Annotated in this window: 45 protein-coding genes (2 of these 45 only partly in view); 38 read left to right on the forward strand and 7 right to left on the reverse strand. The window is 40.3% G+C overall.

Annotated features, from left to right (window positions below):
- The 6 genes from lptB to C8C76_RS00835 form a co-directional block, all read left to right on the forward strand.
- A protein-coding gene (gene lptB / locus C8C76_RS00810) for an LPS export ABC transporter ATP-binding protein (RefSeq protein ID WP_108137713.1) crosses the window boundary here: on the forward strand, positions 1-39 show its 3' end. 681 nt of this gene lie to the left of the window's left edge; 39 of the gene's 720 nt are visible here — the last part of the coding sequence; the start codon falls outside the window, past its left edge; its stop codon occupies positions 37-39.
- A 15-nt stretch (positions 40-54) separates the two neighbouring features.
- Positions 55-1,155, forward strand: a complete 1,101-nt coding sequence (locus C8C76_RS00815) for an LptF/LptG family permease (RefSeq protein ID WP_108137715.1) — start codon at positions 55-57, stop codon at positions 1,153-1,155.
- 8 nt (positions 1,156-1,163) lie between these two features.
- A complete protein-coding gene (locus C8C76_RS00820) occupies positions 1,164-2,474 on the forward strand; it encodes a DUF3084 domain-containing protein (protein ID WP_108137717.1) in 1,311 nt (436 codons plus the stop codon).
- Positions 2,467-2,880 carry a Holliday junction resolvase RuvX gene (ruvX, locus tag C8C76_RS00825; protein WP_258222392.1) on the forward strand — a complete coding sequence of 138 codons (414 nt, stop codon included), beginning with the start codon at positions 2,467-2,469 and terminating at the stop codon, positions 2,878-2,880. Before C8C76_RS00820 ends, ruvX begins: the two co-directional genes overlap by 8 nt.
- 368 nt (positions 2,881-3,248) lie before the next feature.
- Positions 3,249-4,961 (forward strand): S-layer homology domain-containing protein, encoded by a 1,713-nt coding sequence (locus C8C76_RS00830; protein ID WP_258222397.1) that lies wholly within the window; start codon positions 3,249-3,251, stop codon positions 4,959-4,961.
- Between the two features lie 109 nt (positions 4,962-5,070).
- Positions 5,071-5,751, forward strand: coding sequence for an outer membrane protein (locus tag C8C76_RS00835; protein WP_146161846.1), 681 nt, complete (start codon positions 5,071-5,073; stop codon positions 5,749-5,751).
- Between the two features lie 77 nt (positions 5,752-5,828).
- Here the strand turns inward: C8C76_RS00835 and C8C76_RS00840 are convergent, their stop codons facing one another.
- Entirely contained in the window at positions 5,829-6,521 is a 693-nt protein-coding gene (locus C8C76_RS00840; RefSeq protein ID WP_108137722.1) for a cytochrome c biogenesis CcdA family protein, read from the reverse strand.
- Positions 6,522-6,683: 162 nt separating this feature from the next.
- Here C8C76_RS00840 and C8C76_RS00845 point away from each other — a divergent pair, with 162 nt between their 5' ends.
- The 7 genes from C8C76_RS00845 to galU all read left to right on the forward strand — a co-directional run bounded on the left by C8C76_RS00845 (position 6,684) and on the right by galU (position 16,146).
- Entirely contained in the window at positions 6,684-7,676 is a 993-nt protein-coding gene (locus C8C76_RS00845; protein ID WP_108137723.1) for a hypothetical protein, read from the forward strand.
- 16 nt (positions 7,677-7,692) lie between these two features.
- Positions 7,693-8,625, forward strand: a complete 933-nt coding sequence (locus C8C76_RS00850; protein ID WP_108137725.1) for a hypothetical protein — start codon at positions 7,693-7,695, stop codon at positions 8,623-8,625.
- An 84-nt stretch (positions 8,626-8,709) separates the two neighbouring features.
- Positions 8,710-10,485: an LPS-assembly protein LptD gene (locus tag C8C76_RS00855; RefSeq protein ID WP_258222393.1), complete on the forward strand. Its 1,776-nt coding sequence runs from the start codon at positions 8,710-8,712 to the stop codon at positions 10,483-10,485.
- A gap of 117 nt (positions 10,486-10,602) precedes the next feature.
- Entirely contained in the window at positions 10,603-11,304 is a 702-nt protein-coding gene (locus C8C76_RS00860) for a hypothetical protein (RefSeq protein ID WP_258222394.1), read from the forward strand.
- A gap of 111 nt (positions 11,305-11,415) precedes the next feature.
- Positions 11,416-13,161 carry a phospho-sugar mutase gene (locus C8C76_RS00865; RefSeq protein ID WP_108137729.1) on the forward strand — a complete coding sequence of 582 codons (1,746 nt, stop codon included), beginning with the start codon at positions 11,416-11,418 and terminating at the stop codon, positions 13,159-13,161.
- 129 nt (positions 13,162-13,290) lie between these two features.
- Positions 13,291-15,183, forward strand: coding sequence for a patatin-like phospholipase family protein (locus C8C76_RS00870; protein ID WP_108137731.1), 1,893 nt, complete (start codon positions 13,291-13,293; stop codon positions 15,181-15,183).
- A gap of 93 nt (positions 15,184-15,276) precedes the next feature.
- The gene (gene galU / locus C8C76_RS00875; protein WP_108137733.1) at positions 15,277-16,146 is read left to right on the forward strand and encodes a UTP--glucose-1-phosphate uridylyltransferase GalU; all 870 of its coding nucleotides are present in this window, start codon (positions 15,277-15,279) and stop codon (positions 16,144-16,146) included.
- A 6-nt stretch (positions 16,147-16,152) separates the two neighbouring features.
- On the opposite strand, the gene C8C76_RS00880 is transcribed toward galU, so the two are convergent.
- Positions 16,153-17,790, reverse strand: coding sequence for a radical SAM protein (locus C8C76_RS00880; protein WP_108137735.1), 1,638 nt, complete (start codon positions 17,788-17,790; stop codon positions 16,153-16,155).
- 269 nt (positions 17,791-18,059) lie between these two features.
- On the opposite strand from C8C76_RS00880, the gene C8C76_RS00885 reads away from it, so the two are divergent.
- From C8C76_RS00885 to C8C76_RS00950, 14 genes are all read left to right on the forward strand, one after another.
- The gene (locus C8C76_RS00885) at positions 18,060-20,237 is read left to right on the forward strand and encodes a phosphodiester glycosidase family protein (RefSeq protein WP_375135225.1); all 2,178 of its coding nucleotides are present in this window, start codon (positions 18,060-18,062) and stop codon (positions 20,235-20,237) included.
- A gap of 60 nt (positions 20,238-20,297) precedes the next feature.
- A complete protein-coding gene (locus C8C76_RS00890; RefSeq protein ID WP_108137739.1) occupies positions 20,298-20,828 on the forward strand; it encodes a hypothetical protein in 531 nt (176 codons plus the stop codon).
- Between the two features lie 9 nt (positions 20,829-20,837).
- Entirely contained in the window at positions 20,838-21,848 is a 1,011-nt protein-coding gene (locus C8C76_RS00895) for a bifunctional heptose 7-phosphate kinase/heptose 1-phosphate adenyltransferase (RefSeq protein WP_108137741.1), read from the forward strand.
- Positions 21,838-22,323 (forward strand): D-glycero-beta-D-manno-heptose 1-phosphate adenylyltransferase, encoded by a 486-nt coding sequence (gene rfaE2 / locus C8C76_RS00900; RefSeq protein ID WP_108137743.1) that lies wholly within the window; start codon positions 21,838-21,840, stop codon positions 22,321-22,323. Before C8C76_RS00895 ends, rfaE2 begins: the two co-directional genes overlap by 11 nt.
- A 126-nt stretch (positions 22,324-22,449) precedes the next feature.
- A complete protein-coding gene (sigH, locus tag C8C76_RS00905) occupies positions 22,450-23,076 on the forward strand; it encodes an RNA polymerase sporulation sigma factor SigH (RefSeq protein ID WP_108137745.1) in 627 nt (208 codons plus the stop codon).
- Between the two features lie 2 nt (positions 23,077-23,078).
- Positions 23,079-23,825 (forward strand): ComF family protein, encoded by a 747-nt coding sequence (locus tag C8C76_RS00910; protein WP_108137747.1) that lies wholly within the window; start codon positions 23,079-23,081, stop codon positions 23,823-23,825.
- Between the two features lie 177 nt (positions 23,826-24,002).
- The gene (gene hpf, locus C8C76_RS00915) at positions 24,003-24,587 is read left to right on the forward strand and encodes a ribosome hibernation-promoting factor, HPF/YfiA family (protein WP_108137749.1); all 585 of its coding nucleotides are present in this window, start codon (positions 24,003-24,005) and stop codon (positions 24,585-24,587) included.
- A 319-nt stretch (positions 24,588-24,906) separates the two neighbouring features.
- Positions 24,907-27,474, forward strand: a complete 2,568-nt coding sequence (gene secA / locus C8C76_RS00920; protein WP_108137751.1) for a preprotein translocase subunit SecA — start codon at positions 24,907-24,909, stop codon at positions 27,472-27,474.
- A 5-nt stretch (positions 27,475-27,479) separates the two neighbouring features.
- Positions 27,480-28,578 (forward strand): peptide chain release factor 2 gene (gene prfB, locus C8C76_RS00925; protein WP_208108982.1). Its coding sequence is split into 2 segments (ribosomal slippage): positions 27,480-27,548 and positions 27,550-28,578, totalling 1,098 coding nucleotides; the frame shifts between segments, so codons are not numbered across the junction.
- Positions 28,579-28,689: 111 nt separating this feature from the next.
- A complete protein-coding gene (locus C8C76_RS00930; protein WP_108137755.1) occupies positions 28,690-30,642 on the forward strand; it encodes a DUF5693 family protein in 1,953 nt (650 codons plus the stop codon).
- On the forward strand, positions 30,642-31,712 hold the full coding sequence (gene csaB / locus C8C76_RS00935) for a polysaccharide pyruvyl transferase CsaB (protein ID WP_108137757.1): 1,071 nt from the start codon (positions 30,642-30,644) through the stop codon (positions 31,710-31,712). Before C8C76_RS00930 ends, csaB begins: the two co-directional genes overlap by 1 nt.
- Entirely contained in the window at positions 31,700-32,440 is a 741-nt protein-coding gene (locus C8C76_RS00940; RefSeq protein WP_108137759.1) for a WecB/TagA/CpsF family glycosyltransferase, read from the forward strand. The genes csaB and C8C76_RS00940 overlap by 13 nt, the downstream gene beginning before the upstream one ends.
- A gap of 109 nt (positions 32,441-32,549) precedes the next feature.
- Entirely contained in the window at positions 32,550-33,392 is an 843-nt protein-coding gene (locus C8C76_RS00945) for a YitT family protein (RefSeq protein ID WP_108137761.1), read from the forward strand.
- A 66-nt stretch (positions 33,393-33,458) separates the two neighbouring features.
- Positions 33,459-34,721 carry a S41 family peptidase gene (locus C8C76_RS00950; RefSeq protein WP_108137762.1) on the forward strand — a complete coding sequence of 421 codons (1,263 nt, stop codon included), beginning with the start codon at positions 33,459-33,461 and terminating at the stop codon, positions 34,719-34,721.
- Between the two features lie 109 nt (positions 34,722-34,830).
- On the opposite strand, the gene C8C76_RS00955 is transcribed toward C8C76_RS00950, so the two are convergent.
- The 5 genes from C8C76_RS00955 to C8C76_RS00975 form a co-directional block, all read right to left on the reverse strand.
- Positions 34,831-35,655: an HAD-IIA family hydrolase gene (locus C8C76_RS00955; protein ID WP_108137764.1), complete on the reverse strand. Its 825-nt coding sequence runs from the start codon at positions 35,653-35,655 to the stop codon at positions 34,831-34,833.
- Positions 35,656-35,934: 279 nt separating this feature from the next.
- The gene (locus tag C8C76_RS00960) at positions 35,935-37,146 is read right to left on the reverse strand and encodes an ABC transporter substrate-binding protein (protein ID WP_219909351.1); all 1,212 of its coding nucleotides are present in this window, start codon (positions 37,144-37,146) and stop codon (positions 35,935-35,937) included.
- A gap of 198 nt (positions 37,147-37,344) precedes the next feature.
- Positions 37,345-38,172, reverse strand: a complete 828-nt coding sequence (locus C8C76_RS00965; protein ID WP_108137766.1) for a carbohydrate ABC transporter permease — start codon at positions 38,170-38,172, stop codon at positions 37,345-37,347.
- 15 nt (positions 38,173-38,187) lie between these two features.
- Positions 38,188-39,075 carry a carbohydrate ABC transporter permease gene (locus C8C76_RS00970; protein WP_108137768.1) on the reverse strand — a complete coding sequence of 296 codons (888 nt, stop codon included), beginning with the start codon at positions 39,073-39,075 and terminating at the stop codon, positions 38,188-38,190.
- Positions 39,076-39,203: 128 nt separating this feature from the next.
- A complete protein-coding gene (locus C8C76_RS00975) occupies positions 39,204-40,367 on the reverse strand; it encodes an MFS transporter (protein ID WP_108137770.1) in 1,164 nt (387 codons plus the stop codon).
- Between the two features lie 384 nt (positions 40,368-40,751).
- Here C8C76_RS00975 and C8C76_RS00980 point away from each other — a divergent pair, with 384 nt between their 5' ends.
- The 11 genes from C8C76_RS00980 to uvrC all read left to right on the forward strand — a co-directional run.
- Positions 40,752-42,089 carry an ABC transporter substrate-binding protein gene (locus C8C76_RS00980; protein WP_108137772.1) on the forward strand — a complete coding sequence of 446 codons (1,338 nt, stop codon included), beginning with the start codon at positions 40,752-40,754 and terminating at the stop codon, positions 42,087-42,089.
- Positions 42,090-42,218: 129 nt separating this feature from the next.
- Entirely contained in the window at positions 42,219-43,106 is an 888-nt protein-coding gene (locus C8C76_RS00985; RefSeq protein WP_108137774.1) for a carbohydrate ABC transporter permease, read from the forward strand.
- Between the two features lie 63 nt (positions 43,107-43,169).
- On the forward strand, positions 43,170-44,006 hold the full coding sequence (locus tag C8C76_RS00990; protein ID WP_108137776.1) for a carbohydrate ABC transporter permease: 837 nt from the start codon (positions 43,170-43,172) through the stop codon (positions 44,004-44,006).
- Between the two features lie 134 nt (positions 44,007-44,140).
- Entirely contained in the window at positions 44,141-44,878 is a 738-nt protein-coding gene (locus C8C76_RS00995) for a glycerophosphodiester phosphodiesterase (RefSeq protein ID WP_108137778.1), read from the forward strand.
- Between the two features lie 198 nt (positions 44,879-45,076).
- Positions 45,077-45,859, forward strand: coding sequence for a PRC-barrel domain-containing protein (locus C8C76_RS01000; RefSeq protein WP_108137780.1), 783 nt, complete (start codon positions 45,077-45,079; stop codon positions 45,857-45,859).
- A 292-nt stretch (positions 45,860-46,151) separates the two neighbouring features.
- Positions 46,152-48,179 (forward strand): excinuclease ABC subunit UvrB, encoded by a 2,028-nt coding sequence (uvrB, locus tag C8C76_RS01005; protein WP_108137782.1) that lies wholly within the window; start codon positions 46,152-46,154, stop codon positions 48,177-48,179.
- 84 nt (positions 48,180-48,263) lie between these two features.
- Complete coding sequence (gene uvrA, locus C8C76_RS01010) at positions 48,264-51,074, forward strand: excinuclease ABC subunit UvrA (protein WP_108137784.1); 2,811 nt, start codon at positions 48,264-48,266, stop codon at positions 51,072-51,074.
- A gap of 135 nt (positions 51,075-51,209) precedes the next feature.
- Complete coding sequence (locus tag C8C76_RS01015) at positions 51,210-51,788, forward strand: transposase (RefSeq protein ID WP_108137786.1); 579 nt, start codon at positions 51,210-51,212, stop codon at positions 51,786-51,788.
- A gap of 103 nt (positions 51,789-51,891) precedes the next feature.
- Entirely contained in the window at positions 51,892-55,311 is a 3,420-nt protein-coding gene (locus C8C76_RS01020) for a PAS domain S-box protein (RefSeq protein WP_441318417.1), read from the forward strand.
- A gap of 100 nt (positions 55,312-55,411) precedes the next feature.
- Positions 55,412-57,085 carry an AAA family ATPase gene (locus tag C8C76_RS01025; protein ID WP_108137788.1) on the forward strand — a complete coding sequence of 558 codons (1,674 nt, stop codon included), beginning with the start codon at positions 55,412-55,414 and terminating at the stop codon, positions 57,083-57,085.
- 73 nt (positions 57,086-57,158) lie between these two features.
- Positions 57,159-57,671, forward strand: the start of a protein-coding gene (gene uvrC / locus C8C76_RS01030; RefSeq protein WP_108137790.1) for an excinuclease ABC subunit UvrC. It continues 1,338 nt past the right edge of the window; 513 of the gene's 1,851 nt are visible here — the first part of the coding sequence; its start codon is at positions 57,159-57,161; its stop codon lies off the right edge, out of view.

Consider the following 57,671-nt stretch of genomic DNA (forward strand, 5'->3'; position numbering starts at 1 on the left):
GCACGCAAATTTTATCTGGGCGATAAATTTAAAATTTAGTGAGGTGCATCTTTTTTGAAAACAATTAACAAATATATTTATAAAGAATTGATTGCGCCTTTTTTCTTTGGTGTAGCAGCTTTTACCGGTATTTTTATCGGGACCGATTTGATTTTTGAGCTGACAGAATTTTATACACAGTGGGGAGTTGATGTTTTAACTCTAATCAGGCTTTTCTTTTTAATGCTGCCTGAGATTATTGTTCTAACTTTTCCCATGGCCTCTCTTTTGGGAACAATTATGGCCTATAACCGCCTTTCAGGTGACAGCGAAATTACGGCCATGAGGGCCGGAGGAGTCAGCATTCTTTCTCTAGTTTTGCCGGCTTTGATTATGGGGCTTGTTACCAGTGGAGTCACAATTGCTATCACTGAATTTCTGGTTCCGAATGCCAATTATCAGGCAGAACAGATTATGTATCAGGCCCGTCACGGTGAACAGCGGCCGGAAACTCAGTATGACCTCTTTTTAACCCCGATGGACAGCAGTACCCGTCGGCCTGATTATATGCTTTATGCTCACAGTTTTAATGGTGAGAGTGGAATGATGGAAGATGTGGTTGTTCAAAGTTTTGAGGACGGCAGCCCGGACAGTGTACTGGAGGCTGAGAGAGCCGAATGGCTTAGTGATGGCTGGCATTTCTATAATGGTACGGTTTACTTTCTGAACCGGGATAACCGACAGCCGGCGCTTGAGTTCAGCACCTACCGCTCCCGGGAGGAGATTCATTCTCCGACTCAGGCTGGAAAGCTGGGTAAGGGTGTAGATGAGATGAATATCAGGGAGTTAAATGAGCATATTGCCCTCAAAGAAGAACAGGGAAGAGCAGCCTACAAAGAGCGGGTTGCCCTGCACCACCGTTTTTCTATTCCGCTGGCCAGCTTTATTTTTGCCCTGCTGGCAGCACCTCTGGGGATTAAACCTCAGCGCTCAGCCGGTTCGGCAACCGGATTTGGAATCAGTATTATTATTATTTTTATCTATTATATTTTAATGACAGTCGGAGATGCTCTCGGCAGCCAGGGCACAATTCAGCCCTGGCTTGGAGCCTGGCTGCAGAATATAGTTATTTTTGTGGTTGGAATTGGACTCTTGATTAAGACAGCCAGACAGTAATTAAGGAGGTGGAGATCATTAACGCATTTGTTATCATTGGAGCAGTAGTAATTTTAAGTGGTTTAATAGCCTATATCGGTGATCGAATCGGAATGAAAATGGGTAAAAAGCGGGTCTCATTATTTGGTCTCCGCCCCCGTTATTCTTCGATTATTATTACCATTGTAACTGGAATTTTAATCGCCGTCCTTTCTGTAACAATTCTGCTGGCAGTTTATTCTGAGCTGAGGCAGGCATTATTTAATATTAATGATGTGCTGACCAGGCTCGAATATTTAAACGAAGAGCTGGAAAATCGAGACCAGGAGCTGGCAGAGAGGGATCAGGAACTTGAAGCCAGGGACCAGGAACTTTCCAGTCTGCAGCAGGAAATCGAAGCTCGAGAAGAAGAAATTACAGAAAAAGAGGCTGAAATTGAGGCCCGGGAAGAGGAGATCGCCAAACGCGATCAGGAAATAGCAGAGGTAGAAAGTGAACTGGAAGAACTAACTCAAAATAGAGATCAGCTGCAGGGCCGGGTTGATGACTTAAGTGCTCAAAGGGAAGAACTGGAATCCCAGGTAAGTGAACTGGAAAACCAGATTGCTGAACTAGAAGCTGACTATGATGAGCTGCGCGAAGTAGCTAATCAGCTGCAGGCCGGTGTGATTTATTACATGGGTGAAGATATGGTCTATCAAAAAGGAGATATAGTTTATTCTGATACTCTGGAAGGTGGCCGCAGTGAGCAGGAGACAATTTCTGCTTTAAATAGATACCTGCAGGCAGCCAACCAGGTGGCCCGCGAAAAAGAGATCGAAGTTAATGAGGAAACAGGGATGGCCCTTCGGCTGCAGACAGAGGATATTTTAAATGCTGCCCGGATAATCTATAATATGGAGCCCGGCAGTAGGGTCATTGTTTCGCTGGTAGCCAGAGTTAATGTGCCTAAAAATGACTGGCTCTATGCCAATTTCCAGCTCTATGAAGACTTTAAAGTCTTTGAGCAGGGACAGTTAATCAGCAGTCGCGAAATAAGTGCTGAACAGAGCAGTGATGAAATTGAGACCGAATTAGAAGCACTACTGCAGGATATTAACGAAAAGGCAATTAACCAGGGACTCTTACCTGATAATTCCGGTCAGGTGGGAAGTATTAACTTCAGCCAGTTTTATGATCTGGTCAACAAAGTTCGCTCAGCCAGCGGTAGAGTTAAGGTCAGCATCTATGCAGATACAGATATCTGGCGTGAAGATAGATTAAGTGACAATCTAAAATTTGAACTGGAAGAACTAACTGCCCAGGAAGCTGGGAGCGGGGAGGAAGATAATAATGAGTGATTTACTTGCTCTTGATCCCGGCCGGGATAAAGTCGGGGCAGCAGTTCTTTCTTTTAAAAGTGCAGAAAAAGAAAAGACAATTATTAAAAAAGATGAGCTAATAGATCATTTAGAGGAGATTTTCAATCACTATCAGGTAAGAGAAATTGTCATCGGAGATGGAACCGGGGCTGAAGAGGTTAAAAAAATGGTTGAGAACACTTTTCCTGAGCTCAAAATCAGCCTGGTTGCAGAAGAATTTACAACCGAAGAGGCTCAGGCCCGATATTTAAAGGAAAAACCGATGTCCAACTACGAAAAGCTGCTGCGAAAAATAGTCAGCTGGAAGGTCAAAAAACCACTGGATGACTATGCAGCTCTAATAATTGGTGAAAAATATCTAAAAAAGCTTGACAAAAACAAATAATACCATTACAATGATGTTTGAGGATAAAGAAGTAAATTAAATTTGACTTTTCAGCTCTAAAGCTGTTATAATTTAATTTGCAATACAAAAGTTTAATCAAGCTTATAAACTCGACGCTAAAATGCGGCGGAAAGGAGGTGCCCCCGAAGCTGCGGAGTGGTAGAGTTATAAGGGTTCTAAGATACTTATCAAAGATCTTTTGGACAGATGAAGAGGAAACTAGGTAACTCGCTCGGATGTCCTCTATGATTGCATAAGTTATTAGAACTTATATATCGAAAGAAAAAGAAAGATAACAATCAAGGGGGATTTTAATAATGAAAAAACTTACAATTACAATTGCTTTACTGTTAGTCGTAGCATTAGCTATGCCTGCATTTGGTCAGTCATTCTCTGACGTACCAAGTGATCACTGGGCATATGATGCAATTAACAAACTGGTTGCTGCTGGTATCGTCGAAGGTTATCCTGATGGCGAATACAAAGGTGACCAAAACATGACTCGTTACGAAATGGCTGTTATGGTTAGCCGCGCATTAGACAACATTGTTGCTGAGCAAGAAGCTCTAGCTGACGAAGTTGACGCTATGGGCGAAGGTCTAACTACAGGTCAGGCTGAAGACGTAACTGCTATCGTTAAGTCCTTAATGGAAAAGAACACTTCTGATAGCTTAAGCGATGCTCAAGCTGAAGAAGTAGCAGATATCGTTGATGCTTTAACATTCGAATTACGCGCTGAGCTTAAAGTATTAGGTGCAGACGTAGATGCTTTAGGTAAAGACGTTGCAGATTTAGAAGCTAAGGTAGACGGTCTTGACATCCCAGAAGATAACATCGAATGGGCTGCAACAGTAGATACAGTTGCTGAGGCTGGTAATTATACAGGTTCTGGTGTAGATTTAATTCCTGGTGACGAAATATCTGAACAAGACTTCTATCAGGAAGCAGGAATTAGTCTTTCCGGTAGTGTTGCTAATGCTGATTACAACTTAGATTTAGTAACATTATTTAATGGATTTGAAGATTTCAGTACTACAGATGACAATAGCTTTGCATTAGATTCAGCTTTATTAGAAGTTGCTTATAACGGTGTAAACGTTAAGTTAGGTGACCTGAATGAATATGCTGTAGAAACATATTTTGTAAATGAAGAAGATGTTGAAGGTATGGAAATGACAGCTAATTATCAGGGTTATCATGTAAAAACAATTGTTACTTCTTTAGATGCTGACACAATGTATGGTATTACAGCTGGTAGAGAATTTGACATTGCTGATGTAACTGGTAAAGTATATCATGCTAGAAATAATGGTGCACTGCATACTATGATTGCTGGTGAGGTTACTGACTTTGCTCTAACAGAAGAAGTTGTCATGGGTGCTGAGGTAGTTTATGATAATGAAACTGAAGGTATTTATGTAACTGCTGATGGTGAAGTAACAGCTGTAGAAGCATTGACACTAAAGCCATTTGTTAACTATGCTAATGAAGACTTTGTACCATATATGGGCGACTTAGATGATGAATTTGGTGATGGTACACAAGTAGTTCAGGCTGGTGTAAATGCTGATTATGTATTAAATGAAGATAATACACTTCATGGTGGATTCACATTTACAGATAATGATGCTGCTGAAAATAAAATGGTAGCAAGTGGTGGAATCACCAATACTTATGGTGACTTTACTAATAATGCTAATGTAGAATATACTATGAATGATGAATATACTGCAGATCAGGAAAAAATCTTAGTTGAAGCAGATACTGCTTTTGCTTTAGATGCAAAAACTGATTTAACTGCAAATGTTAGTTATGAAACTGCTGATCATATTGCTGATACTACAGTATTTGGTGTTGGTGCAGACTATGCATGGGATGATTCTCTTGTATTAGGTGCTGCTTACACTTATAAAAATGTAGATGAAGGTATGAATTATAGTTTTGTTAAAGCTACAGCAGATAAAACTCTAACTGAAAATATCAGTTGGAATACTGAAGTTAACTACATTACAGGTGAAGATGCTGACGCTGTTGAAGGCGAAGGTAATGGCGTAAAAACAGCATTATCAGTAAGCTTCTAAATATAGTTTAAATATAATATAGAATCTAAACAACCCGGGGGATTTATCCCTCGGGTTTTCTATGTTTGCAGGAAAAAAATACTATTTATTAAAAGGAGAGAAATTTGATATGAAAAATAAAATTGCAGTATTAATCATAACAGCACTTTTTCTTATAGTTACAGCTGGAGCTGCTTCAGCAGCAGATTGGGAAATGACAGGAGATTTTTCAGTTGTTGGAGTTGAACTTGATGCCTGGAACCAGCAGATAGATACTTTAAATGCTGGAGTTAAAGAGTATGCTGAAGGATATAATTTTGATTATGAAACAATGGAGAATATTGACAAAGTACCTGCCTGGAAATTAGGGGCTGAAAATAGAATTAATGATAATTATACTATTAAGGCTGGCTATGAATATATTCCTGGTGAGATCAGCTACAGTGTAGAAGATGGCAATGATACTAATGGATCAATAGCTGTTCAGTTAAACGGTTTTACCGGTGGAGTTGATTACCATTTAAATCAGAACTGGACTGTGGGAGCAGGGATTGGTTTCTATAATGGTACAAAGGAAACAACTCATGAAGGGACTATTGCTCAGCAGAGAGGTCTTGAAGATACAGAAGATGATCTAGATGGAACAGGCTACAGAGCTGGTGTTGGTTATGAGCGCAGCTTTAACGAGAGTTTAGATTTTAATTTAGATCTAAACTATTTCTATATGGAATTAGATGATGAGGATGAGGAAATTCCAACTCAGTACAGTAATGGAATGGAAGTTGCTGGTGGACTAACTTATAGTTTCTAATTAAATTAAATAAATAAAAAAATCATGATTCCCTGCATTTATAATGGGAATCATGATTTTTTATATTATATAAAGTTTTAAAGCAGCATTCTATTTAAAACTTCCAGATAACCGCTGACCATTAAAATTCCAAAGATAATTAAGAGTATTCCTGTCACCTTATTTACTACCGGTAAATATTTATTAAAAGCTCTTAACTTCGGCAGCAGATAATCCATAAAAATTGCTGAGAGGAAGAAGGGAACTGATAGACCAATTGAGTAAAATAAAAGTAATGCCCCGCCTCCCATAATATCAGCCCTGGTGCTGGCTGCAATCAAAATTGAACTTAAGATGGGTCCTATACATGGTGTCCAGCCTAAAGCTAAAACTAAGCCCATTACAAAGGCTCTCAGGTTACCCTGCAGATAGTCAGGTAGCTCAAATTTCTTTTCCCGGTAAAAATAACTTATCTCAAAGATCCCGGTTAGATGAAGTCCAAAAATTATAATAATAATTCCACCAATATTAGTCAGGAGATTCTGATTTCTAATTAAAAATTTGCCTAAAAAAGTGGCTGATAAACCGAGCAGAATAAAAATAATCGTAAAACCGGCAATAAAGCTGAGTGAAGAAATAACTATTGAGATATTTTTGTTCTTTTCTTTTGCTTTAGCATAATCACCAACCAGATAGGAAAGATAGGTTGGGATCAGTGGTAATATACAGGGAGAAAAGAATGATAAAAGCCCTGCCGAAAGTGCTGCAATCAAGCCAATGTCTGCTGTCATCTAATCACCTCTCATTTATTTTCTTAATTAAATTATATAACACTATATCCAAATAGACAAATATAAGAAACTGGAAAATTAAAGTTTTTCTTATCTGGATTATTCGGCCTGGATCTGTTATAATTAAACTGTGTAATAAAAAAAGAAAGGAGGCAGGGAAAGATGAAGAAAATATTAATATTTACTGCCATTATTTTATTAATCTTTAGTTTTAATATTTACGCTCAGGATGCAGATACTACCAATACTGATTCTGAAACAGAAGATCTAGAAAGTCTGGACCTGTCTCAGGAGAAATCTTTTTCCGAATCTGCCAGAGAGGAACTGCTGGGTATTGCTTCCCAGTATGAGAGTTCAACTGATATCGATGATATTGAAATAGATAACAGCAGCTTTAACCTGACTGGAAATGGAAGCCAGCAAAATCCCGGTTTACAGCTTTTATCTGATCTTAATTTAAATACAGATTATAATCAGCAGATTATTGACGATGAGATTATCAGTGAAACTCAGCTTAAACTTGAATATGCAATTAATTCCCGCGCCTTAATTCGAGCCGGTTATAGTCTGGCTAATCATGAATGGTGGGAATTGCAGGCTGTAAATCCAACAGCTTCGGATTTAGAATCAGGTCAAAACACAGCCATAAATACTGATAATATACTTTTAACTCCAGAGGGCTCCAATAGAGTCTATCGAGAAGAGCAGGAAAGCAGGCGCAGCCTTGGGCTGGCTTATCAGACCAGTGATCGCTTTACAGTTTCTGCTGACTTTATAGAAAATAATAATCTGGATAGTTTTAACAATAATTCTGATTTGAATGCTGATTCAACAGTCTTTGGGCTGGAGTATAATGATCCGATGGGAACTATTAGAGCCAGCTATCAGATTGATTTGAATGATGAGCTGACTCAGCGAATAACTGGGGTGGAGCTTGATTTTAATAATCTGGCTACCTTTAGTGCTTCCTATAAGCTGCTCAATCCAGAAGACCTGGAGTCAACTTTGAGGTCACAGACTGCCTGGGATTTAGGGCTGGGAGTAACCTTTGATGAAAATTATGGTTTAAACCTTGGTTATGAATTAATAGAAGATGATGAAAATGAAGAAGAAAGTGAAAGAAATATTAGTGCTTCTTTCGAAATAAATTTTTAAGGATGGTGCAGTAAACTTGTCATTATATATAAAAAAGATTACAGTACTGCTTATAGTATTTTCAGTTATCATAACACCACTGATGCCCTATTCTCAGCTTCAGGCTGCAGGGATTATTCCCCTCGATGGTCTGGCTGAGGCGGAAAAACTTTTATATGGTTCAGTACCTGATAAGCCGATTTTAGAGCGGGTAAGTGATGTTGAACAGAGTTTATATCAAAAAAGACAGCCGGGATCGATTGTAGAAAGAACCGAAAAAATAATTGCTGATCTTTTTGAAACAACAGAAAAATCACCTTCTCTGCTTTTTCTCTTCAACACAGTCGAATGGGCTGTCAGTGGCGAAATTGGCAGAGCCAGTCTGCTGGAGAGAATCAGCAATTTAGAAAAGATGGTAAGTGGAGAAGTTAACGAAGGTGCACTTCAGGAACGAATCAAAGAACTGCATCAGCTGACAATCAGCGGTAAAGAGATGCCGGTCCAGCTGGTAAAAAGCAGTGATGACCAGCTGATTCGAATCGAGCTGCTGGAAGAAATTAATTCTAAAACCGCCAGCAGGGGCGAAAAAGTAGCCTATCAGGTTAAGGAAGATTTAAAGATCGAAGATGTTTTAATTATTCCTGCTGGAACCACCGGTGAGCTTGAGGTTACCGAGATTAAAGAAGCTGGAAAAATGGGCCAGGATGGCGATATTAAAATTGGCTTCCCCAAATTGACTGCAATTGACGGCAGTTCCCTGGAAGTCGCAATCGAAGCAGAGGCCCGGGAAGAAAATGAATCACAGAAGCTGGCCATTGGAGCCAGTGTGCTGGGAACAGCTCTGCTTGGGCTGCCAGGAGTGGTTGTCGGTTATTTTGTTGAAGGTGAGGATGAAAGAATTCCTGCCGGATCTGAATTATATATTCAGCTGATTGAAGAAAAAGAAATTAGAGGTATAGTTTTAGAGTAGATCTAACCTGCCGCCTGGCGGGTTTTTTCATATCTTTTTATGAAAATGAAAATAAGAGTGGAGATTTGCAAAGGAGTTTCTATTTTGCTGAAAAAAAATGATTACTTTTTTCAACTAACTGAATATAAAAGCTGTTTTTTGCTTGTTTTGGCCCTGCTTTTTTTATTATCTCTGCCAGCTGCTGCGGCAGATTATGTGGTCCAGGGTGAGGAAATAACCTTTATTGAGGAGTCGGGTCTGGTGATTTTCGAGGGCTCACCAGTTTTTAAATCAGCTAATTTTACTGTCCGGGCTGATAAATTTGAGCTGGATACTAAAAACAAAGAGCTGAAAGCCTTTAATAAAGTTGTGATCGAATCAGATAAGGACGATCTCCGGGGAGAGAGCCTGGAGTATAATTATCAAACAGAAAAAGGGAGCCTTTATGGGGCTGACGGCAGCCTGGGAGAGATTTATTTTTCCGGCTCCCGACTTGATATTCTTTCAGCTTCGCCAATTGAAGGAGTTATGCAGTCGGCGGAATTCACCCCCTGCAGCCGGCCTGAAGCTCACTACCACTTTAAGGCTCAGGAAGTCCGGATTAATCCTGATAATACAATCACCATTCATCATATAGTACCCTACATAGCAAATATACCTGTTTTTTATCTTCCTTATTACTCTGTGACCTATGATCCAGAAGGTGAGGCAGGAGAAGAATTGAGCAATACCTTTCCGCTGCCTGAGCTTGGTTATGACACTGAAAGAGGAGCTACAGTGGAATTTTCCTACCCCTACCAGATCGGCGAGCAGAACAGTGGTAAGATTTATTACTGGCGGGCTGGCTCCGGTGAGGAGCGGGATGAGCGTCGAGAATATCTTAATCTGCACCGCTTTACAGATAATTTAAGTTTTAAAAACCGCTATTATTATCTTTATGAATATGACTTAGAAGAGGAAGAATTAGAAACTGAGGAGAAGGAATTTGAAAGTTCTCTGCTTTATCAACCTGGAAACTTAAGACTGGAGACTGGATTGATCAGAGATCTGCTGCCAGAAGAGCCGGTCAACAGATATTTTCTTGATGCAGGTTACAGCTTTGATAGCGGCTTAAAGCTTGGGCTTTTCAAAGAATATGATCCAGAGCTGGAAGAAGTTGTAGAAACTGTTCATACAGCCTCCTACCGCTTTCAGAACGGAATTAACGCTTCTCTGAGGCGGGAATATGACAGCAAGGAGCTGATCAAAGAAAAGTACAGTATCAGCCACAGTGAGACAGCTGTAAACTGGAATCTTAAATATGTAGATGGAGAAGACTATAATTATTATCCCTACCTTGACCTCTCATTTCCTTCCTTTTACTCTTTTAAAGCTGCGTTTGGCACCGGCAGGGTAGAAAATGGGGGAGTGGAGTTAAATAAACAGAGGCTTAATTTAGATTATAATAACAGCTGGCAGCTGCCGGGCGGTTTTTCCTATCATTTAAGCCACAATTATCGGCTGGACCACTATCAGAGTGGTTATGATCAGAAATATCATTTTTCAGTTTTAAATACTGGCCTCCGCTACCGCAAGCAATTAAATACAAAATTCCTGCTGCAGGCCGGGCTCTTTTACAAAGAAGATTCAGTTTATGGGGAGTCTCCGCTGCCGGATGACAGAGAGGAAGAGGAGCGGCTGCTTAAGCCTTCACTTTCCCTCGATCTTAAAGGTGATTACCCGGATTCAGCCTGGGCCATCGAAAGTGACGGCAGTTATGATCTGGATACAGAAGAATGGGAGGAAATTAATCTCCGCCTCAGGAAAAAAGAAGACTGTTTTGATTTCTTTGTTGGTTATGAATTTATCGATCAGAGCATTAATTTTGGCCTCTCCCTTTAAATTAAAATATTGATTAGGAACCCTGTCCAGCCAATGGATGAGGTTTTGAATATTTTTTCACAAAGATGCAGGAATTTTTCTTTTTATCGTGAAAGGTAAAGAAAAAGGGTGATTTTTGTGAAAAAGAACACAATAACTATTTTTGCTCTACTGCTTAACTTAATACTGATCTTTTCAATTTTTTGCGGTCTTTTTACTGTCCCGGCAGCAGCCAGAAACTATCAGCCGGAAATTAGCGGTAGTTTTGAAAGTGGAGATAAGCTCTATACTGACCCCGGTATTCTGGAAGAGGATGAGGAAGATACAGTTGATTATTACCAGTATGATAAGCAGTGGCTGCGCTATAAACAGCAGCTTGCCCCCGGAGAATATTATTATCTAAAGGGACAGCGGCAGCAGCGGATTTATGAACACAGCCAGACCTATGATAATTTAAATTTAGAGTTGGAGGGTAATTACACCTTTTATTTAACTGAAAGACTGCGTAATAGATTTAAGCTGCTGCTTCGGGATAAAGATTATCTGGAATCAGAGACCAAAGACTATCAGCTGGCCCGACTGCAGTACACCCTGCAGTTTGATTTCAGTGAAAAACATGATTACGAAATTTTAGTACAGAAGCAGTGGACAGAATATGAGCTCAGTCCTGAAAATGATTACCGGCTGAACCGACTTTCTCTAAAATGGGGCTGGAATTTTAGCGAGAATCTGGATCTAGACACGAGACTGCAGTTTGATCAGCAGTTAAATAATCAAAAGTCTGGGAGGACTGATAAAAGCGGCCGCAAGCTTTCTTTGCATTTTAAATATAAACTCTAATTTTTCTTAATTCTTTAAAAACTTTATAATAAAAATTATTTGTGATATAATATTTTCAATGAGTAGAACAAATAATTTTAGATCGTTTATCAACAAAGGAGTTGATCAATTTTGAGTTATATGTCCAGATATCGCGATTGGCTTTTAAGTGATTATTTTGATGCGGAAACTAAAGAAGAACTGGAAGCCATTCAGGATGATGAAGCAGAAATTGAAGATCGTTTTTATAAAAATATTGAATTTGGTACAGGTGGCATGAGAGGGAAAATGGGGGCCGGAACCAACAGAATTAACAAATATGTGATCCGGAAAGCCACTCAGGGACTGGCCAATTATATAATTAACTACAGTGATGATGGTCAGGAAAAAGGTGTTGTAATTGCCTATGACTCTCGACATAATTCACCAGAGTTTTCACTGGAAGCAGCACTTGTGCTCGCTGCCAATGGAATCAAAACATATTTATTTACCGGAATGAGAGCGACTCCGGAACTTTCTTATGCAGTTAGAGAGTTAAATGCAATTGGCGGTATAGTAGTAACGGCCAGCCATAATCCATCAGAATATAATGGTTATAAGGTCTACTGGGAAGATGGGGGACAGGTAGTGCCTGAGCAGGCAAGAGATATTATCGCCGAGATTGAAGAGATAGATGACTTTTCTATTGTCAAAACTATAGATGAGATGGAGGCAGTCAATCAGGGCTTATTAAATTATATTGGAGCCGAAATTGATGATAGTTATCAAAAAACTTTAATGGATATTTTACCCGATACAGATCTAGCAGCAGAGAAGGGCAGTGATTTATCAGTAGTTTATACTCCTTTACATGGAACAGGAAGTACTGTAGTTCCAAAACTTCTCAGTAATTTAGGATTTTCTAATCTGCATGTTGTCGAAGAACAGGCAGATGGGGATTCTGACTTTTCTACTGTAGAAAGTCCAAATCCTGAAGATAGAGAAGCTTTTGATATGGCCTTGAAGCTAGCTGAGAAAAAAGATGCTGAGCTAATTCTGGCAACTGATCCTGACTGTGACCGAATGGCACCCGTGGTCAGAGCTGAGGACGGCAGCTATCAGTTTTTAAATGGTAATGAAACTGGAGTTTTATTTGCCGACTTTCTTTTAAGAGAAGCTAAAGCTGCAGGTACTCTTCCGGATAATGGTGCAATTATTAAATCAATTGTTTCGACAGATATGGTGTTAGGTATTGCTGCTGATTACGGAGTAGAAGTGCTTGATGTGCTGACAGGATTCAAGTTTATTGGGGAAAAGATTACAGAGTTTGAAGCATCAGGGGAAAAAGAATTTATTCTTGGTTTTGAAGAAAGCCTTGGTTATTTAATTGGAAAACATGCTCGTGATAAAGATGCAGCAGTTGCAGCCGGTCTGGCAGCAATTATGGCTCTTAAGTATAAGGAAGAAGGAGTAAATCTGCTGGACCGTCTGGCAGAGCTGAGAGAAGAATATGGTTATTATCTGGAAGATTTAGAATCAATTCGCCTGGAAGGTAAAGAAGGCCAGGAAGTGATTACTAAAACAATAGCCAGCCTCAGAGAAGAAAGTCCGAAAAAAATTGCCGGCCGCAGAGTAAAAGTGGTTAAGGATTATAAACTTTCTACAAGCCGTTATCTCGATGAGGACCGGGAAGAAGAAATTAAGCTTCCTAAATCAAATGTACTCCAGTATCTGCTGGAGGGGGATGCTAAACTGACTATCAGACCTTCCGGAACCGAGCCCAAACTTAAATTCTATTTTGCTGTTCGCGAAAAAGATCAGGCAGCAGCAGAAAAGGAACTGGCAGATTTTAAGGAAAAGCTAATGGCTGAAGTTGAGGAGATAATGGACAGCTTCTAAAGTCATCGGTAGAATAAACTGGTAGATTAAGAGACGCTTATAAAAAAATAGAGGCAGATAAAAAATAAAAAGGGAGGCTCTGCCTCCCTTTACTGTATTATTCGGCTTTTTAAGAATAGAGGTGTTAGCATGAAAAAATCTTTTTTTATTCTTATTTTAGTTATTATTTTCACCACTGCTTTTTCCGGCCTTCTTCTGGCTGAAGCGGAGCCAGACTCTGCAGCCGGCGAAGATCAGCTGACAGAGGAAAATCAGCTGACAGAGGTGGAGTTTGACGGAGAAAGTTACCTGGTGGAAAATTATCAGCAGTTTAAAGACAAAATTGATGCCAGAAAAGAACCAGCTGTGGGGCTTGCCCTTTCAGGTGGTGGGGCTCGAGCAATTGCTAATCTCGGAATCATCAAAGCCCTGGTAGAAAATAATATACCTATTGATTTAATGACAGGTACCAGTATGGGCTCAATTATTGCAACTCTTTATGGAAGCGGCCTTTCGCTGGAGCAGATTGAAGAAATTGTAACTGATACTCCCTTTACCCGTCTTTTTAATTTTGGCAGAGGAGCTCTGCTGAACAGTAAAAAGGTAAATACTTTTATGGAAGCAGTTGGTCCCCAAAAAAGGCTGGAAGAATTTTTGATCCCAACAGCTCAGCTCAGTTTTGATCTGGCAGCAGGCAAAAAATACCTGGCCACAGAGGGCAGAATTTCCGAAGTCCTGCAGGCTTCCTATTCAATTCCCGGGTATTTTCCGATCCATACTCAAGAAGATCACTATTTTATGGATGCCGGGGTGCTGGAGTCATCTCCTGCAAAATCAGCTTCACTGCTGGGAGCAGATTTCATCATAGCTACTGACACACCTCAGAATGAAGGGCAGTATGATTCTGGAGGAGCCTTTCAATCAGCAACCCGTTTTATAGAAATTATTCAGAATCAGTATTCAGGTCAGATTTTGGACCGCTATGCTGATTTTGTAATCACGGCTGATGTGGAAAATTATACCTTTATGGATTTTAATTATGCCAGCAGGCTGGTGGATATTGGTTATCAGCAGACAATAAAAAGAATGCCCCGCTTAAAAGAAGAGCTGAAAAAAGCAGGAATACCGCTGCGCCAGCCTGCAGCCAGAGAGACCTATGATCTCGATAATATTCTGCGTGACCTGGAATTTGACCGACTGGTTGTCGAAGAGAGAGGAATAAGTCCTTTGATTTATTATGGGAGAGATTTTTCACCCTTCAGTCAGGATTTAATTCGCAGTCCACTGGATGATTTTCAGGTTGGGGCTGAGATCTACTACAACAGTCTGCGCTTGTCTGTGCTGGGGGCAGAAAGCTGGGAGGATGCCTATTCGGCAGCCCTGCGGGTCAAGAAATTAACTGACGGCTTTGATTTCTACTTAAAATATAGAAACGATTATGATTCAGCCACCAAAAATGACTATGAGGCTGAGCTTAAATATTTCGGCAGGCGCTTTAACCTGTCAGCCGGCTACGGCAGGCGGCAGGGTCATGAATATTTGCTTTTTGGCAATGACTTCCGTTATCTCGGCAGAAGTTTTCAGTGGCAGTCCGAAAATGACCTCTTTTTAAACCAGAGTCAAGGAGACTTTGATGTTCTGAGCTCAAACCTGATTAATTATGACTTTACTGAGGCCTGGAGCATCGGTACCGAAGTTATCTATAACAGCAGTGAGTATGTAGAGTCTCCACTGATTTACAGGGGACAGAAGCTGGACAGCAATACCCATCTGCAGGCTTCTTTAAACTTTAATTATAACTATAATCTGCAGCTGCCGATGGAACTATTAAGTTTTCTGCAGCTGACTGATATTGGTGGCTATCTTTTTGTTGATTTCTACAGTGATCATGACTGGACAGAGGAAGGACTGGCAGTTGGACCGGCCTTTAATTCCCGCCTCTATCTGCTGGGTTTAAAGCCGATAGAAGTTGATTTATTTGTGGCTCATGATTTTGAAATTCAGGATCAGCGCTATGGACTCCAGTTTTCCTACAGTTTTTAACATTTATATTATTTAATGTTATAATATTAATGATAGAAATATTGTTTAAGCAAAGCATTTAACGCAAGCTAAAAATTATTGGGGAGTGGTAAAATGAAGATTAAAAAAGCAGTAATTCCGGCAGCCGGCTGGGGAACCAGGTTATTACCGGCAACCAAGGCTCAGCCGAAGGAGATGCTGCCCATTGTAGATAAACCATCTATTCAGTATATAGTTGAGGAGGCTGTTGCAGCAGGGATTGAAGATATTTTAATTATAACTTCTAAAGACAAGCAGAGTATTGAAGATCACTTTGATAAGTCCCAGGCTCTGGAAGCAGCCTTAAAAAAGCAGGGTAAAACTGAACTTTTAAATATGGTAGAGGATATTTCGGAAATGATCACCATTCATTCTGTTAGGCAGAAGGAGCAGAAAGGGCTCGGGCATGCGATTTTATGTGCCAAAACCTTTGTTGGTGATGATCCCTTTGCTGTTTTACTGGGTGATGACATAATTCACTCTGAAAAACCTGTTATTCAGCAGATGATGGAGGTTTACGAGGAAAAGGAAACTGCTGTTCTTGGCTGTAAGACAGTGGCCGAAAAGGATGTCAGCAAATATGGAATAGTCGATTACAGCCGTAAAGATGGAGCTGTTTATAAGGTTGATGATATGATCGAAAAACCTTCAGTTGAGGAAGCACCTTCCAACCTGGCTATTTTAGGCCGTTATATTATTACACCGGATATTTTTAATATTTTAGAAAATACTGCTCCAGGTAAGGGTGGAGAAATTCAGCTGACTGATGCCTTAAAAACCCTGCTTGATAAGCGGGTTGTTTATGGTTATGATTTTGAAGGCAGACGCTATGATGTCGGCAACAAGATGGGTTTTTTAAAGACCACAGTTGAGCTGGCCCTGGCCAGAGAAGACCTGGGCCCTGAATTTAAAGAGTATTTAAAGGAGCTGACAGCAGATTTTTAGTCAGGTTTAGAACTTAAAAAACTGAGAAAGAGTTTTCTGATCAAAGTCTGGTCCCAGCAGAGCAGCCAGTTCTTTTCTCGTTGCTGGTTTTTCCAGAATCAGTCGGGAAGCTCTTTTACTGCCTATTCCCGGGATGGCCTCCAGCTCTTTTTTACTGTAGTCGCTGAATTTTTTTGGCCACTTGAGGGCAGTAATTGAGCGGTAACCGTGGTCAACGACTTTTGCCTGTTCAAAGAAGTCGTCTTTTTGATCGATGACCGCAGTTAGAATCGGATAGGTTCCCAGCTGCCGACAGTAATTGAGGCTGCCCTTTTTCTTTTCTGAGTAGAGGTCAGTTAAAATAACTCCGGCCGGGAATACTTTTTTCAGCATCTGCTGGTTAATTTCTCGGTTAATTTTTTCCTTATATTTTTTAAATTCACCCTGGGAGTATTTGACCTCAGGGTAGCTGCCCAGACGGACAACCTGTCTGATATTGATTCTTCTGAGCATTAAATCATCGGCCAGCAGTCTTTTTAGAAATTGATAGTTATAGTCCAGAGTTTTTCTGCTTTCACCGATCAGGCCGTGGAGAAAGTTGAGACCTGGCAGCAGTTTGGGGATTCCATTTTCTCTTCTGCCGCCGATTTCGTTCATTAATTTAATGGCAAAATAGTTATCTTCACTGCTGCTGTCAATATTATTTTTCTTTAAAACTTCCGGATCAGCAGACTCAAGGCCGAATGCTGCTGTATCACCGGCGGTGTTGTATTTGCTGATGATTTCAATGATTTCAGCTGCTTTTTTTGGGTGCCGGGCAATCTCTGCCGGATTCATATTATCCATATGCAGTACCTTAAGTTTAGGATCAGCACCGCGGATTCCCCGGTAGAGCTCTCTGATTTGAGCTGGTTTTAAAATAAAGCTCCTGTCTTTAAGCTCGGCACCATATAAGAGGAGATCAGTCTGACTGCCGAGACGGTAGTGGTGGATTCCCTCTGCAGCCAGGGCCTTAACCTCAGCTGCAATACTTTCAGGACTGCGGCTGTAGCTTATTTTCTTTAAACGCTCACTGCAGAAAGCGCAGTGGCTGAGGCGGGGGCAGCCCCGAAAAGTTTCCAGCTCGGCAATGATTTTTGGATAATTGGGATGTCTTTTCAGCAGGCGGCTGCCGCTTAAGGCAAATTTATTGATATATTTTTCAGTTTCAGCGGGCTCAATTTCTATCTGCTCGAGCCTTTTAAAAATATCGACTGCAGCAATTTCTGAAGCTAAGATATCAAAGTCATTTTCAAATTTATCTTTCATCTTTTCAATTAAAGTTATTGGACCACCTAAAACTTTGGTCGGGTAAAAAACTTTTTCGCCAATTTCTTTGATCTCTGCTGCGGTGGCTGGCTGACCGCCCAGATAATGTCCGGGGACTGTGGTCCCGGCAATCATGATCACAATATCTTCTGCTTCCATTTTTTTGAGTTCTTTTTCTTTATTTTCTCTCAGGCTGTCAATTGTCAGATAGCTGAGCTTATCTTCACTGACTCCTGCTTCCAGCAGTGCTCCCCAGAGATAGCGGACATGGGGAGAAACATAGGGTGGAACCCCGAGACAGGAGGGCTCGTCAAGATAACCATCGATAACAGTAATATTTAAGTTAGAGTTTTTCATAATTATTTCCTTTCCTGGTTGTTAAATTGTTGTTTTAAGCTCTTAAAAAGAGTTTGAAAGAGCATTTTGATTTCGCTTAATTTATCTTATTCAGTAATATTTATCAGTTTCTGTGCCTTTATTATAACATAAAGCTCAATTAGAGGAAAAATACCGAAATTTAATCAAATTTTAAGCAGGATTTGAGGCTTTGAGATTAAATATATATAAGTAGGGTAAAAAGATTGAAAGGACGATTATTATAATTAAACGGATTATTATAAATGGAGATGAAAATTGTGATTAAACTGAAATCATTTACTTTAAAAATTATTGCTTTTGTGCTGGTTTTTCTGACTCTGGCAGTGGTACCGGTTTCGGCAGAATATTATCAGTCCGGACTTGTTGATTTTATTCAGTCCAAACAGCAGATAACAGTCCCCATTTTTTCGCCAACAGCTGAGATCAGACTGCAGGCTGAAGGGGATGCAGTTTTGACGGCTGCTGGAGCTGAGGATTTCAGACTGGAAGCGGGAAAAGAATATTACATAACTCAGGGAGAGGTTGAGCTTAAGCAAACTGAGCTGAAAAGCGGCTGGGGAGTTCAGATAATGGCCAGCTCTTCAGTGGAAAATGCCCATGAGTTTAAAAACCAGGTAAAAATAGATTTTGAAGAACAGATTATCGTCAAAGAGGAAGAGGAATTATTTAAGGTCCTTGCCGGTGCTTTTTCAGAGCGCGCTGGGGCTGAGAAATTTCAGCAGCAGCTGCAGGAAGCAGGTTTTAACGGCTGGGTGAGGGAGATTGAGCTTCAGAACCAGCTGTCTGAATCGGAAGGAACAGCTGCTGAAAATCAGCCAGCAGCTCAGTCAGCTAATCAGGAAATTGGAGAAGGACTTAATTTTTACAGTGCTGAAGGTGAGAAAATTAGAGAGGCTCATGTCTTTAAAATCAGGGGAGAATTTGAAGCCCAGGATAAAAAAATGCAGGGAGAGTTTCAATTTGGACCGCTTGGCAGTTCAGTTTTATTCAGCTACAAAACAGAGCTGGAGGAGCTGACAGCCTACCTGCTGCAGAGCACCTTTAATGCCGGGGCGCCTGAGGAAGCACTTAAGGCTCAGGCTGTGCTCTACAGAACTTCACTGCTTTACCAGCTGGAGACCCAGGGGGCAAGGCTGGAAAACTTAAGCAATCTAAACTTTGGCCGCCTGAGTCCTGTATTTAAAGAGGCTGCGGCAGCAACCAGTGGACAGGTGCTGGTTAGAAATAATGAATTTTATTATAACAGTGATTTTTCTCTAAAAAATCTCAGCAGACCCCGGGCAGGAATTGTTCCCCTGGCCCAGGCTGATTATGATTATCAGGAAATTATAAATTATTATTATGATCGGGCAGAAATGGCAGAGCTGAATGAGCTGATAGATAGTGAGCTCAAATTTACTGCCAGAATTAATAGAGGTTTACATTTTAAAGAAATCAGACAGATGAGCTGGTCTGGTCCGCGCGTAATTACAGTTGTTGATTATGATCTTTCGGTTGAAGAGTTGAACTTAAAACCGGTGCTGGCCCAGGGGGTTGTACCGGGAAGAGAAGATCTGGGTGATATTATCCGCAGTCATTCTGCTCTGGCAGGAGTTAACGGCGGCTATTTTCACTACAGCGGCAGACCACTCGGCCTGCTCTATCTGGATGGAGTGCTGGTCAGTGAGCCGCTTTATCAGCGGACCGCACTGCTGATTGATCAGGATAAAGGTCTTTCTTTTTCTCAGGTAGACTGGGAAGGAGAATTTGAAGTTGCTGAGCTTGCTGAAAGCTTTAAAGTAAATGGAGTTAATAGATCGGCCGGAGCTCAGGAGGCTGTAGTCTATAATAGTTATTATGGCGGCGAGATGCCGGCTTTAGCAGAGGGTTATTATGATATAGTAGTCCGCTCAGGTGAGATTCTGGGTACCGAGACTGAGGCGGGAATCAAGACTCCGATTCCACCAGATGGTTATGTGCTGCGGGTTGGCGCTGAGAAAAATGAACTGATCAATATGATTCCGGAACTTAAAGACAAAAGGGCAGAGTTTAAAAATAAATTTTCACCTGAGCTGAAGGAAAAAGATATACTCTATGCTGTTGGCGGAGGCCCGCGGCTTTTAGCAGATGGAGAAATTAAGATTACAGGTGAGGAAGAAAAATTTCAGCCTGACATTTTAAACGGCAGGGCTCCAAGAACTGCTCTCGGCTTAACTTCAGACAACCACCTGCTGATGCTGACTATTGACGGCAGACAGGAGAAACTAAGTATTGGGATGAGTCTGGAAGAAACAGCTCAAATCTTAAAGGAACTGGGTGCGGTTGAGGCAATGAACCTTGATGGCGGCGCTTCAGCCAGGATGGTAATTAGAGGTTTTACGATGAACAGCCCCAGTGCTGACCGCTTAATTTCTAATGGAGTAATAATTGATCAGGAAGATGAATAAGCTGATTTTAAATCTTGCTTTATCTAATATATAATATAAATACAGTAGAGGAGAGATAGAATGACTAAAAAAATAATGATCCTAATGATTACAGCAGTTATGCTGATGAGCATTTTTTCAGCTGCCGCTACAGCAGCCGAGCTGCAGTCGGTAAATTATCTGATTTCAGGTGATTCAATGGAGATAGATACTCTGCAGTTAGAACCAAAGTTCAGCCTCAACGGCGGCCATCAGGGAAAGCTCAACCTGGCTTTTGATGGTGATGGTTTTCATATTGGAGCAGATGTTGGTCTAAATATGATCGCTCAGCAGGAGTTTAGAATGGATCTGCACCTGATGATTACAGATCAGGTTGATAACGAGAGTTTTGGTAAAGGTGTTGGTATTTCAGCTACTACTTTAAACTCAGATTTGAATTTTTTCTGGCAGACCTACTATTTTGTTGATGATGATTTAACAGACCACAGTTATTATCGAGGTGGAGCCAGATATAATATTGGTCCCCGCAGTGATTTTGAGCTGAGTATCGGTAATCAGTACTGGGATCTCAGCAATAGAGTTATTAATTTTGGACTCAACTTTAAGATGTAGGGGGCAGTCATGGACAATTACAGTTCGGAAGAATTAATTAAATATATAGAAAAATTTAAAGAAAAAAGAATTATGGTGCTGGGAGATTTAATCGCAGATAGATTTATTATTGCTGACCCGGAGCGTCTTTCCCGGGAGGCACCTGTTTTGATTTTAAAACACCAGCAGGAAAAAGTCCTTCCCGGTGGTGGGGCCAATGCGGCTGCCAACATTGCCAGTCTGGGAGCAGAAGTTGATCTGCTGGGAGTTGTTGGAGACGATCTGGCTGCAGAAGCTCTGAAGCAAGAGCTAGCACAGCGTCAGATTTTGACGGCAGGTGTTTTTAAAGACCAGAGCCGTCCAACGGCTGAGAAAACAAGAATCCTGGCCGGGGGAGAACAGATTGTCCGCCAGCAGGTGGTCCGGGTTGATAAGGTTAAAAGTTTTGACATCAGTCCCGAGCTCCAGCAGAAGTTAACTTCTTACCTTAAGGAAAATATAGCTGCCAGTGATGCAGTTTTATTTTCTGATTATGGAAATGGAATCTTTAATCAGAACAGTACAGCTCAATTTGTGGAAGCCGCTGATGCTGCCGGAAAAAATTCGGCTGTGGACAGCCGCTACCAGCTGGACCAGTTTAAGGGAGCTGTAATTGCAACTCCCAATCTGGAAGAGGCCTCTGCTATTTACGGGGAGGATTTAAAGACTCAGGCCGAAGTAGAAAAAGCCGGTCTTAAAATGAGAAAAGAACTTGAATTAAAATATTTGCTGATAACTCAGGGTGGAGATGGGATGACCCTTTTTGCGCCCGGAGATAAAATAGACCATATTACTGCTGCTAATTTTTCCGAAGTTTTTGATGTAACAGGTGCTGGAGATACGGTAGTCGGAACTCTGATCCTGGCACTGGCAGCAGAGGCACCGGTAGAGATTGCAATTAGAATTGCCAATTATGCTGCCGGGATTGTTGTTCGTAAAAGTGGTGTTGCTTCAGTTACAGCCTCAGAATTAATCAGGGAAGTGAATAAAAATGACAGCTAAGATAATGGAACTGGATGCTTTAAAAAAAGAAATTAAGGCCAGAAAAGAGGCGGGAGAATTAATAGTTTTTACCAATGGCTGTTTTGATATCCTGCATGTTGGTCATATTCGTTATTTAAAAAAGGCTGCTTCTCTGGGGGATAAGCTGGTGCTGGCAGTAAATAGTGACAGCTCAGTTAAAAAACTTAAAGGCAAAAAACGCCCCTTTGTGCCGGAAGCTGAAAGACTGGAAATGCTGGCTGCACTGGAAATGGTTGATTATTTAATACTTTTTTCAGAAGCCGATGCTAAAAAATTGCTGGAAGAGATCAAACCACAGATTTATGTTAAGGGTGGCGATTACAGAATTGAAGATCTTCCTGAGGCGGAAACAGTCTACAGCTATGGCGGCAAAATAGTTCTGATTACTGAAGTCAAAGGAAAGTCAACAACAAATTTAATCAAAAAGATAAGGCAGAGTAAAGATGAAAAATAGTCAACTGCAAATTCTTATTCTGCTGACCCTCTTACTATTAGGAGTGACGATGCTGGAACTGGGAATTTCATTTCAGGATTTGATGAGTTTTTGAGGGAAACTGAGACCAGGATGGGAGGGATATTCTTGTTTAAAGAGAAGGAAGAAGAAGAGATCATAGAGATGGCCCAGGCTGGAAACGATTTTGCAATAGAATATCTAATAGATCAAAATATGGATATTGTCTATGCTAAGGCCAGATTCTTTTTTATCAAAGGTCTGGACCGTGATGATGTGATTCAGGAGGGGCGGGTTGGCCTGTATAAGGCAATTCGGGATTTTAAGGAAGATAAAGGTGCTTCTTTTAGAGGCTTTTCTCAGCTCTGTGTACACAGACAGCTGGTATCTGCCATCAAAAAAGCAAACAGACAGAAACACATGCCTTTAAATACCTCTGCTTCACTGGATAAAAGTCTGGACTATGGAAATGAAACAGGAAGAACTTTTAATGAAATTTTACCTGATGAAGGGGAAAACCTGGAGAAAAAATTTATCTGTCAGGAAACTCTAACAACTATTATAGATGAGCTTTCAGAAGAACTAACAGATCTCGAATGGAATGTATTCATGCTCTATTTAGACAGTAAGTCCTATCAGGAAATATCTGATGACCTCGATATTAATGTCAAAACAGTTGATAATGCACTGCAGAGGGCCAGAAAAAAGATAGATGATCTGCGGGAGCACTACAACTTAAAAGGAGTTGTTAATTAAAATTGAGAGTACTGGATGTTTTAAAAGATTTAGTTTATCCCGAAAAGCCGGTCTGCCTGGCCTGTGGACGGAGATATGATCACTCAGAAATTGAGGGGATCTGTGACCGCTGTCTGGTACGGTTTTCTTTTATCACCGAGGCCTGTCCGGTATGTGGAAGGGAGGTTGTCCCGGCAACACTGATCGAGGGACAGCCCTGTCCGGAATGCAAAAATGAAAGGCCGCCCTATAATTTTGCCCGCAGTGTTTTCACCTATTCGGGTTATGCACGGGAAGTGCTTTTGGAATATAAATACGGCCACCGCCCGGATCTGGCTGAGCCATTTTCACAAATGTTATTTCTTTATTATGATGAATATTTTAAAGACAGGGAGATCGACTATTTAATTCCAGTACCAATGCACGGGGACCGCAAAACCTACCGCGGTTATAATCAGGCGGCAAGGCTGGCCAAAGAGCTTTCTAAAAAAGTAAAGGTCGAGTACAAAGATGTGCTTTATCGAGTTAAAAATTCGCTGCCGCTCTATACCTTAACCAAAAAAGCCAGAAAACTTGAGCTGGAAGGAGCCTTTGAGCTGAAAGAAAAGGTTGATCCATCTATTTTTAAAGATAAAAACATTTTAATCATTGATGACATCATTACAACCGGTACAACTTCTTCGGAGATTTCTCACTTTGTGCTTAAAGAAATGGGAGCCCAAAATGTCTATGTGCTGACAGCTGCTTCAGTACCTGTCAAGTTAGACTAAAAATTTCCGGGAAGAATGGCTTTAAGAAGCAGGAGAGCGGTTGAGCAGATTAAAATTATATTAAGATTTTTAATAATTAATTTTTTAAGCAGGAATTAATTTCACTTTGTAGAATAATATAATATACAGAGAAAAGTAAAATATAATAATAATAGCTGTATGAGAGGAGTGAGCTTCATGAAAATTATGACCTATGGTAAAAACATTGATGTTACCCCGGCTCTAAAGAAGCACGCAGAGGAGAAGGTAGAGAAGCTGGAGAAGTATTTCAATGGAGAACCGATGGAAGTTCAGATCTCCATGGAAGTTGAAAAAGAAAGACATATTGTCGAAGTTACAGCCTTTGTTAAGGGTTTAATCCTCAGAGGTGAGGAAGCTTCCGGTGATATGTATGCTTCTATCGATGGTGTAATGGATAAACTTGAGCGTCAGGTTAGAAAATATAAAACTAAGATTCACGATAGATACATTGAGAAAAAACAGGAATACAAAGAAGAATACAAGGAAAAGCGCAAAGAACAGGTTTTAAATCATCAGCTCGGTAATGATGAGGAAAATATCGATACTGATGTATTTGAACCTCAGGTGGTCAGAACCAAGCGCTTCCCAATGAAGCCGATGAATGTAGAAGAGGCCTGTATGCAGATGGACCTCCTGGATCACGACTTCTTTGTTTTCCACAATGCTGATACAGAAGAAACAAATGTGGTTTACAAGCGTAAGGATGGAAATTACGGTCTGATTGAGCCGACATTTGGTTAAGATAAGGATCGAATAAGAGTAAATAAAAATAAATAACTTTAAATAAAGAGGGATGCTCCTGGCGGGTGTCCCTTTTTTGCTGCTGTAAATGAGAAATTAATCACTATAACCAGGTCCAAAAAGTCTGTTTTGGACCTGGTTATAGTGAGCAAAAGCACAAATAAATAATCTAATCTGCCTTTAATTGAGTTTTAGTATTTAAGATGATATAATTATTTTGATTGAGTTAGCAGGACAAAGAAGACTGCAAAAATGAAATTATGACATTAAAAAGTGCGATTACTATTTATTTAGTCGCTAAATTTAGGGAGGAAGATAAATGCTTGAGTTCCTCAAGAACTTATTTAAAGATCCAAATGAAAAAGAACTGGAAAAGCTGGAACCAATTGTAGAAGAAATTAATTCCTTAGAGCCTGAAATGCAGGCACTAAGTGATCAGGAATTAAAGGACAAGACTGAAGAATTTAAAAATAGACATCAGAACGGAGAAAGCCTTGATGACCTTTTACCCGAGGCTTTTGCTGTTGTTAGAGAAGCAGCACAGAGATCAACCGATGCTGGTTTCCGCCACTATGATGTTCAGCTGATAGGAGGTATAGTGCTCCATCAGGGCAAGATTGCAGAGATGAAAACCGGTGAAGGTAAGACTCTGGCGGCAACTCTGCCTGTTTACCTCAATGCTTTAAGTGGTAAGGGAGTCCATGTGGTAACTGTTAATGACTATCTGGCCGAAAGAGATAGTGAGTGGATGGGCCAGATTTATCGCTTTTTAGGAATGTCAGTTGGAGTAATTTTAAGTGGAATGACTCCTGTTGAGCGAAGAGAAGCCTATAACTGTGATATTACCTATGGTACCAATAATGAATTTGGTTTTGATTATCTCAGGGACAACATGGCCTATAAAGAAGAGGATTTAGTCCAGCGGGAACATCACTATGCAATTTTAGATGAGGTCGACAGTATTTTAATTGATGAGGCCCGGACTCCACTGATTATTTCCGGTCCTGTTCAGGAAAAAAGTTCAGATTACCGCAAGTTTAATCGCGTAATCCCTGCCCTCAAACGGGAGGAAGACTATGAGATTGATGAGAAAAACAAGCTGGTAACTCTGACTGAAGCCGGGGTTGAAAAAGCAGAGAAAAAATTAAATGTGGACAACCTTTATTCAGAAGAAAATTTCAAGCTCAACCACCAGCTGAATCAGGCCTTAAAGGCCCATACCTTAATGAAAAAGGATAGAGATTATATTGTTAAAGATGGAGCGGTAAAAATTGTAGATGAGTTTACCGGCCGGGTGATGGAAGGACGCCGCTACAGTGAGGGCTTACACCAGGCGATTGAGGCTAAAGAGGGTGTTGAGGTCCAGAAGGGAAGCCAGACCTTTGCTAAAATCACCCTCCAGAATTTCTTTAGAATGTATGATAAACTGTCCGGAATGACAGGTACAGCTGAAACTGAAGAAGAGGAATTCATTAAAATTTATGATATGGCGGTTGTCGTTGTGCCAACCAATGAGCCGATGATTAGAGATGATATGCCTGATCTGGTATTTACCAATAAAGAGGCTAAATACAAGAATGTAATCGCAGAAATAAAAAGTTTATATCAAAAAGGTCAGCCGGTACTTGTTGGTACAGCTGATATAGAAAATTCGGAAATGTTAAGTAGAGAACTGAAGCGCGAAAAGGTACCACACGAGGTTTTAAACGCTAAAAATCATGAGCGTGAAGCCGATATAATCAAAGATGCAGGTCAGAAAAACAGTGTGACCATTGCCACCAATATGGCCGGTCGTGGTACAGATATTGTTTTAGGTGAGGGAGTTGTAGAACTCGGGGGTCTCCATGTTTTAGGTACCGAGCGTCACGAAAGCCGTCGGATTGATAATCAGCTCCGCGGTCGTGCCGGTCGTCAGGGAGATCCGGGATCTTCTCAGTTTTATGTATCGTTAGAAGATGACCTTTTAAGACTCTTTGGTTCAGATAAAATTAACGGTATTTTAGATAAGCTCGGAGTGGATGAAGATCAGCCTGTAGAGCACAAGATGATTTCCAGCTCTATTGAGCGGGCCCAGCAAAAGGTTGAAAGCCGCAACTTTGATATCCGAAAAGCAATTCTGCAGTATGATGATATCTTAAATAAGCAGCGTGAGGTTATTTATGAACAGCGCAAAACTCTGCTGACAACTGATCAGCTGGAAGAAAAGATTGCCGGAATGCTGGAGCAGCTCTTAGAAGATGTAATGGAGATGTTTATTTCCGAAGACTTACATCCTGACGAATGGGATCTGGCAGGAATGCTCGAATACCTGCACGGTATTGGGCTGGCCAAAGATGTTGAGGCTTCTGATTTAGAGGGTAAAGAGCGGACTGAAATTAAAGAGAAAATTACTTTAAGTTCTCTGGGATCCTATCAGAGCAAGCGCGAAAAAATTGATTCTGAGCGCTTTAATAGAATAGTTAAATTCCTGGCTTTAAGAGTAATAGACCGCAAATGGATGACTCACCTGGATAATATGGATGAGCTGCGGCAGGGAATTGGCCTGCGAGCTGTCGGTCAAAAAGACCCACTGACAGAATATAAATTCGAATCATTTGATATGTTTAATGAGCTGACCTCTTCCATTAGAGAAGATATTGTAGAAACAGCCTTTAAAGTTGAGGTTGAAGAAAGAGAAAGTGTACCAAAACAGGAAATTAATCAGCGTCAGCTGAATTATTCCTCACCTCAGGCTGCACTGGAAGGTCAGTCAAAGGGTAGTGATAAATCAAATGCTGGTGACGGCAGTGTCGGTCAGGCTACAGTGGTTAAGGAAGAAGAGCCGGGACGTAATGATCCCTGTCCCTGTGGCAGTGGTAAAAAATATAAAAAATGTTGTGGGAGATGATTTAAGTGAATAATAATTTTAAGGATAAATATACGGAATTAAAACAGCGATTTCAGGAACTGAGTGATTTACTTTGACCGGGAAAAACTGCTTCAGAATAAAAAGGAGATAGAAGCTGAAATGGGAGCCGGCGGTTTCTGGGATGATAAGGAAAATGCGCGCAAAAAATCCCAGCAGCTGGACCGAATCAAAAAGCGGCTAAAGGTAATCAGCAGTCTGGAAGAAAAATTCGAAGAAGCTGAAGTCTATCTGGAACTGGCTGCCGAAGAGGACCAGAGTCTGGAGTCCGAGCTTAAAGTGACTCTGACTGAACTGGAAAAAGAACTGGAAAAACTTGAGCTAAAACTGCGTCTAAATGAACCCTATGATGGCAATAATGCAATTTTATCTATTCATCCAGGAGCCGGAGGAACTGAATCTCAGGACTGGGCTCAGATGCTGCTCAGAATGTACAGCCGCTGGGCGGAAGCAAATGGCTATCAGCTTGAAACTCTGGACTTCAATCCCGGAGATGAGGCAGGAATTAAGAGTGTAACCTTAATGATTGAGGGAGATTATGCCTTTGGTTATTTAAAAGGTGAGCGGGGAGTTCACCGTCTGGTCAGGATTTCTCCTTTTGACTCTTCCGGCCGCCGCCATACTTCCTTTGCTTCGGTTGATGTAATGCCTGAGCTTGATGATGACATCGAAGTTGATATTGACGAAAATGATCTAAAAATAGATACCTATCGCGCCAGTGGTGCCGGGGGACAGCATGTTAATAAAACTGATTCTGCTGTCCGAATTACCCACCAGCCGACCGGGGTGGTTGTCCAGTGTCAGAATGAAAGATCCCAGCACAAAAATAAGGCAACAGCAATGAAGATTTTAACCGCCAAGCTGCTGGAGCTGAAGGAAGAGGCTCAGGCAGAAAAAATTGATGAGCTGAGTGGAGAACACAAGGAGATTGCCTGGGGCAGCCAGATTAGATCTTATGTTTTTCATCCCTATAATATGATCAAGGACCACCGGACTGATTTTGAAGAAGGTAATGTTGATAAAGTTATGGACGGCTATCTTGACGAATTTATAGAAGCTTACTTGAAATATCAGAGTGCCAGGTAGTTTTCGCTCTGCCAGGATTTTTGAGAATATTTCTGGCAGCAGACTGCTGGCAGCCCACTGGAAGCAGTAAGAAATTATTGGCTAATTATATAGAGGAAAAGGTGAATTTTGTTGAAGAAAATACTGATTGGACTTATTTTAATAACTTTTATTGCAGCTGCCTGGTCTCTGACTGCAAGAATTGAAAAAGTAGATCAAAATCCAGGTGTGGAAGTCATCATGGATGGGGAAGCCTATACAGAATTAAAATCTCTGGAGCCGGAAATAGATCTGCAGCAGTTAAAGGAAAGTGGAATTACTGGGCTGGCTGTTTATCAGCAGACCCTGGAGGACTTTCTGGAAAAAGGTGCTTTAAAACGAATTGAGTCTCTGGATATTATTCTCGGAGAAGAAGAGTTAATAACAGAACTTGAAGCTAATCAAATTCAGATTTCAGAGCTAGAAAATTCAGCCCTCTTTGCTGTTGTCAGTACTTCTTTGCGGGAGCAGATCAATAATCTGGAGCCGAAATTAGAGGCAGACTATTCGGCCAGTATTATTAAGAGAGATGCTTACGACCTTCTTTATTTTCACAGCTGGCACGAAAAGCTGGAAGATGTTAGTCTGGGCTATAATGCCAGCCTGATTGAAGCAGCTAAAGAAAATGATCTAAAAATCGCCTTCAGAAGCAATAATAAATTAAATGCCCTTTCTGCTTTAGAAAAAAATCTTGAGATTTTAAACCCTGATTTTTTGATTTTTGATGGAGAAGAGGTTACAGGTTATCCGGATAAGATTGAAGAGACTGCTCAATTAATGCAGGATCAGAATCTGATTTTCGGTAATATTGAAGCATTTATTGCCGCTCAGGATGGGTCAGAAAAACTGGCTAAATTAAATGATTATCAGCTGCTGCGGACTCACAGCATGCAGCAGGATGAAGTTGAGCAGGCAGATGATCAAAAGATTATCAGCCGCTATCTGCTTTCAGTTAGAGAGAGAAATGTAAAGATTATTTATCATAAACCCTATCTTAAAGGCAGCCAGCTTAAAGAAAGAAACCTGGGACTGCTTGCATCCTTAACTTCCAGTCTGGAAGCAGAAGGCTATCTTCCGGGCCGGGCAGAAACAGTTCCTTATTTCAGCAACTCGGGCTGGCATCTGCTGCTTATTCTGCTTGGAGTAACCGCAGCTGGAATTCTGCTCTTAAATTATTTTACAGCGTTTAAATACGAAAAACTGATGAATCTTTTTCTGCTGGCTGCAGCAGCGGCTGGTTTTCTGTTTTTATATTCAGGCAGAGAAATTTTATTGAGGCAGATAACAGCCCTCGGTTCAGCAGTTATTTTTCCTTCACTGGCAGTGATCGCTTTTCTGCTTGATAAGAACAGGGGAGGAGAGAAGCTGGAGGGTGGTTTGAGTCTGGCCTTTGTCTTCTTTAATTTTACTGCCGCTGTTCTGACGGCGCTGGTTGGTGGAATATTTGTAAGCTCGGTTTTAAACAGCAGTGAGTTTATATTTAAAATCAGTGACTTCAGAGGGGTCAAAGTTGCCTTCTTAATGCCGCTGATTATAATTTCACTCTATTATCTTTTTCAGCCCGGTTCAAAGGATCTGCGCCAACAGATACCGGAACTGCTGGAAAAAGTAATAAAAGTAAAACATATTATTCTGGCTGGCGGACTGGCCTTAATTGCAGTTATTTATATCGGGAGAACCGGGAACTTCCCGCTGCTGCCGGTACCGGCCTGGGAACTGACTGTCCGCAGTCTGCTGGAAAAGGTTCTTTATGTGCGGCCGCGTTTTAAAGAGTTTTTAATCGGACACCCTTTATTCATTTTTTCACTCTATCTGAGTGCCCGCAAGCGGAAAGAGCTATATTTTTACCCACTGCTGATGCTGGCTTCAGTGGGAGTAATAACTACAGTTAACACCTTTTCCCATCTGCATACACCGGTCCAGATTTCTCTGCTCAGGACTTTTCACGCTTACTGGTTGAGTTTTGCAGCTGCTGCAGTTATTATTTTCGCTTATCGGCTGCTTAATCGGCTTTATCAAAAATATTATCTGACTGAGGTTAAATAATGAAAAATATTGTAATTTCGGGTTATTACGGTTTCAACAACCTCGGGGATGAGGCAGTGCTGGCCGGAATAAGCTCACTTTTAAAGGAAAAAAGTAAGGATCTAAAAATAACTGTTCTTTCAGCTGAGCCTGAGCAGACAGCCGAGCGCTATAATCTGAATGCGGTCAGCAGAACATCCGTGATTCAGATTCTTGCCTCTCTGGCAGAGGCCGACCTTTTTATCAGTGGAGGCGGCAGCCTGCTGCAGGATGTGACGGGGAGCTTTTCGGTTCCCTATTATCTGGGGCTGGCCTGGCTGGCCAGGCTGCAGGGAACAAAGACCGTTTATTATGCCCAGGGAGCCGGCCCACTTAATAAAAAATGGAGCCAGCTTTTAACAGCTTTCAGTCTGAATAGATTTGAGCTGCTGGGAGTTAGAGATCAGGGATCGCAAAATCTGCTGCAGGAGATTGGGGTCAAAAAGGAAATCGAGCTGACTGTTGACCCTGTATTTGCTCTTTATGATCCGCTGAATAATTTGAAACAGCAGATTAAAGGGAAAATAGAAGTCGGGATTTCAGTTCGCCCCTGGTCAGTTGATTATATTTCGGAGCTGGCTGCAGCCTTAAATCAGTTTGCTGAGGGAAAGAAGATTAAGTTTATTATTTTTCCGATGCACCAGGGTTCAGATGAGGAGATCTCACTGCAGCTGAAAAAGAAGTTAACGGCTGAGGCGGAAATCTGTGATCTGCCGCCGGTGCCTGGAGAAGCCCTCAAAGCTTTTTCACAGCTGGACTTATTTGTTGGAGTTCGACTCCACAGTTTAATTTTTGCCCTTTTAAATCAAATTCCGCTGCTGGCTTTAAGTTATGATCCAAAAATTGAGGGGCTGATGTCAGAACTTGACTATCTACCTCTAATTAAGCTTGAAGATCTAGAGGCAGATCAGGCTGCAGCAGAGCTGGAAAATATTTTCGCAGCAAGATACAGCCTGCGCAAAAAGATTAAGGGGTTTTTGAAGCTCAAAAAATCTGAAGCGGAAGATTTTGCAGAACTGGTGCTGGAGGAGGTTGACACTTGCGAAAGCTGATAAAAATACTTGAGGTTAATATCGATCGGCTCAACATGAAGCAGGCAGTAGAGAGGGTAAGAGAGCTGAGCACTGATCACAGTCAGCCTTCTTTAGTGGTGACCCCCAATTCGGAGATGCTGGCCCTGGCGGCTGAAGATCGGGAGCTGGCCAGGATTTTAAATTCAGCTGATCTGGCAACTGCTGATGGAATCGGAGTTGTAATTGCTTCAAAAATTATGGGAGAGCCGTTGGAAGAGCGAGTGGCCGGCTTTGATCTGATAAGTTTATTATTTAAGGAACTGGCTGCAGAGGATATAAATTTTTATTTCCTGGGCGGGAAACCGGGAGTTGTCGACAGGGCGGTGGCAAATTTAAAAAGTGATTATCCTGAACTAACAATTTCTGGTTATCACCACGGCTATTTAGACCGCGAAAATCAGCAGCAGGTGATTGCAGAAATCAATCAAAAGAATATTGATCTGCTCCTGGTAGGAATGGGAGTTCCCCTGCAGGAGAAGTTTTTGGATAACAATTTAAAGAAGTTAAATGTAGGAGCTGCCATTACAGTCGGCGGCAGTTTTGATGTGCTGGCAGGTGAGGTCGAGCGGGCTCCGCTCTGGATGCAGAAGGCTGCTTTAGAGTGGTTTTACAGGCTGCTGCAGGAGCCATCTCGCTTTGGTAGAATGCTGGCGCTGCCGAAGTTTATTTATCTGGTTATAAAAGCTAAATTTTTTGGCAGCAAATAAATATTTGAGTAAATACAGCCAGAGTGCTGTTCTAAGGCTGGATATTTAAGGCTAATTATAACGAAAACTAAATTTTCACAAGGAGATAAGTTTATAAGGGGGAGATAGTTTGAAAAAAAGAATTTTTATCGATTATCTTGGAATTACAGCCGGATCTTTTTTAATCGCACTTGCTTTAACGGTCTTTCTGGTACCAAATAGAATTGCAGCAGGTGGTGTCAGCGGTCTGGCGACAGTTATTTACTACATAACATCTTTTCCAATTGGTATTACGATGCTGGTGATCAATATTCCGCTTTTTCTGGCAGGAGTTAAGATCATGGGGATGACTTTTGGGATTAGAACCATTTATGGTATAGTCTCACTTTCAGTTTTTACTGATTTACTGCAGCCCCATATGACTGCCCTGACTGATGATCTGCTGCTCGCTTCAATTTACGGAGGAGTAATTGGTGGTATCGGACTGGGGATAGTTTTTAGATCCCGTGGTACTACCGGAGGGACTGATTTGATTGCTTCCCTGATCAATTATTTTACCGGAATTACAGTTGGAGAAGGTCTTTTAATAGCTGATGGAGTTGTAGTAGCTCTGGCGGGAATCTTTTTCAATCTGGAAGTTGCACTCTATGCTGCAGTTACTATTTTTATTACCTCTCAGACAATTGATGTTGTTCAGGAAGGTTTGAACTTCAAAAAAGGGGTGCTGATTATCTCTGATAAAGCTGAAGAGATCAATCAGATGGTGGTCAATGACCTCAACCGCGGCATAACAGAATTTGATGCCAGAGGTGGCTATACTGGTGACCCCAAACAGGTGCTGCTCTGTATAATTTCTCGGTCTGAAGTTTCCGAACTGAAAAAAGAAGTGGCAGCTATAGATAAAGAAGCATTTGTAATTATCAGCAATGTTCACGAGGTGTTGGGCGAAGGGTTTACAGAAATAGCCCATTAACAATTTTATTTTATCAGGTTTTGATGGTTTGTGTTTATTAATTTAAGAAAGCAGGTGGCTAATTTAATGCAGAGAATTAGAGAGAAATTTAAGAATAAAGTTTGGTTATTTACACTGTCATTTTTACTATTATTTACTTTTGCAGTTTCGGCTCAGGACGGCGCCGTTGAAGAACAGCTTCCCCAGGAGCCGCAGCAGCAGGAAGAAAATTACACCAAGGCTGATGCCTTTCAGGATGTAATGTTTCTACTGCAGAATTATTATGTTGAGGATGTAGAATTTGAAACCCTGATCGAAGGTGCCATTGATGGCATGTTAAATAAAGTGGACCGCTATTCCTATTTCATGTCTCCTTCAGAATACGAAGAGATGCAGCAGGAATATGAGGGCCATTATGGCGGTATTGGAATTGTAATTACGATGAGAGATAATAAGCTGACAATCGTTTCTCCAATTAAAAACACCCCCGGAGAAAGAGCCGGGCTGAGATCTGGTGATATTATTAGCGCAATTGATGGTCAGGAAACTGCAGAGATATCACAGATGAAAGCAGTGGATCTAATGCGCGGGGAAGAAGGTACAGATGTTACTCTGACCATTGACCGGGGAGATGAAGAACCATTTGAAGTTGAAATTACCCGGGAAGATATAGAAGTACCCTATGTTGAAACGGAAATGAAAACTGAGGAAATTGGCTATATCAGTCTGGCTCAGTTTATTGAAGATGTGGGCCCAAAAGTAGAATCAGCAGTTGCCGATTTAAAAGCAGAAGATGCTCAGGGAATTATTCTTGACCTGAGAAACAACCCGGGCGGTCTACTGGATGAGGCTGTTAATGTTTCTTCAGTATTTTTAGATGAAGGTGTTGTTGTTTCTGTCAGACAGAAGGACGAAACTGAAAGAGTTCTGAAAGTTAATCAGGAGATTGAGGCTGATACTGAGATTCCTTTAATAATTCTAATTAATAAAGGATCTGCCAGCGCCTCGGAAATTGTTGCTGGAGCTGTCAAGGACTATGACCGCGGTAAGCTGATCGGATCTACCACATTTGGTAAGGGAGTTGTGCAGTCAGTAGTACCACTTAAAGATGGCTCAGCAGTTAGTTTGACAACTGCTCGTTATTATACTCCTGACGGAAATTATATTCACGAAAAGGGAATTGAACCTGAGATCAAGGTAGAGCTTGACGTTGAAGCTATTCAGGCTGCTGCGGAAGACGAGGAAACTGAGGAAGATGAGGCTGACAATCAGCTGCAGCGGGCAATAGAAGAAATGGAAAATATGATTTTTGTTCGCGATTTTCAGGATCAGAAAGCTGCCGGAGAGTAAAGTTAGAGCGGCTATCTAGTCGATAAAAATATATAAACTAGTTTGAGCAGAAAAAGCCAGCATTAATTTGCTGGCTTTTTTCTGTAGTTAGCTTTAATTTTCATCAGAGCTATAATTTATTTTTCAACTCTCCTACATCTTCAAATACATAATCAAAATACTTCTGCTTACTGCTGAGTTCTTTTAGATCTGCTGCTTTTGTTTCTCCACTCAAAACAAGAATGCCGGTAATTCCAGCATCATCAGCCATCCGCATATCTGTATATAAGCGGTCACCGACCATGGCCAGCTCAGATTTTTTCAGTTTAAACCTATTCAAAATATAATCAACAGTTAGTTTGGAAGGTTTACCCACAATTAAGGGTCTTTTGCCGGTTGAAGCTGCCAGCAGCTCGATCATTGCCCCGGTATCCGGCTGGGTTTTGCCTCCACTTAAAGGACAGACCAGATCAGGATGGGTGGCCACATAGTCAACTCCGGAGAGAATTAACTCGTGGGCATCCCAGAGTTTTTTGTAGTTTAGGGTCTTATCAAAACCCAAAACTACATAATCAACATTTTCCGGCTTTTCTCTGATATTTTCTATGTTATTGACAACCTGATGTCCAAAGCGCTCCATCTCTTCTTTGAGAGAATCAGTCCCTAAAAGATAAATTTGCTTGCCCTTTTTTTCGCCTGCTTCAGCCAGGTAGGAAGCTGTAATTTCACCGGAATTAATTATTTTTTCAGCTGCAGCTTCAATCCCCATCCGCTGCAGTTTCTGCTGATAATCGGCCCGATTTTTAGAAGAATTATTGGTTAAGAATATGTAATCCTTATCTACTGCCTTAAGTTCTCTCAGAAAGTCGAGACTTCCCTCCAGTAGATCGTTTTCCAGATAAATTGTTCCATCCATATCCAGTATAAAAAATTTAAGCTGACTTAAATCACTCATCTGCTGCCCCTTTCAAAATCTAAATTTTAGTTACTTTAGTTAATAAGATATTTATCTTCAATCTGCTGGAAGATAATATATAAACTCTATCTATTAATTTATCAGTACTTTCAACTAAATTCAAGTCTTAAATTAAAACCCGACTGCAGAGAGACTGCAGCCGGGCATTAAAATCAGATTATATTTTAGCCAGTTTAGTCATTAAAGAGCTCTGTATAATCCTGAAGTACATTATCAGCCTGCTCGTCAGCTTTATTAAGAGCTTCTTCTGCTGTAGCTTCACCGGTAAAGGCTTTCTTCTACAGCTGTATCAACGATATCTCTGATTTCAACAAAGTTACCTAAAAGCACACCATTGGCTGCAGGTGACTGAACTCCACTTAATACCTGGAGGAAGGCAGTTAAGTAGTTAGGATTGTCACTGAACCAGCGGTCATCCATCAGAGTTTTAACTGCTGCATTTGTAGATGGGAAATAACCTGTGTCTTTGTGCCACTGAATTGTAACATCAGTTTTACTTAGATACTTAAAGAATTCTACAACTGCTTCATATTCTTCGTCGCTGTGGCCCTGCATAACCCAGAGGGAAGCTCCACCAATAACTGAGTTACCAATACCCTGGCCTTCAAAACGAGGCAGGAAGGTAGTACCAACTTCAAAATCAGCTGATTCCATAATGGAACTTAGAGAAGATGTGGACTGGATTAACATGGCAACTTCACCAGCTAAGAAGTCCTGGTTGGCAGAATATTCACGGCCACCATAAGCTACAACATCTTTTTCTACTAAATCTGTCCAGGTTCCAAGTACCATTTTAGCGAAGTCACGGTCAAGATAAACTTCACTTGCTCTGCCGCTGCGACCATTATCATTATTTGCATAAGGTTTGTTGTGATAAGCATGCATCTGCTCTAAAATCCAGGCTGGCCAGCCAAAGGAAAGACCGTGGTTGGCTGCTCCACTATCGATGATCTGCAGACCCATTTCTTCGATATCAGCCCAGGTTTCTGGAACTGTTTCAATTCCTGCTGCTGCAAAAGCATCTTTATTATAATAAAGCATTGCAGTTGAAGAGTTAAAAGGCATTGAATATAGTTTGCCATCAACACTGTAGTAATTTAAAATAGGCTGAATAACACTGCCGAAGTCGATTTTGCCTTCTGCAATTTCATAAACAGGGACAATAGCTTCACTATCCAGCATGGTCTGAGTTCCTACTTCATAGACCTGAATAATGTGGGGTGGATTGCCGGAGCGAACTGCAGAAATACCCTGAGTTAGAGTTTCTGCATAACTTCCGGTAAACTGTGCTGTTACATTAATATCATCATGTTCTGCGTTAAAACCATCAACAATTTTTTCTACTGCTGCAGTACGACCGCCACTCATGGCATGCCAGAACTCGAGTTCAATTGTCTGAGCGGAAACCATTGCTGCACTAAAAGCAAAGAGTGTAACTAAGGTTAAAATAATAATAGATTTTTTTAACATAAATTCTCTTCATTTAATTTAATAAATGAAGATTACACCTCCTTTTTTTGATGAAACATGAATCAATAGACCACTAATTTGAGATCACAATTCAACTTCCCCAAATTGAATACTTAAAATCTCACCCCCAATTTATCTTAATTTTTAAAAGTATTTCAGTTTATCCCTCCTCGATAAATTTCTTTCATTTTTCTTATATTATTTATCCTGCTGCATGGCAAAACCTTCAACCAGGCTTTTTTGCAGGGTCAAATAAACTAGTAGTGGTGGAATAACACCGATAATTAGAGCTGCCATAATCACATTCCATTCCGGCTGAGCGTCAGAGGGAATCAGCATCTTCAGCCCAATTTGAACCACCCGCACCCGGGCACTGTTGGTTGTAACTAAAGGCCAGAGGTACTGGTTCCAGACCCAGATAAATTCTATAGTAAAAAGAGCAACAATATTACTTTTAGAAAGTGGAATCAAAATTGACCAGAGAAATCTGAGTGGAGTAATGCCGTCGATTAAGCTTGCCTCCAGCAGTGATTCCGGTACTGTCATATAGAACTGCTTAAACAGAAGAACTCCGGTAGCACTGGCGAAAAAAGGAATGGTCAGCGCATAATAGGTATCAAGCCAGCCTAAATTATCCATTAACTGATAGGTCGGCACAATTCTAATCGGCAGGGGCAGCATGTGGGTAATTAAAATTAAAATAAAAAGTATATTTTTGCCGGGGAATTCCCCGAAATAGACAAAGGCAAAGGCTGCCGAGATAGAAAGAATAATTTTTCCCACCGCGGTAACGATTGAAATAAAGGAACTGTTAAAAAGAAGTTTTCCCATATTAGAGCGCTGCCAGGCTTCACGGTAGTTATTGATCATATTATCTCCCAGCTGTAATTTTGGGGGGGAAGAATATACCTCATTGACATTTAAAGTACTGACCATAAAGGCATAAATTATTGGGAATGAAACTAAAAAAACTGAAATTATTAAAAATAGGTGAATAAATATTGTAGTTGATTTCTTGCGCTTCATTTTGAACTGCCTCCTCTACTGATAGAATACTTTTTCGCCTGCATATTTGAACTGAATAATAGTTATCACTGCAACAAAAACAAAGAGAATAATTGACTGAGCAGATGCATAACCGGTTCTCATACTTAAAAAGGCATCTCTAAATAATTTATAGGTAACTATATCTGTGGCTCGAGCCGGTCCGCCCTGGGTTAAAACATCTACTACGCCAAAGGTTAAAAAGAAAACCTGCAGGGTATTCATGATCAGCAGAAAAAAAGTTATTGGTGAAATCAGGGGAAAGGTAATCCGCCAGAATTTTGTAAAGGGGCTCGCTCCGTCAATGTCAGCTGCTTCTAAGAGTTCAGGTGAGACATTCTGGAGGGCGGCAATAAAAAAGATAAAATTATAGCCGAGCATTCTCCAGCTGGAAGCAATAATAATTAAGATAAAAGCTGCTGTTCCACTATTGATCCAGTTAAATTCAAATCTGGTTATCAGTTGAATATAATGAGACATAATTCCTACATTGGGGTGCATTAAAACTCCCCAGATAATACCGGCAAAAGCAAAGGAAAAAGCAAAAGGCCAGATCAGTAAACTTTTATAAATTTTAGCACCTCTTATTTTTTTGTTGGTAACAACAGCCAGAATTAAGGCAGATGAAATCGAAATAAAAACTGTAATCGCTGTAAAAACCAGAGAGCGGGTTAAACTGTTCCAGTAAGCAGGAGAAGTTAAGAGCCGCTGGAAATTTTCTATCCCTACATAGATCTGCCTGTTGCCAAAGGGGGTAGAGCGGAAAAAGCTTAAGTAAAGTGATTGGAGTGAAGGGTAAATCAAAAAGGTAGTAACAATAATAATTGATGGTGCAATTAAAAGATAAGCTAAATAACGATATTTTTTAGCAAACTTGCTGTTCAATCTGATTACCTCCCGAATTAATAATATTATGAATTTTTTAAATATAAGCAAAATAAAAGCAGCTAATTTTATATTTCGCTGTTAGTTAAAAAAACCCTGCTTAATTTTTAGAAAACAGGGTTTAAAATCTAATTTTTTTGACCGTATTCGATTTTGTGCAGCAGATAAAAATAGCTGAAACCTGCAATTAAGGAGATTGCACTGCCCAGAGCATACATTGCTGCCCCGCCAGTTCCATCATAAATCATACCTCCCAGCAGACTGCTGGCAACTGTGCTGATACTGATGATTGAGGCATAGAGATTCTGACCGGTAGAGCGAAATTTTTCTCCCACCAATTTCGAAATATAGCTGACTGCAGTAACATGGAAGAGAGCATAGGTTAAGCCGTGAAAGAGCTGAGTTAATAAAAGCAGTACCGGTGATGTCCAGATAGATATTAAAAACCAGCGGATTCCAAAAGCTACAGCAGAGAGCAGCAGGACTTTTTTCAATTTGAATTTTTTTAAGAAAATATCAGCCTTCTGAAAGATAACCAGTTCACTACCGGCAGCAATAAACATTCCGATGCCAAGTAAACTTTCTCCTCCCCCAATTGATTTAAAGTAAATTGGAAAATAAACAAAATTGGCAGTTAGAGGAGCCTGAATTAAAAAGGTAAAAACTAAAAAGTAGAGCAGATCTTTATTTTTAAAGAGCAGCTTAAAACTGCCCAGACTGGCAACCTTAATTGTCCGTTTACTTTTAGGTAATTTGTAGGCAAAAAATAGCGACAAAAAGAGCCCGCTGGCGGCAAGGATAAAAGTAGCTTCCGACTGAGTCTGTTCAATTATCCAGCCAAAAGGAATAATTCCTGCCATATAGCCAATCGAACCCCAGACTCTAAATTGACCGTACTGTTCCGCTTTTTCATCCAGATGGTTAAGCAGCAGTGAATCGGAAAGTGGAACCACTGAACTGCTGAAAATCATAAAAAAGCTGTAGAGAATAAAGATTATAAAAAAACTTTTGGTTAATAAAAAACTGAGTGAAAAGGTCAGTGTGCCCAGAATAGTAAAGATAAGAATTTTTTTATTGGCTTCAAAATAATCAGACATCATGCCCCAGACAGGTAGAGCGGTAATCGCCAATGCTTTAGCCACAGCTGTCATTAAACCAATCTGAGAGGCGCTGATTCCGATTGATTCAAAATGAATATTGATATAGGTTGTCGCAGCAACGTAAATAAAATAAATAAAGTAGTATGATTTAAATAAAATTTTAATCCCCTCGTTTTCATTTTCTCTTTTTATTTGAAATTGGTCAGTTTAATTCAATTTTGCATCTATATTAGTATAAGCATTTTAAGATATTAATGCAAGACTTTTATCGAATTAATTTAAGAGTTAAATTAATAAAGCCGAGTAAATTATTGAAAAGAGCAGTGACTTAGATTAAGTTAGAGAAGTGGTCAGCAAAGAGCTGTAAAAAAATATTTAGAAAATTAAATATAATCATTATTATGAATTGACAAATAATTAAAAAATCTATATAATTATATTTGCAACGGAATCAATATTTGTAATTTTTTGTGTCGGATGGGATTTTACAAATAAACAATTATAAAATAGATAATAAAGGGGGGATAAGGTAAAAAAATTTTGCCAAAACAACTATTAGGAGGAGTGAATTATTAAATGAGAAAATTTAGTGTGTTAATGGTGGTTGTTCTTGCATTTATCCTGACTTTTTCTGCAGCAGCTCAGGAGCCTGTAACTATTGAGTTCTGGCACGCGATGGGTGGCTATAATGGTGAGATCGTAAACACTATTGTTGACAGATTTAATGAAAGTCATGACGATATTCAGGTTGAGGCTCAGAATACAGGTAGTTATAATGATACTTTAACCAAAACTCAGGCAGCAGTCCAGAGTGGATCGGCACCTCATATAGTTCAGATTTATGAGATTGGGACTCAGGTTATGCTTGATAGTGGTATTATTATCCCTGTAGAAGAATTGGGAAGAGAAGTTGCTCAGGATGATAGTTTTGATTGGGGTAAATTTTTAATTCCTGTTTCTAATTACTATAATGTCAATGGTCAGCTGAATTCTATGCCATTTAACTCTTCAACACCTATTTTATACTATAATAAGGATGCTTTTGAAGAAGCAGGTCTGGATCCAAACCAGCCACCTCAGACTTTTGAGGAATTAAAAGAATATGCTCGCAAACTTACAATCCGTAATGAAGACGGAGATGTTGAGCGTTATGGATTTACCTTAGGTATAGTCGGCTGGTTTGTTGAGCAGATGACAGCCAATCAGGATGCCTTACTTGTTAACAATAATAATGGACGCGGTGAAGGAAGAGCTACCGAGTCTTATCTGGATCAGGAGCCAGTTGTGAGATTTATTGAATTATGGCAGGAAATGGTTGATGAAGGTATTATGTTAAATCCTGGCCGCGGCTGGGATGGAGCCAAGCAGGCCTTCCTGTCAGGTAGAGCTGCCATGATGATTGAATCAACTGCACAGGTTACTAACTTTACTAATAACGCTGAAAATGATGGTTATGAGTTGGGAACAGCTTTCCTCCCTCGTCCTGAAGGCGTAGACCGTGGTGGAGTTATTATCGGTGGAGCAAGCCTCTGGGCAGTCAGAGACCATCCTGAAGAAGAGCTGAAAGCAGCCTGGGAATTCTTAAGCTTCCTTTCCGAAATGGAGCAGCAGGTATACTGGTTTGAAAATACCGGTTATTTCCCAGTAACTAAAGCAGCTGTAGAGCATGAAATGAATGGACAGTTCTTTGCCCAAAATCCAAATCATCTAACTGCTTTCCTTCAGTTATTACTAAGTAAGAGAGCTCCTTCAACTCAGGGTGCACTAATTGGTACCTTCCCTGAAGTTAGACAGATTGTAGAAGAAGCAGTAGAAAAGACTCTGCAGGGAGATATGACTCCTCAGGAAGCAATGGACGAAGCAGCTTCCAGAGTTGACAGATCATTAGAACAGTACAATTCACTTTTTGAATAAGGCGCTTTTAGCAATTTAACAGCGCAAAAGTGACTACTTCCCCCTTCCTCATTTACTGGGGAGGGGGATTTTTCCATTGTCAATCATAAATATTCAACCTATTATATATTCCAGGGGAGGTAGAAAGAATTGAAAGAACAGGATTATGACTCACATTTTTCAGTACCATATTTGCTAATTTTACCCTCAATGATTATTTTAACACTCTTTTTATACTGGCCGACAATTCAATCTGTAATTTTGAGTTTATACCGCACAGCTCCATTTGGCTCAAGGAGAATCTACTCGGGCTTTGATAATTATATAAATTTATTTACAGATCCAGTCTACAGAGCAAGTTTAGTCAGATCAGCTGTTTTTGTTTTGATCACAATTTTTGGTGGGCTGGCAGTTTCCCTAGTTTTATCTGTCTTAGTAAATCAGAAGCTGAAGGGGATTAAAATTTATCGGACTATATTTTTTATACCTTATGCTATTTCTCCGACAGTCGCCGGTTCTCTCTGGGTTTTTCTTTTAAATCCGGTTGCAGGCCATATCAATTATTTTTTAGATTTACTGTTTAATGTTCAGGTACCCTGGCTGACCAACGGTTTTTTTGCTTTTATAGCGATTATCATTGCAACCATCTGGAAAAATATGGGCTTTAATATCATCTTTTTTCTGGCCGGTCTGCAGTCGATTCCGGACAGTGTTTATGAGTCAGCAAGGATTGATGGTGCCAATGCATTTCAAATTTTTAGAAAGATTACAGTTCCTTTGCTTTCTCCAACCACCTTTTATTTAATTATAATGAACATAATTTTTACCATTTTCCAGTCTTTTGGAATAGTAGATATTATGACTCAGGGTGGCCCGGCAGATGCTACCAATATCGTGATTTATAAGCTGTATCGGGATATGTTTGTTAACTTCCGCCCGGGACTGGCAGCCGCTCAATCAGTTATTTTACTTATTTTAGTTTTAATTGTGACCTTTTTCCACTTTAAATATGGAAGTAGAGGAGTTCATTATCAGTAAAATATTTTTTGAGTCATTGACAGACTCTAAATTGGAGAAATAATATAAAGGAGTGGCTTTAAGATGCGCAAATCAAGGAAAGATTTAATAAATAAAATTTTTACGCACCTACTTTTAATGGCAATTAGTTTTGTGGTTTTGATGCCGATTTTACTGGCGATCAGTGTTAGTTTTCAGCCCAGAAATCAGATATTTTCCTATCCACCTTCGCTGATTCCCAATAGATTTTACTTTGGCAACTATATCAATGCCTGGAATCTGGTCAACATGGACAGGCTGCTTTTAAACAGCCTGCTGGCTTCCGGGATTGTGATGATTGGGAAGCTGGCCCTGGGTGTTTTAAGTGGTTATGCTTTTTCGCATTTTGAATTCAAATACAAAAAAACACTATTTTTTGCAATCTTATTTACCCTGATGCTGCCGATGCAGGTGCGGGTGGTGCCTTTATTTGAATTTGTCAGCAATCTCGGCCTGGCCAATACTTATTCAGGACTGGTTTTACCGTTTTTGGCCAGTGCTACAACAACCTTTTTGATGAGGCAGCATTTTCTTACAATTCCTAAATCCTTAATGGAATCTGCTCAGCTTGACGGCTGTGGACCCTTTAGATTTTTGTTTCAGATTTTAATACCGCTTTCTGGCCCAACTCTGGCCGGACTGGCAACTGTTAACTTTTTAGTGATGTGGAATGCCTACCTCTGGCCGCTGATTATTTTAAACTCTGATGAAATGAAAGTTGCTCAGCAGGGAGTTAAAATGTTATTTACCAGTGCCTCCGAGCGGGACTGGGGTTTGATTATGGCCGGGACAATAATGGTTGTAATTCCAACTCTGGTTGTTTTCCTGCTGGCCCAGAAATTCTTTGTTAAGGGGATTGCAACTCAGGGGCTTAAAGAATAGAGCCAAGGCCAAAAAAGAGCAACTAAAAAGCTTAATTTAATCAGCAGCTCTTTAAATCTAAAATTTGCAGCCCTTTCCAAAAAGTTATATTATAGTAATAGAATTTACTAAGCTAGATAGAGGAAGTGATAGTGATGAAGACAAAAATTATTGGTCACCGGGGAGGAGCAGCCGGATATCCAGAAAATACTCTGGCCTCTTTTAAGAAGGCTGTTGAACTTGGTGCTGACGGAGTGGAATTTGATGTACAGCTGACAGCAGATGGAGAAGTTGTAGTTATTCACGATGAACTGATCGATAGAACAATGAACGGCAGCGGTCTGGTCAAAGATCACAAACTTTCGGAGCTGAGGCAGCTGAATGCAGGTGAGTATTTAAGCTCAGAATTTAAAGAAGAGAAAATTCCAACTCTGGCTGAGGTGCTGGAAGTTGTTAAAGATTTAGAGGTAATTAATATCGAGCTGAAAAATTATCTGCCCTATCCTGAGCTGGAAGAGAAGGTTTTAAAGCTGGTTGACCGGTTTGAGCTGAGAGAAAAAGTAATAATTTCTTCTTTTAATCACTACAGCCTGCAGAAAATAAAAAAGCTGCAGCCGGAAATTAAAACTGGCTGTCTTTTAATGTCCAAAATGATCAATGCTGCTGACTATGCTTTCAAAAGAGGCTTTGACGCCTTACACCTTCATTTTTTAACTGCTGACCCTGGGGTAGTAGATAAAGCTCATTTTATGGGGATGCAGCTAAATGTTTATACTGTCAACTTTCCGGATGCAGTCAGCGAGCTGCTGGCAAAAGAAGTTGATATGATTATGACCGACGAGCTTGAGATGGCTCTTGAAATTAGAGATAATTTTTCCAAAGATCAAATATAATTAAAATTAAGAGGCTATTTTTATTAATTCCAGTTATTAATATTTCAAAGTATTATAATCTAATTATTTTAATCTAAACTTAATTTCTATAGTTTGAATCAGCCGCAGTTTTTTATTATAATTAAAGTAGAAAGAAGATAAACTTTAATAGATTAAGGTTCCGTTTAGAGGCGAAAATCTAAGAGAGGTGAGCAAGTTATGTTAAGAAAGCTCAAAAATCTCAAAGGATTTACAGTTCACGGACGCAGTGAAGATCTGGGAAAAGCTAAAGACTTTTACTTTGATCAACATTATTTTGTAATGAGATATCTTGTTATTGAAACAGGCAGCTGGCTTCAGCACGAGAAAACTTTAATTTCTACTGAGTCATTTGAGGAAATCAATTATCAAAATCAGGAAATCATAGTTGACCTGACAGCCGAAGATTTAGAGGCAGGACCAAGCATCGAAAAGAATAAGCCGGTTTCTAAAGTGATGGAAGAAAAAGTTGTTAAACACTATGACTGGCCAATTTACTGGGCTAGCCCTCATCCTGCTGATGGTCCTGCAATTCAGGCCGGAAGTATAATCAGAGAGAAGTTGTTCGATTTTGAGAAATTAACTGATGAGGAAAAACAGGCGGAAGAAGATGAAGTAGAATCTAATCTGCGGAGTTTTAACGAGATTCGCGGCTATCACATTCAGGCTGAAGATAAAGAATTTGGCCACTTAGAAGACCTTTTTGTTGATGAAGAAAACTGGGCGATTCGTTATCTGCTGATTGATACCAGAAATATTCTGCCGGGTAAAGATGTGCTGATAGCTCCGGAGTGGCTGCAGAATATCAGCTGGAATAAAGAAAAACTATATGTCAGCAAAACTAAAGAAGAAATCAAAAATGCCCCGGAATATAAGGAAGAAAAATCAGATCGGCTTGTCCACCGGGACTACGAAGAAAAACTATATGATCACTACAATGAAATTAAATACTGGCAGCGATAAAAAGAGCCCTTAAATGGGCTTTTTTTTATTGCAATATTTTTGGACCTGGTTAAAAATATTTTATTCACAAAGTTTCCGAAAATAAGACTTTAAATCAGTAATGATTATTGCTATAATAGAAGAACAGGACTAAACATACATTCACTTATTTTAATATTTGTCATTAATTTTACTGAAAATTTAAATTTAAAGGTGTATAATAATAAATTGAAGCTATTGATTGAAAGAAATTTTTTCACTGATAAAGTAGACGGTTCTGCAGAATGTAGATTATAGTATTGGGGGGATTTTTGTGAAAGAAGGACAGTTTAAATTAAAGGCCCCTTTTGAGCCCAAAGGTGATCAGCCTGAGGCAATAGAAAAACTGGCTGAAGGAATAAGAAAGGGCTACCGCCACCAGACTCTGCTTGGTGCAACGGGTACCGGGAAAACATTTACCATGGCTAAACTGGTGGAAGAGGTAAATAAGCCAACTCTGGTTATTGCCCATAATAAAACCCTGGCAGCTCAGCTGACCAGTGAGTTTAAGGAGTTTTTTCCTGACAATGCAGTTGAATATTTTGTAAGTTATTATGATTATTATCAGCCTGAAGCCTATGTGCCCCAGACTGATACCTATATAGAAAAAGATGCTTCTGTTAATGACGAAATTGAAAAGCTCAGACTTTCAGCTACAACTTCACTTTTTGAGCGGCGTGATGTGCTGATTGTGGCCAGTGTTTCCTGTATCTATGGTCTTGGTTCTCCGGATGATTATTTAAACCTCTCGCTTGATTTAAAAGTAGGAAAGATTATGGACCGCAAGGAGATCACCAGAAGCCTGACCTTTATGCAGTACAGCCGCAATGATATGGATACTTCCCGCGGTCACTTTCGGGTTAAAGGAGATGTTATTGATATTTTCCCGGCTTACCGTGATATAGCAATCCGGGTTGAGCTTTTTGGGGATGAGATTGACCGCATAACCAGGATTAATACAGTGACCGGTGAGGTTGAAGCTGAGATAAATGAAATGACAATTTATCCGGCCAGCCACTTTGTTACGCCAGAAGATAAGGTTAAAAGAGCAATCAAGACAATTTCAGCTGAGCTTGAGGAGCGTTTAAAGGAGCTGCGGGCAGAAAACCGGCTGGTTGAGGCCCAGCGCCTGGAACAGCGGACCCGCTATGACTTAGAAATGCTGGAGCAGATGGGTTTTTGTTCCGGAATTGAGAACTATGCCCGGCACCTGGCAGGACGCGAACAGGGCTCCAGACCAATGGCTCTTTTGGATTACTTTCCTGATGATTTTATGGTGATTATTGATGAATCACACATGACAGTGCCTCAGATTGGAGGAATGTTTGCCGGTGACCGCTCCCGGAAGGAAAAACTGGTGGAATATGGATTCCGCCTACCTTCAGCCCTGGACAACAGACCGCTGAATTTTGAAGAGTTTGAAGAAGTTGTACCTCAGGCGGTTTATGTTTCAGCTACTCCGGGACCCTATGAGGAAAAAAACAGTCAGCAGATAGTCGAGCAGATTATTCGTCCGACGGGGCTGGTTGATCCGGAAATTGATGTTCGGCCAACAAAAAGCCAGATTGATGACCTGCTGGAAGAGATCCGTCAGGTTGTTGGAGATGGCGAGAGAGTTCTGGTCACAACTCTGACTAAAAAGATGTCCGAGGACCTGACTGAATATCTGGCAGAAGCTGGAATTAGAGTCCGCTATCTGCATTCTGATATTGACACGATTGAGCGCTCAGAGATTATCCGCGATCTCCGCCTGGGAGAGTTTGACGTCCTGGTAGGAATTAACCTTCTGCGGGAGGGACTTGACCTGCCTGAAGTTTCCCGGGTGGCGATTTTAGATGCCGATAAAGAAGGATTTCTGCGTTCAGAACGTGCCCTGGTTCAGACTATCGGTCGGGCCGCCCGTAATGTTGGTGGTAAGGTAATTATGTATGCTGACAAGATAACTGATTCGATGCGGAATGCGATCAATGAAACTGAAAGAAGGCGTGAAATCCAGATTCAGCATAATAAGGATAATGATATTACTCCGGAGACAATTATCAAACCTGTTCGCGAAGTAGTGCGGCCGGTGGATATGGTAGTTTCTGAGGATAAGAGCCGCTATTATGATAAGAGTCAGAATAATGGGGATCCGGATGACAACAGCCAGAATTATGATCAGATGAGCCGCAAAGAAATTCAACATTTAATTATAGATTTAGAGGATGAAATGGAAGAGGCAGCAGATAACCTGGAATTTGAAATAGCTGCCCAGATCAGAGACGAAATTGAAGAGTTGGAAGCAAAATTGGAAAAGAAATAGGTTTTGTGAAAAGTATAATTATAACCAGGTCCAAAACATGCGTTTTGAACCTGGTACGAATATATAAAAGAGGTGTAATTATAAATGGGATTAGATCGTTTGATAGTTAAGGGTGCAGAAGAGCACAACCTTAAAAAAGTAGATTTGGATATACCGCGGGATAAGCTGGTGGTTATTACCGGCCTCAGTGGTTCAGGCAAGTCTTCACTGGCTTTTGACACTATTTATGCAGAAGGTCAGCGGCGCTATGTGGAATCGCTTTCTGCCTATGCCCGGCAGTTTTTAGGTCAGATGGAAAAACCAAAGGTGGAATATATAGAAGGACTTTCCCCGGCGATTTCTATCGACCAGAAAACAACCAGCCGCAACCCCCGCTCAACCGTAGGTACAGTAACAGAAATCCATGATTATCTGCGTCTGCTCTATGCCAGAGTTGGGATCCCTCACTGTCCAATCTGCGGCAAGGAAATCAAATCACAGACAGTTGATGAGATAGTTGATCAGGTGCTGGAGCTGCCGGAGAGGACCAAGATTCAGGTGCTGGCGCCAATTGTTCGCGGCCGCAAAGGTGAACATGAGCGTACTTTTCTCCAGGCTCAGCGGGATGGATTTGTTAGAGCCAGAGTCGACGGTGAAACAATCCTGCTTGAAGATGCAGAAAAACTGGATAAAAACTTTAAACATGATATTGAGATTATAGTTGACCGACTGGTAATTAAGGATGGAATCAGGGAGCGCCTGGCTGATTCAGTCGAAACAGCCCTTGATTATGCTGATGGCCTGGTAATGATCGACGAAATTGAGGGGGAACTTACAACCTACAGTGAAAAATTTGCCTGTCCCGAGCATAATATCAGCCTGGAAGAGATGTCTCCCCGCATGTTTTCATTTAACTCTCCCTATGGAGCCTGTGACAACTGTGATGGCCTGGGAGTTAAAAAAGAATTTGACCCGGACTTAATTTTAGACCGGGATAAATCAATTGCTGATGGGGGAATTATCCCCTGGGCCAGCTCATCCAGCCGCTATTATCCAGCCCTGCTGGAGGCAATGGCTGAGGAGTACGATTTCAGCCTGGAAACAAAGATTAAGGATTTAGATGATCAGATGATTGATAAACTGGTTTATGGTGATGACAAAAAGATAACCTTTCCTTATACAAACCGCTACGGCAGAACCAGGGACCACACAACCCGCTTTAAGGGAATTACCGGTTATCTCAAGGAAAGAATGAATAAGTCAGACAGTGCTTCAACCCACAGAAAGATGGAAAGATATATGAACGAAATTCCCTGTCATGTCTGTGAAGGTCAGCGTCTAAAACCAGAGGTGCTGGCAGTGACTGTTGGCGGAATTTCGATCGCCAAATTCAGCTCATTTACCATCAAGGAGGCCCACGATTTTCTGCAGGGGGTTGAACTGGATGACAGAAGAGCAAAAATTGGTAAGGAAATTTTAAAGGAGATTAGAGAAAGGCTCCGCTTTCTGCTCGATGTTGGTCTCGATTATTTGAGCCTGGACCGCTCTGCCGGAACTCTTTCTGGAGGAGAAGCTCAGCGAATCAGACTGGCAACCCAGATTGGCTCCGGTCTGATGGGAGTTTTATATATTCTTGATGAGCCGAGTATCGGCCTCCATCAGCGCGATAATAATCGCCTGATCAGTACTTTAGAGCACATCAGAGATCTGGGGAATACCGTGATAGTTGTTGAGCATGATGAGGATACAATTCGCTCGGCAGACTATATTATCGATATGGGCCCTGGAGCCGGCAAACATGGTGGTGAGATTGTTGCCGAAGGCAGTCTGGAAGATGTAATTGCTGAGGAGCGCTCACTTACCGGTCAGTATCTTTCCGGGAAAAAGAAAATTCATGTACCTGAAGATAGATACAAGGCAGGAGAAAGCTGGCTCAGCATCAAAGGAGCCAGACAGCACAATCTAAAAAGTATAGATGTGGACTTTCCTCTGGGCACCTTTACCTGTGTGACCGGAGTTTCCGGTTCAGGAAAGAGCACACTGATTAATAACACCCTCAAAAGAAAAATGATGCGAGAACTTCATGATTCAACTCTGCATCCAGGTGAGCACGATGAGGTTATTGGAATGGATCAGATTGATAAAGTAATAAATATTGATCAGTCTCCAATCGGTAGAACGCCCCGCTCCAATGCGGTAACCTACACTAAGGTCTTTAATTATATCCGTGATGTTTTTGCCAGCACTTCGGAAGCAAAACAGCGCGGCTACGAAATCGGCCGCTTCAGTTTTAATGTTAAAGGTGGCCGCTGTGAAGCCTGTAAGGGTCAGGGAATCGAAGAGATCGAAATGCACTTTCTGCCTGATGTTTATGTGCCCTGTGATGTCTGTAATGGTAAGCGCTACAACCGTGAAACTTTAGAGATTAAATATAAGGGGAAGACAATAGCAGATGTGCTTGATATGACAGTCGAAGAGGCAGTTGAGTTTTTTGAAAATATTGAGCCAATTCGCCGCCGTCTGCAGACCCTCTATGATGTTGGACTTGGCTATATTCGCCTCGGTCAGCCGGCAACTACTTTTTCTGGTGGTGAAGCTCAGCGGATTAAAATTGCCAAAGAGCTGGGTAAGAGAAGTACGGGTGAAACTCTCTATTTGCTGGATGAGCCAACAACAGGCCTCCACTTTGCGGATATTAAAAAGCTGCTTGAGGTACTGCACCGCCTGCGCGAAGATGGCAACACAGTAATTGTAATCGAGCATAATCTGGATGTAATTAAATCAGCCGATTATTTAATCGATCTTGGTCCTGAAGGAGGAGAAAAGGGTGGTGAAGTAGTTGCCACCGGTACTCCAGAAGAAGTGGCTCAAAACAAAAATTCATATACCGGCAAGTTCTTAAAAGAAGTGCTGTAGGTATTCATTGGTACCAGGTCCAAAACGTCCGTTTTGAACCTGGTACAGGATAAATATTTCACAAACACTATTCCATTTAATGGGTTAATGTGATATAATATTATACAATAAATCCATTAAATGGAAGGTGATAAAATGTCAAGAGAAAAACGACCATGGTACCCGGGAGCAGTCTATCATATTGTCAGCAGAGGTAATCGCCAGGGACATCTGTTTAGAGATCAATTGGATTTTGATTTTTATTTGGATATTTTGAGAAAAGCTAAAGCTAAATATGAATTTGAGTTGCTTTCATATTGTCTAATGACTAATCACATTCACCTTCAGCTTAAAACTGGAGAGGTTAAGATTGGAAAATTAATGCATTACATCAATCTTCTTTATGCAAGGTATTTCAATTATAAGCATGATCTGATTGGTCATGTTTTTCAGGGGAGATATTTTTCAAAATTAATAAAAGATGACTTTTATAATTTAGGAGTCAATCGATATATTCACTTGAATCCAGTAGAAGCTTCAATCGTTAGTAAGGCCGAAGATTATAGGAGAAGCAGCTATCAGATTTATTTAGGATTGAAAGAGAGTGATTTAATTAATGATAGTTTGATTCTTGCTTCTTTTTCAAATGATAGAGCGCTTTACAAAAAATTTATTGAATCAAAGGAAATTAATAAAAAATTAGATCAGGAAATTAAAAATGAATGCGAATTGTGAAATAAATAATTATAACCAGGTACAAATGTGCACTTTTGTACCTGGTTCAAATAAATGATATAATCAATTTATTACCCGGTACCAAACCGGTACCGAAAGGGAGGTGCAGCGCTTGAAGAAGAAAAGGATTAGAGAATTGATGCAGAGCAAAACTGCTGCTGTGATAGTGGCAGTCTTATTAACTATAATCGCCTTCAATGTGAAAATGGAATTGATTGAGCCCCTGCTTATTTTATTTGTAATCTACAGCAGCCTTAATTTTGCTAAAAAGGGAGCGATTTTTTCAGCAGTATTTGTAGTTTCTGTGCTTGCTGTTCAGGACCTCTATAATCTGCAGATTAACCTTTCCGAATATTTTGTGGAAGTGCTGGTGATTATTATTGCTGCAGCATATATTGTAAAAAGCACCTCCAGAAACAGAGAGCTAAATTTTAACCTGAAGGAGCGGGTTAAGGAACTTGCCGGCCTGTACAGGATTTCAGAGGCCGCAGAAAAATATAATTTAGACCGAGACCAACTGCTCAACAAAATTGTAGAAGAAATACCGGCTTCCTATCAGTATCCAGAAGACTGTGCGGCCAGAATCAGCTATCGAGGAAAAATATATCAGACTGACAATTTTAGAGAAAGTGACTGGATGCAGCAGCAGGAGATAGTGATTAATGATCAGCCGGTTGGTAAGATCGAAGTTGCCTATCTATCTGAACATCCAGAAGAGTACAGTGGCACGGTATTTTTAAAGGAAGAATTTGAACTTTTAAACTCAATCAACAGTAAAATTAATAGTGTTTTAAGAAATTTAGAACAGGAAAAAGAGATCAACGAACAGCGCCAGTTTTTATCAATTACACTGAATTCTATCGGTGATGGCCTGCTGGTAACTGACAGAGAAGGCAGAGTTAGAAGGTTAAATGCAGTTGCTGAAAATTTAACCGGCTGGACGACCGCTGAAGCAGAAGGCAGAGAAATAACTGAAATTTTTAATATTTTTAATTCCCAAACCGGAAAAGAAGTAAAGAATCCAGTAGAAAAGGTTTTAAAAAACGGCAAAATTGTCGGCCTGGCCAATCACACAAAATTGATCGCCAGAGATGGAAAAGAATACCACATAGCAGATAGTGCAGCCCCTATCAAAAGGGGAGACGGCACAATTGATGGCACCGTAATGGTTTTTAGAGATGTCAGCAAAAGTTATCAGATGCGCGAAAAAATTAAGCAGCGGGAAAAAATGTTTTCCAGCGCTTTAAATGAAGCCCCGATTTCAATTATGGTTCACGCGGAAGATGGTGAAGTGGTAATTGTCAATAATACCTGGATTGAAATCACAGGTTATCAAAGGGAAGAAATAAATACAATTTCAAAATGGGTCGATAAAGCATATCCCAATAAGCAGGAGAAAATTAAAAAGGAAATTAATAAATCCTTTGTAGTTGATAAAAGTACTGGCGGTGAATTTGAAGTCTGGACCAGCGAGGGAGAAAAGCGAATCTGGGATTTCAAAACTGCTCCTCTAAGCCAGGATGAAAAAGGCCGCAAGCTGGTAATCAGCACCGCTGTCGATATCACCCGCCGTAAAAAAGCAGAAAAAGAGCTGCAGAAGTTAAATGAAATTTACCGCACATTAAGTATGGTAAATCAGCTGATTGTCCGGGAAAGATCTCTAAATGATCTGTTAGAAGAAGCAGCTCAGATCACTTCTGATTATGGTAGATATAAAAATATCTGGATTGGAAAAATTGGGCCGGCTCGGGATGAATTACAGATTTTAACTTCTACAGAGAACAACTGTCCCTTTATTGAGGTTGATGAGGATTACAGTCTAAAACTGGAAGATTTAGCTTTTAATTTTAAAGATAAATTGTTAATAAGTGAGCAGAACAAATTGATTCAGAATAGCTGTCAGGAAATCTCTGGTCTTGACCTGTCAATTTCCGAACACTGCGGCTCCAGAGCTTTTTTCCTGCTGGAAGTTAGGGAAGAGCCCTGGGGAGTATTTTCTTTCTGCTCAGCCGAGGCAGATCACTTTGATGAAACAGAGGTTAAACTGCTCGATGAGCTGACCGGCGATATTTCACTGGGGATAGAAAAGATTATCAATGAAAAAATGAGGCTGGAGTCAGAAAAGCGCCTCAAAGAAAGTGAAGAAAACTACCGCAGATTATTTGAAAATTCTCCGGTAGGAATTTTTAAAACTACTTCTACCGGCCAGGTTAAAATGATCAATCCCCATATGGCTCAGCTTTTAGGTTTTGATTCAATTTCAGAAACCATAACTTATTATAATGATCTTAAAAACACTCTTTATGTTAATTCTGAACGCCGGGACCAGTTTTTAAATCAGCTAAAATCCGAGGGGATAGTCAGCAATTTTGTCTACCAGGCTTATGACAGATATCAAAATATTTTGTGGCTGGAGATGAATGCTCGGGTCAGTGAAAAAAATGATGACGGCAGTTTTGAGATCGATGGTTTCTGCCGCGACATAACAGAGCGCCGTCAGAGCGAAGAGAAGATTCGCTATCTCGGTTTTCACGACAAACTTACCGGTTTATATAACCGTGCTTTTTTAGAAGAAGAAATAAAAAGAGTGGACACCGCCCGCCAGCTGCCGATCAGCATAATCATGGGGGATTTAAATAATTTAAAACTGATTAACGATACTTACGGCCACCAGAGTGGAGATCAGCTGATCAAAGAAGCAGCAGAAATTTTTAAAGAATCCTGTCGGGATGAGGATATCATTGCCCGCTGGGGTGGAGATGAGTTTGTGGTCCTTTTACCACAGACAGCTGCAGTTGAGAGTGAAAAAATAATTAAACGAATCAACAGTTCCCTGGAGAAGGAAGAGGGAGAACTGCAGGTTTCAATTTCACTGGGGACAGCGGTTAAAAATGATCCCGAAGATGAGCTGATGGTTGTTTTAAGCCGGGCAGAAGACAGAATGTATAAAAATAAAATTGCCAGCCGCAAAAGTGCCCGCAGCAGTGTGCTTTCAGCCTTTCTGACATCGCTAAAGGAGAAAAGCTCGGAAACTGAAGAGCATGTGCACCGGATGAGCAGCCTGGCCGAAAATTTTGCTAAAGTGCTCGGCCTCTCTAATTTAGAACAGGACCGACTCTACCTCTTAACTCAGATGCATGATATTGGTAAGATAGCAGTTCCAGAAGAAGTTTTAAATAAAACTGATAAATTAAATGCTGAAGAGTGGGAAATAATCAAAAAACATACCGAAACAGGTTTTAGAATAACTTCGAATATTGAAGATTTTGCTCATATCTCCTCAGAGATATTACACCACCATGAGCGCTGGGACGGTACAGGTTATCCCGAAGGGCTCAGCGGCAGAGATATCCCGCTGCTCTCCAGGGTGCTGACAATAGTTGATTCCTATGATGTAATGAACAGTGGTCGTCCTTATAAAGGAGCGATGACTGAAGCAGAGGCCTTAACTGAACTTCAAAGCTGTGCCGGCAGTCAGTTTGACCCGGAACTGGTGGAAAAATTTATTGAAAGTTTAGGTTGAACCCGGTCCAAAACGAACATTTCGGACCGGGTTCAGAAGAAATAATTCACAAATCAGATGTAAATTATTTTAGCTGTTTCAAATGAGGAGGACAAACTGCATGCAAAAAAAATTGGCTATTGGAATTAATGATTTTAAAAAATTACGAGAAGAAAACTATTATTATGTTGATAAAAGTCTATTGATTAAAGAAATAATCGATGAAGATGCAGAGGTTCTTCTTTTACCAAGGCCCCGGCGATTTGGGAAAAGTTTAAATCTTTCTATGCTGCGCTATTTCTTTGAAAATAGTGAAAATGATAACTCAAATTTATTTAGTGGTTTAAAAATAGCTGAAAATGAATTTAACTGTCTGGAGAAAATGGGTAAGTTCCCAGTAATCAATTTAGATTTTAAAGGTTCTAGAGCTAATAATTGGGAGCTTGCTCTGCAGAGACTTAAACGTTCCATTGCTGTAGAATTTCAGCGCCATAGCTACCTTTTAAAAAGCGATAAACTTTTAGAGTATGAAAAGGAAGAATATCAGGATATAATGGCTTTAAAGGCTGATCAAACTGCTTATGAGTTTGCTTTAGAGAATCTTTCGCGTTATCTAAAAGAATTCCATCAGCAAAATGTTATTATATTAATAGATGAATATGATGAAGCAGTTCAGGCTTCCTATTTAAATGAATACTATGATCAAATGCTTGATTTTATGCGCAGTTTTTTAATCCGGGGGCTAAAAGGTAATCCTAATCTTGAAAAAGGTATTTTGACCGGTATTTTAAGAGTTGCAAAAGAAAGTATATTTTCTGGTTTAAATAATTTACTGGTCAGTGGTCTGTTAGAAAGTAAGTATGATCAATTTTTTGGACTTCTGGAGAAGGAAGTAGAAGAGATTTTTAGTTATTATGATTTAGAATATAGACTTCAGGAAGTAAAAAGATGGTATAATGGTTATTATTTTGGTGACCAACTTGTTTATAATCCCTGGTCTATTATAAACTGTATTGCCAGTCAGGGCGAATTAAAACCTTACTGGGTAAATACCAGTGGTAATGAATTGATTAAAGATCTAATAATTAACGCAGAGGCTGAGGTTAAGGGTCAATTTGAAGACCTGTTAAAAAATAAATCTTTTAAAACCCGAATAGATGAAAATATTGTTTTTGCAGATGTTAGAACTAAAAGTAGTTCTCTCTGGAGCTTTCTTTTATACAGTGGCTATTTAAAAGCAAACACCAGGCAGCGGGAACAGGGCAGACTTTATTGTGAACTCGAGATTCCCAATCAGGAGATAAAGTATATTTATGAGGAGATAATTTATGATTGGTTGGAAGAAAGTATAAGTAGTAATAAATTGAGTGAAATGCTAACCGCTTTAATAACCGGAAATATTGAAGAATTCAGTTTAATTTTCAAAGATTTTGTTTTAAGCAGTATGAGCAGCTTTGATCCAGCAGGAAATGAAGCAGAAAAAGTTTATCATGCCTTTGTTTTAGGATTATTATTAAATTTAAATGATAATTATGAGATTAATTCAAATAGAGAAAGTGGTTATGGACGTTATGATATTATGGTTATTCCGAATAAAAAAGATAAACTGGGAATAATAATTGAATTTAAAAAAGTGGCTGATAATGAAAACTTAGATAAAGCTGTTAAAGCTGCTTTAAAACAAATCGAAGAAAGAAAATATCAGCAGGAATTAGAAAAAAGAGGTATAAAAAATGTAATTCATTTAGGAATTGCTTTTTCTGGAAAAAATGTTAAAATAAAAGCTGCTGAATAATTTGAACCCGGTTCAAAATGGACTTTTCGGACCGGGTACAGAAGAAATAATTCACAAATTAAGGTGATAAAAAATGACAGATAATGAAAACAGAAAGGAACATATTGAAGCCCAGCTCAAGGAGCTTCCCCGTCAGCCTGGAGTTTATTTAATGAAAGATGAAACGGGTATGATCATTTATGTGGGTAAAGCAAAGTCGCTCCGCAGCCGGGTCCGTTCTTACTTTCGCAAAAATGACCAGACCTATAAGACCAGGATGCTGGTCAAATATATAGATGATTTTGATTATATTCTTACCGATACAGAAGTGGAGGCCTTTATTTTAGAGGCCAATCTGATTAAAAAACATCAGCCCAAATTCAACATCCGCCTCAAGGATGATAAAACTTATCCCTATATTAAAGTCACCAAGAATGTCGACTTTCCGCGGGTTTTTAAAACCAGGATTGTCAAAAATGATGGCGCCAAATATTTTGGACCCTTTGCTGATGTAGATGCAATTTATAAAACTCTGGATGTAATCAAGGATATTTTTAAGCTCAGAAGCTGCAAAAAAGAGCTAAAAGCTGATGATCCTGAAGACCGC

This window comes from Halanaerobium saccharolyticum (assembly GCF_003053565.1).
In the GTDB taxonomy this organism is placed as follows: domain Bacteria; phylum Bacillota; class Halanaerobiia; order Halanaerobiales; family Halanaerobiaceae; genus Halanaerobium; species Halanaerobium saccharolyticum_B.

Bases quoted from the DNA above. Each gene is read 5' to 3' on its own strand.
- C8C76_RS00990 (WP_108137776.1), top strand. From the start codon at position 43,170: ATGCGCAAATCAAGGAAAGATTTAATAAATAAAATTTTTACGCACCTA.
- C8C76_RS01015 (WP_108137786.1), top strand. From the start codon at position 51,210: ATGTCAAGAGAAAAACGACCATGGTACCCGGGAGCAGTCTATCATATT.
- hpf (WP_108137749.1), top strand. From the start codon at position 24,003: ATGAAAATTATGACCTATGGTAAAAACATTGATGTTACCCCGGCTCTA.
- ruvX (WP_258222392.1), top strand. From the start codon at position 2,467: ATGAGTGATTTACTTGCTCTTGATCCCGGCCGGGATAAAGTCGGGGCA.
- C8C76_RS00870 (WP_108137731.1), top strand. From the start codon at position 13,291: ATGAAAAAATCTTTTTTTATTCTTATTTTAGTTATTATTTTCACCACT.
- secA (WP_108137751.1), top strand. From the start codon at position 24,907: ATGCTTGAGTTCCTCAAGAACTTATTTAAAGATCCAAATGAAAAAGAA.
- C8C76_RS01000 (WP_108137780.1), top strand. From the start codon at position 45,077: ATGTTAAGAAAGCTCAAAAATCTCAAAGGATTTACAGTTCACGGACGC.
- C8C76_RS00980 (WP_108137772.1), top strand. From the start codon at position 40,752: ATGAGAAAATTTAGTGTGTTAATGGTGGTTGTTCTTGCATTTATCCTG.
- C8C76_RS00965 (WP_108137766.1), bottom strand. From the start codon at position 38,172: ATGAAGCGCAAGAAATCAACTACAATATTTATTCACCTATTTTTAATA.
- rfaE2 (WP_108137743.1), top strand. From the start codon at position 21,838: ATGACAGCTAAGATAATGGAACTGGATGCTTTAAAAAAAGAAATTAAG.
- C8C76_RS00890 (WP_108137739.1), top strand. From the start codon at position 20,298: ATGACTAAAAAAATAATGATCCTAATGATTACAGCAGTTATGCTGATG.
- C8C76_RS00845 (WP_108137723.1), top strand. From the start codon at position 6,684: ATGAAGAAAATATTAATATTTACTGCCATTATTTTATTAATCTTTAGT.
- C8C76_RS00880 (WP_108137735.1), bottom strand. From the start codon at position 17,790: ATGAAAAACTCTAACTTAAATATTACTGTTATCGATGGTTATCTTGAC.
- C8C76_RS00840 (WP_108137722.1), bottom strand. From the start codon at position 6,521: ATGACAGCAGACATTGGCTTGATTGCAGCACTTTCGGCAGGGCTTTTA.
- C8C76_RS00835 (WP_146161846.1), top strand. From the start codon at position 5,071: ATGAAAAATAAAATTGCAGTATTAATCATAACAGCACTTTTTCTTATA.
- C8C76_RS01025 (WP_108137788.1), top strand. From the start codon at position 55,412: ATGCAAAAAAAATTGGCTATTGGAATTAATGATTTTAAAAAATTACGA.
- C8C76_RS00995 (WP_108137778.1), top strand. From the start codon at position 44,141: ATGAAGACAAAAATTATTGGTCACCGGGGAGGAGCAGCCGGATATCCA.
- C8C76_RS00960 (WP_219909351.1), bottom strand. From the start codon at position 37,146: ATGTTAAAAAAATCTATTATTATTTTAACCTTAGTTACACTCTTTGCT.
- galU (WP_108137733.1), top strand. From the start codon at position 15,277: ATGAAGATTAAAAAAGCAGTAATTCCGGCAGCCGGCTGGGGAACCAGG.
- C8C76_RS00885 (WP_375135225.1), top strand. From the start codon at position 18,060: ATGAAAATTGTGATTAAACTGAAATCATTTACTTTAAAAATTATTGCT.
- C8C76_RS00955 (WP_108137764.1), bottom strand. From the start codon at position 35,655: ATGAGTGATTTAAGTCAGCTTAAATTTTTTATACTGGATATGGATGGA.
- csaB (WP_108137757.1), top strand. From the start codon at position 30,642: ATGAAAAATATTGTAATTTCGGGTTATTACGGTTTCAACAACCTCGGG.
- C8C76_RS00950 (WP_108137762.1), top strand. From the start codon at position 33,459: ATGCAGAGAATTAGAGAGAAATTTAAGAATAAAGTTTGGTTATTTACA.
- uvrA (WP_108137784.1), top strand. From the start codon at position 48,264: ATGGGATTAGATCGTTTGATAGTTAAGGGTGCAGAAGAGCACAACCTT.
- C8C76_RS00895 (WP_108137741.1), top strand. From the start codon at position 20,838: ATGGACAATTACAGTTCGGAAGAATTAATTAAATATATAGAAAAATTT.
- C8C76_RS00830 (WP_258222397.1), top strand. From the start codon at position 3,249: ATGCCTGCATTTGGTCAGTCATTCTCTGACGTACCAAGTGATCACTGG.